The sequence below is a fragment of the Capnocytophaga sp. ARDL2 genome (assembly GCF_041530365.1).
Lineage (GTDB): Bacteria > Bacteroidota > Bacteroidia > Flavobacteriales > Flavobacteriaceae > Flavobacterium.
On record NZ_CP168034.1, the window covers coordinates 1,384,114 to 1,441,024 of the forward strand.

Sequence of the window (56,911 nt, forward strand, 5' to 3'; positions counted from 1 at the left end):
GATTACCTGTAAAAGAAGTTTATAAAGGTTGGCAAAAAGATTATAACAAAAAATAACAGAATGGATATAATTAGATTTTTAATTTTTACTCTATATTTCCCTTTTATTTTGAATTCTCAAAAAACAAATGTTGAAGATATGTATTCATATCAAACTCCTTATTATTATGAGAGTATTAGTCTATTGAAAAATGGACAATTTATTTATAAGAATAACACTAATTTTTTAAGTTTAAAAATAGAGGGAAAATGGGAAATAAAAAATGATAGCATTCTTATTTTAAATAGTGATATTAAAAATGATAAAATTAAAGTAGTAGAGTCTATAAAAAAAGATAAAAAGCATATTTTTAAAGTACGAAATACAAATGATTATTATTTTGTTTACGAAATTTATTTAATTAATAATAAAGGAGATACGATAGTTATGAAAAATCAATTTGATAAAACTAATATTATTGGAAATTTCTCATCGTTTTATATTGTTGATACTAGAGGACTGAAATCACCAACGTACAAAATAATTAATGAAAATGCTAATTTTTTTGAAATAACGATTGAACAAAAACGTTTTTTCGATAATGAAATTTGGAAATTTCATCACGATTATATAATACCTTTGGGGATAGATGAAAAATATACCAATTATAAATTATATAAAACAAATCATTAATTTGATAGTATATTTTGAAAAATATTAAAATGCAATTAATTGATATTTAAATCCTTTAACCCCAAACTCCGCTAGGTTTTAAACCTAGCGGAGTTTGTATTTATAAGATAGATTGAATTTTTCTTTTAGCGATAAAGGCGTCGATAACAGAGAAGATATGGTTTTGGTCGGTTTCTTCAAATTTAGACACTTCCAAGATTCTTTCGCTGGTGGTTTTATCAATTTGCACATCTTGTTTACTTGTCAGTTAATCCAAAGACACTTCTAAAATATCCGCTATTTTACGAGCGATATCAATCGAGGGAAGCATTTCATTACGCTCATATCTTCCTAATACATTTTTATGAATACCCAAACGATTGGCTAATTCTGTTTGAGATATTTCTTCTAATAAAAAAAGACTCAAAAAAGGGAGTTTTTTGCAAAGAGTTCTAGCCGTTTACCTTTCATTAAAAAAAACATTTTTTATTTTGCTAAAAATCATTACATTTACCTCGTTGTTTAGATAAAATAAATAGTTTGTGAAAGATAAGTTTGTAAGTCTCGAACCAGTGCAACCGTCGGTTGATAGAGTTTATTACTACCACGGCGACCACTTAGGAAGTAGCACTTATGTAACCGACGACAACGGACGACCAGTTGCGTATTATGACTACTTACCGTTTGGAGAGGTAGCTGTGGAGCATAATCAGACTACCAATTTCAACAATGGGTATAAATTCAACGCAAAAGAACTCGACGAAGCAACAGGGATGAGTTACTATGGTGCGAGGTATTACGACCCAAGAATAAGCGTGTTTGTGAGTGTAGATCCGCTGGCAGAAGTTCAACCAGACAAGACACCATACCATTATTGCTCAAATAACCCCGTTAGTAGAGTTGACCCGACAGGAATGCTTGACCACGAATATGATAAGGACGGAAATAAAATCAGTGATTTAGGAGGTGATAAGATAGATTTCCATCATCAGGGAGATGGAAGTACTAAGGTGGTAGATAGAGCAACTGGAGCGTCTAATGTTATTAAAGGAGGGGAAGCATTAATCAGAGGTTATACTCAACGTGATAATAGTACAGGTTGGGGAACACTATTTAATGAATGGGACCAAGGAACAGGACCAACAAAGAGTATGTTTGCTGATTTTGACAATACCAGCACAGGTGTTTTTGGTTCTTTTGATAAAACTTTTTCAGTTTATGCAGGAAAGGCAAGAACAGCGGTATTAAATGATGGAGGTAGTAAAGGACGGGTTAATTTTGATTACGGAGATATAAACCCACTAACAGCAGGATTTGACGGTTGGGAACAGTTTATTGGTCGTGCGAACCTTTCTTATTATAAACTAGGGGATAAGGTTCTTTATATGATGAATGATACGAAATCAATGCAATCGTTTATGTATAGAATGTCACCAAGTTGGGAGCGTTCCGATTTTAGGCTGAACGGTACTACTTATCAAACTTATATTTGGACAGAAACAATACAAGAAGTACAGAATAAAAGTCAGATACGAGTAGATTATATAAATCAGTTACAGAAAGCAAGGCAGGAGTACCGTAATACAGAACATCAGCGTTTGCCGGCAATTAAATGGTAGTAATATGAAAGTAGTGGGAATGTTTTTAATAGGCTTATTGTTTGTTTCGTGTGGCTATACAGAAAAAGAGTTAATCGGAGTTTATGCACCGACAGACTACAAAAATACATTTGATACCATACAATTAAAGGAACATAATAAGTATCACAGAAAGGTTTTCGACAAGAATAAGAAACTTGTATTGGAAATCAATGGGAAATGGGAACTTGATGGAAATTATATAAAGTTTAAATCATTTTATCTAAATTTAGATGATGATTTGGTTAACTTTCCTGAAAGTGTTCGAGATACTATAGGAGGATGGGGAGGAAATTTAGAGCGAAGAAAAGGAACTATTGAGTTTTGTGTGGGACATTTATCCGCTAGCTTGTCCGACCAGAATTGTTACCAGAAATTGAAATAAACAACAAAGCCACTCAATGAGTGGCTTTGTTTATTTAGCGTAAGCGTGTTTGTTTTTAAAATCTCTTATCAGAGCATCGAGGGTTACAAAAATGTAATCCTTGTCTTTTTCGGGAGCTTTGTAACTTCCTGCACTCTGTCGAGAGTAGCCTTGTCGAGTTCCACATCAGAATTACCCGTTAGAAAATCCAAACTTACTTCGAGAGCTTGTGCGATTTTAACCGCCATTTCTATGGTCGGCTTTACTTCGTTGCGTTCATATCTTCCGTAGGCATCGCCATTGATACCGATTTTCTTACCTACTTCCGCTTGGGAAAGGCTTTTTCTCTTTCTTACTTGTGTCAATCGTTCGCCAAAGGTCATATCTGTATGTTTTAATGCAGTAAAAGCAATTATAAGGCAAATGTACAAACAAAAAATGTAGGATAAAAATCAGTAATGTTTGGTTGTTTAATACAAAGTTTGTAGATTTGCGACAGATATGTAGGATTAAAATTTTTTTTCAATGGAAATATCAGAAATCAAACAAAAGCTCACAATGTCGAACGTATTGCACTATTACGGCTTAAAGACGGACAAGCAGAGCAGAATAAGCTGTCCGTTCCACGAGGACAAAATCCCGAGTATGCAGGTGTATTACAAAACGCAAACGGCATATTGTTTTAGTTCCAACTGCAAGACACATGGCAAGAGTATGGACGTGATAGATTTTGTAATGCACAAAGAGAACAGCACCAAAGCCGAAGCCATAAACAAATGCAAGGAAATATTAGGTTATCAGAAACCCGACAGCAAAGAACGCTACCAACCCGAATTAAGCAGGGAACAGTTTTTAGGGAATATGTACCAATACTTTAAAAATGCGGTCAGCAACTCAAAACCTGCAAAGGATTATTTACAGCAACGGAATTTAGATTTTAAGAAAACCGAAATCGGTTACAATGCGGGGCAGTTCCATCACGGAGCAAGGAAAGACGAGAATGTAATTGCTCAATGTTTAGAATACGGATTACTGATTGACAAGAACATTACAGGACGTACAGGGGAAAAAGCATACGGAGTTTTTGGGAAATGGTGTATCTGTTTTGCATTGAAGAACAGGAATAGCGAAGTAACAGGATTGTATTTTAGAAGTACGTTAAATGATAAGGACAGCAGACATTTTTACTTAAAGAACAGAAAAGGACTTTACCCGAATTATCCTGAACCGAACACCAAAAAACTAATCTTAACGGAAAGCATTATTGACGGAGCAAGTTTATTACAGATAGAAACCATAACAAAGGAATATGCAGTTTTAGCGTGTTACGGAACAAACGGACTAACCGAAGAACACCAGCAGGCAATAAAGGAACTTCCGCAGTTGGAAGAAATCATTTTCTTTTTTGACAACGATACAGCAGGAAAAGAAGCGGTTAAGAAATACGGGGCAATGCTCAAAGCTGAATACCCGAAATTAAAATTAACCACAGCAGAGCCGATAAACAAAGACATCAACGAAACTTTACAGGGACACGAAGAAAGCATATTTATTGAATTGCTGAACAACAGAACGGAGTTAAATTTTTCTTTTTCAATTGAAGATAAAACAACCAAGCAACTCAAAGAACCAAGCACAGGAACAGGCAACAGCATAGATTTTTTAAAGCGAAAACATTTACTGAAGAACCTGAATACAGAAATCGGAAAAGCGGGAATAGTAGGCGAAGAAAACAGCCGTATGTTATTGTTTTTAATCATCATCAGCTATTTAAATAAAAATCCCTTACACGCTTTAGTACAAGGAAGTTCGGGAAGCGGAAAAACACATATCATCAGCAGGATAGCCGATTTAATGCCACAGGAAGACGTATTGCGTTTTACAAGAATAACGGAAAGCAGTTTATATAATTGGGGCGAGTTCGACCTGTTCCAAAAGGTTGTCATCATTGAAGATTTAGACGGCTTAAAAGAAGACGCTTTGTATGCACTTCGGGAGTTTATATCTAACCAAGTTTTAAGAAGTTCGGTAACGATAAAGGATAAAAAAGGGAATAATAAAAGCAGTCATAAAATCGTAAAAGGTCAGTTCAGTAGTTTATCAGCCACAACAAAAGGCGAAACGTACGAGGATAATATGTCCCGTAGTTTTTTGATTGCAGTTGATGAAAGCAAGGAGCAGACACAAAGAATTATAGAGTATCAGAACTGCAGGAATGCAGGGGAAATCGACCCGAACGAAAGCCAGAGAACAATCCATTTTATACAACAGTTGGTAAGGAACTTAAAGCATTACGAAGTAATCAACCCTTATGCGACAAAATTGAATCTTCCCGAAAAGGTGCATAAAATAAGACGGTTAAACGAAATGTACCAAGCGGTTATTAAACAGGTAACGTTTTTAAATCAGTACCAAAGAAAGCTCACAAAAGATAATCAATTAGTAACCGAGATTGAAGATATAGAACAGGCTACGGAAATCCTTTTTGAAAGCATTGTCTTAAAGGTGGACGAACTGGACGGAAGTTTAAGGCAGTTCTTTGAACGATTAAAGAAGTATGTAAAAAACGAAAACCAAGACTTTGTTTTAAGGGATGTAAGGCAACATCTGAACGTAAGCAAAACACAGGTCTTTAGGTACGTACAAACGCTTACGGAACTCGAATACATCAAACAAAACGGAGGCTATGCCAACAAAGGAATAAAATACAAAATCAGCTATTGGGACAATTACCAGAAGTTGAGAGCCGAAATAAAGGACTTCCTGATGAACCAAATACAAAAGCTGAAAACAGAAAATAATATTGCACCCTCAAAGCCAAAGAACAAAACATTAAGTATGATAGTGAATGAAAGTGTTTGAAACGCTACGGAACACAAAAGGAACACAAGAATAAGTCGTAACTATCTCAATACTAATATCTAACTACTCAATGCTTATTTAGCGTTCCTAATTCCACGAGAATACAAAAGCAAAAACATCATAGCAATACAAAACGTCATAGTATGGCATTACCGAGCAGACATATTATTTACAATGAACTGTATCAGAAAGAAAGCAAAGAATACAAGGAATACCTTATGTTATTGGGTTATGCGGACGACACTTGCCAATCGAAATATTTATACCTGAAAGAGTTTTTTAATTGGTTGGAAGAAATCGGGATTTATCAGCTACATCACATTACAGCCGTAGAAATCGGGAATTTTTACGAATACATACAGAACAGGAAAAGCACCAGAACCAAAGAAACGTTGAAGCTGAAAACCGTTTACGACATAATGCGTTGCGTACAGCAGTATTTAGGTTATGCGTTGCATTTAGGAAAAATCAAAATCAATCCTGCATCACACCTGAAATTTAATTATCCTGATGAAGAAGTAAACCGTATCATTTTTACACAGCAGGAAATAAGAGAGCTTTATGAAGTAACAGAAAACAACCAGGAAAAAGCCATATTACATATTGCGTATGGTTGTGGGTTGAGAGCAAACGAAGTCAGTTAGCTGAACAAAGAAGATTTACGATTAACGGAAAACCTTGTTATCGTTCAGAAAGGCAAGAACAGCAAAAGAAGATTAGTCCCGATAAACGATACAATCAGCAACGAACTACAAATTTTTCTTTCATCTGAAGAAACAAAACAAAAAGCCGTGTTCCTGAACAGCAAAGGAACGAGAATGCAGACAGGCACACTAAACAAGCAACTGAAAAAAATCATCAAACGTACAGACTTCGGGAAAGCATTTACACAGGCAGAATTAACCAAAATCGGAATGCACACATTACGGCACAGCATAGCGACACATCTTTTAGAGAACGGAATGGCATTGGAACAAGTACAATTATTTTTAGGACACAGCCATATAGAAAGCACCGAAATTTATACGCATATCAATCAAAACCAACTAAACGAGCTTTTAAGCGAGTGAAATCACGAGTACCAAAAAACAAATAAAAACGAACGAGTAAATCAATGAACTTATGCAATGACAATCAGAGAGTATTTACAGAAAAAGTACAGCAAAAGCACTTTAAACAGCAATCTGTACAACATTAAAAGATTTACGGATTACTACGATAAAAGAGCCGAAAAAGCCACCTACAAAGACGTTTTACATTACATCGAATACCTACGCAAAAACTACGATTTACACCGCAAAACATTACGACATTGTTTATATGCAGTAAAAATCTACTTCAATTATTTATTAGAAATCGGAAAACGGAAAGACCATCCTTGCAGTGAACTGTACCTAAAAGACAAGATAAACAGACAAATCCCGGTTGATAATCTGTACAGTCCGGAAACATTAGAAAACTTCTTTGAAAGCTACCAAATCAAACGAAAAAAGCAACTTGAAACAAGGAATAAAATCATTATCAGTTTATTGATTTACCAAGCCTTAACAGTTAATGAAATTGCAGAATTAGAAGTGCATCATATCAATCTGGACAAGGCAGAAATATTTATCAAAGGAAGTAAAGAAGCCACATCTAAAAGCCCGAAAAGCAGAACCTTACCGTTACAAGCCAAACAGATCCTTTTGTTTTATAAATATCTGGAAAAGGACCGAAATAATTTACTGAAATACAATCTTAAAAATCCTGATGAAACAGCGTTTATTTTAGGGCAGTACGGAGAGAAGATAAAACCGCACGGAATAAGCAGGATAATCAACGAGAACCGCACAGAAAACGAACAAATCCAACCGATGAAGATAAGGCAAAGTGTTATTGCGAACCTTTTAAAGAAAGAAAATGATACAAGAATAGTACAGGTTTTTAGCGGACATAAAAGAGCCAGTACGACAGTCCAATACAAGCAATCGGAATTGGAACAATTACAAAATGCAGTCAATAATTACCACCCAATCCGATAAAAAACAATAGAAAAAAAGCGGTAAAAAAATAAATGCTTCCTTTTTGTGGGGGAATTTAATAACCCGCCCGCCAACGCACAGGGGAAAGGCTGTTGCAGACAGGTTTTGCAGTGCCCCCGTTTTTTTCTGTCATACTTTTTGCGTTGTTTTTTGCCAACGCTCCACAGCACATTTATTTTTCAGTTGAAAATAATATTGAATTTTAAGCGGACAACTGAAAAAATAAAAGAGCTGTCCCAATGCTGAAAAAACAAAGCAAAAAGCCGTTCGCTCCGTACTCCCCGCTCACTTATGCCAGCAAAAAAACGGGGTAAGCTATTTAACATAAAATCGCTTCCATTATGGTTCAAAAAACGAAGTTTTTAATTTGTTTTTTAAAGGTGTTTTTTGAAACCATAATTCATTTTATGTTTTCGCTTCGCAAATAGCCACTGCAAAAACCGCCTGCACAACTCTTTCCCCTTGCCAACGCTTCCCACCCGAAAAGCGGTATCCCACTTAAAAAGGAAGCATTTATTTTTTTGGTTTATAGTGCCACTTCCTTCGGTCAGACAATGGCAGAGCCTACCGGCAGTATGGAGCTTCGCAGATTATTGATTAAAAACTAACGCCCTTCGGTTGTTTGCTCATTTTTTCCATTGCCTTGTCCGCTACGCTACGAAGCCAACGAAAAAAATCGAGCCGATATTTTTTCTTTCATCTGTAACTCAATTGAAAAGAAAAAATTATCTTTGACGTTGATAATGGGCTGTCTTAAAATCACATATCAACCGATTTTGCAAGTGCTTCGCACACGCAAACCCGTGCAGTCGCACGAGGCAAAAGTTGTGCAGTTGTGGTTAAATGTGGATCCGTTGGTGGAAGTTCAACCAAACAAGACATCATACCATTTTGTAAGCAACAACCCGATAAACAGAGTTGATCCGACAGGTATGTTAGACAATCCTATTTATGATACGGACGGAAATTTTTTAGGGACAGATGATAAAGGATTACAAGGAAAAGCTATCGTAATGAATAAAAAAAATTTCACACAAGGTATGTCTCATCAAGAAGCTCTAAGTTATAATTTGGGTGCTGAAGAATTAAATAAAGATGGAATTGATAAATTACTTTCTCATTACAATGGACTAAAAGACAGACCAGATTATGATGGGGGAATAACTTTAGATGAAGCTAATGACTGGTACAGAAATGGAAAAGGGGAACCTTTATTTACCTCGTTGGAAAAGATAGATTTGTCAGGGATTTTATCTTTAGGAGAGAAATATGTAGGACAAGTAAAAACCTTTAATCTATTATTGAATAGTAGCTCTTTAAATGACGGTCTAGTTTATGGAAATATTACATTAAAAAGATATCCTAATCATTCTGTAAGAGCATATGCAGATGAATACAATTTCGAAATGCATAATACCAAAAATCCATTGAATTGGGCAAGAAATGTAGAAACAATTATAGGGAGAAAAGTTGCAGGAGAAGGAAAATCTTTTGAAATAAATATTTACGGTAATAAAAATCTTACACCGATTTTACCTTGGATTAGATAACTATGAAGATCAAAAAAATATTTTTATATTGGCTTGTTTTAATTATTCAAAGCTGCACTTCAGATTATAATAAATATTTAGGAAAAGGGTATTTTTATAGAGATGAAGGTGGTGAAATAAAGGATATTCTTTGCGAAAGACCTAATGGTAAAGAAATTCCTGCAACAATTTTAGATTATGTTTATAATGATGAATATATAATTGCTAAACAGAAGCCAAAATTGCCACAAGACCCTTTGTATAAAGAAGAGTATGAGTATCACTATGGTGAAGAATCTTTGTATTTTTGGATTATTATTAAAAAAAAGGACATTATTTTTGGTCCAATGAATAAAATCGAATTTGCCAATAAAATAAAAAAGTTAGGAATTAATTTAAAATTTGAAAAATAGTAAAAGCTACATTCAACTTACTATTTCGCTTTTTCTTACAAACAAGAAAATTGCGATTTGGATAAAAAAGTTTAGATTTACAATAAAAAAAGTACAATTTGTATTGAAGTATTAGAAAAATAACAGCTCCTTTGGATTATAATATGTTGAAGTTAAATTTAAACCTCTACGATTTCCACGCCCGAAACTACGACCCAGCCATTGGTAGGTGGCTAAATGTTGACCCGTTAGCGGAGAAAATGCCAAGCTGGTCGCCGTATCGTTATGGGTTTAATAACCCAATCCGATATACCGACCCAACGGGAATGTTTGAGGTAGATGGTGAGTATGAAATTACTCACGATAAAAATGGTAAAGAAGTCAGAACAAAAGTTTCAAATTTAGGAGATGATGTTGGCATAGATTTTAATCATCATTTAGATGGGGATAGAAAAGGTCAAACCGAAATTGTAAATACAAAGAATGGGTTTACCAATTGGATTGCTGATTCACGTTTTATGAGAGGTTATACTCAAAGAGACGAGAGTATTAATTGGAAATCTGTTTATGACGAGTGGCAGTCAGGTACTGGACCAGAAAACAGTTTGTTTTTTGGTAGAGATAATAATATGATTAAAGATATTAGAAAAAGTAATCTTTATCACGGAGCAAGAAATGATTATTTAAAAGCTAAAAGCTTGGGATTTTGATAATAAGATTTCAAAAAAATACATTCCAATAGATTTTGGACTTTCTGGATTGTTGCTTTCAGGAACTAATATGACTATGCAAATGATGGGTTCAGGAGGTGTGAGTTTTTATGATATTGGGAACCATCAAAGATTGGTAATGATAACAGACCAAAAATCCAAAGAATCTTTTTATTATCATTTACCGTGGATTAAAAATATTAGTAGAAATAATGGATGTATTTGTATACAACCAAAACAAAGTACAACAAATCAAACATATATTTGGATTGATAATAATGTTGAACCGTGATGAAAAAGGAAAATGTTTGTTTCTTAGTAGCTATCTTTTTTACAACAATATCTTGTAAAACGTCAGAAAGTAATCTTATAGGAATTTATATTAAAAATCCTAGTGAGAACACCATAGACACTTTGTTTTTGTATGAAAATCATAAATATAAACAAGTGATTTATTATAAAACAGGTGAATTATTTGGTGTAAATGAAAATAACTGGAGATTAAATGGGGATAAAATTGACTTTATGAATTTGTATTTAAATTATGACTTAGATTTAAGTAATTATACCAAGCCTGAAAATGGAATTATAGGAGAAACATTACTTATGCCGAGTTTGCTTCCTTTTTCAAATGGAAAGATTATAATTGATAAAGACCGGAAAGTATTTTATTTTAAAAAGTCTAAATTGTAACCAAAATCGCCAAATTTTATCTTACATAATACTTTGCAACTTAGTTTGCTTAATAAAAGCATCAAGGAGAGCGAAGACGTGTTGTTTTTCGCTCTCTTTTAGTTTTTGTATATCAAGAACACGATTTACAATACTCTTTTCAAGAAGCACATCGGTAGAGCCTACCAAATAATCCAAAGACACTTCTAGAGCTTCGGCCAACTGCGTGGCCATCTCAATAGATGGTTTTACTTCATCACGCTCATATCTACCAATTACAGCACCGTGAACGCCAACGAGTTTACCCACTTCGTCCTGCGACATCTTTTTATCTTTTCTCACTTCCGTGAGCCTTTTACCAAAGCTTATTGACTTCATAAATGTATTGAAAACTACACTAAGTTAAATAATAAGGCAAATGTACAAACAAAAAATGTAGGATAAAAATCAGTAATGTTTGGTTGTTTAATACAAAGTTTGTAGATTTGCGACAGATATGTAGGATTAAAATTTTTTTTCAATGGAAATATCAGAAATCAAACAAAAGCTCACAATGTCGAACGTATTGCACTATTACGGCTTAAAGACGGACAAGCAGAGCAGAATAAGCTGTCCGTTCCACGAGGACAAAATCCCGAGTATGCAGGTGTATTACAAAACGCAAACGGCATATTGTTTTAGTTCCAACTGCAAGACACATGGCAAGAGTATGGACGTGATAGATTTTGTAATGCACAAAGAGAACAGCACCAAAGCCGAAGCCATAAACAAATGCAAGGAAATATTAGGTTATCAGAAACCCGACAGCAAAGAACGCTACCAACCCGAATTAAGCAGGGAACAGTTTTTAGGGAATATGTACCAATACTTTAAAAATGCGGTCAGCAACTCAAAACCTGCAAAGGATTATTTACAGCAACGGAATTTAGATTTTAAGAAAACCGAAATCGGTTACAATGCGGGGCAGTTCCATCACGGAGCAAGGAAAGACGAGAATGTAATTGCTCAATGTTTAGAATACGGATTACTGATTGACAAGAACATTACAGGACGTACAGGGGAAAAAGCATACGGAGTTTTTGGGAAATGGTGTATCTGTTTTGCATTGAAGAACAGGAATAGCGAAGTAACAGGATTGTATTTTAGAAGTACGTTAAATGATAAGGACAGCAGACATTTTTACTTAAAGAACAGAAAAGGACTTTACCCGAATTATCCTGAACCGAACACCAAAAAACTAATCTTAACGGAAAGCATTATTGACGGAGCAAGTTTATTACAGATAGAAACCATAACAAAGGAATATGCAGTTTTAGCGTGTTACGGAACAAACGGACTAACCGAAGAACACCAGCAGGCAATAAAGGAACTTCCGCAGTTGGAAGAAATCATTTTCTTTTTTGACAACGATACAGCAGGAAAAGAAGCGGTTAAGAAATACGGGGCAATGCTCAAAGCTGAATACCCGAAATTAAAATTAACCACAGCAGAGCCGATAAACAAAGACATCAACGAAACTTTACAGGGACACGAAGAAAGCATATTTATTGAATTGCTGAACAACAGAACGGAGTTAAATTTTTCTTTTTCAATTGAAGATAAAACAACCAAGCAACTCAAAGAACCAAGCACAGGAACAGGCAACAGCATAGATTTTTTAAAGCGAAAACATTTACTGAAGAACCTGAATACAGAAATCGGAAAAGCGGGAATAGTAGGCGAAGAAAACAGCCGTATGTTATTGTTTTTAATCATCATCAGCTATTTAAATAAAAATCCCTTACACGCTTTAGTACAAGGAAGTTCGGGAAGCGGAAAAACACATATCATCAGCAGGATAGCCGATTTAATGCCACAGGAAGACGTATTGCGTTTTACAAGAATAACGGAAAGCAGTTTATATAATTGGGGCGAGTTCGACCTGTTCCAAAAGGTTGTCATCATTGAAGATTTAGACGGCTTAAAAGAAGACGCTTTGTATGCACTTCGGGAGTTTATATCTAACCAAGTTTTAAGAAGTTCGGTAACGATAAAGGATAAAAAAGGGAATAATAAAAGCAGTCATAAAATCGTAAAAGGTCAGTTCAGTAGTTTATCAGCCACAACAAAAGGCGAAACGTACGAGGATAATATGTCCCGTAGTTTTTTGATTGCAGTTGATGAAAGCAAGGAGCAGACACAAAGAATTATAGAGTATCAGAACTGCAGGAATGCAGGGGAAATCGACCCGAACGAAAGCCAGAGAACAATCCATTTTATACAACAGTTGGTAAGGAACTTAAAGCATTACGAAGTAATCAACCCTTATGCGACAAAATTGAATCTTCCCGAAAAGGTGCATAAAATAAGACGGTTAAACGAAATGTACCAAGCGGTTATTAAACAGGTAACGTTTTTAAATCAGTACCAAAGAAAGCTCACAAAAGATAATCAATTAGTAACCGAGATTGAAGATATAGAACAGGCTACGGAAATCCTTTTTGAAAGCATTGTCTTAAAGGTGGACGAACTGGACGGAAGTTTAAGGCAGTTCTTTGAACGATTAAAGAAGTATGTAAAAAACGAAAACCAAGACTTTGTTTTAAGGGATGTAAGGCAACATCTGAACGTAAGCAAAACACAGGTCTTTAGGTACGTACAAACGCTTACGGAACTCGAATACATCAAACAAAACGGAGGCTATGCCAACAAAGGAATAAAATACAAAATCAGCTATTGGGACAATTACCAGAAGTTGAGAGCCGAAATAAAGGACTTCCTGATGAACCAAATACAAAAGCTGAAAACAGAAAATAATATTGCACCCTCAAAGCCAAAGAACAAAACATTAAGTATGATAGTGAATGAAAGTGTTTGAAACGCTACGGAACACAAAAGGAACACAAGAATAAGTCGTAACTATCTCAATACTAATATCTAACTACTCAATGCTTATTTAGCGTTCCTAATTCCACGAGAATACAAAAGCAAAAACATCATAGCAATACAAAACGTCATAGTATGGCATTACCGAGCAGACATATTATTTACAATGAACTGTATCAGAAAGAAAGCAAAGAATACAAGGAATACCTTATGTTATTGGGTTATGCGGACGACACTTGCCAATCGAAATATTTATACCTGAAAGAGTTTTTTAATTGGTTGGAAGAAATCGGGATTTATCAGCTACATCACATTACAGCCGTAGAAATCGGGAATTTTTACGAATACATACAGAACAGGAAAAGCACCAGAACCAAAGAAACGTTGAAGCTGAAAACCGTTTACGACATAATGCGTTGCGTACAGCAGTATTTAGGTTATGCGTTGCATTTAGGAAAAATCAAAATCAATCCTGCATCACACCTGAAATTTAATTATCCTGATGAAGAAGTAAACCGTATCATTTTTACACAGCAGGAAATAAGAGAGCTTTATGAAGTAACAGAAAACAACCAGGAAAAAGCCATATTACATATTGCGTATGGTTGTGGGTTGAGAGCAAACGAAGTCAGTTAGCTGAACAAAGAAGATTTACGATTAACGGAAAACCTTGTTATCGTTCAGAAAGGCAAGAACAGCAAAAGAAGATTAGTCCCGATAAACGATACAATCAGCAACGAACTACAAATTTTTCTTTCATCTGAAGAAACAAAACAAAAAGCCGTGTTCCTGAACAGCAAAGGAACGAGAATGCAGACAGGCACACTAAACAAGCAACTGAAAAAAATCATCAAACGTACAGACTTCGGGAAAGCATTTACACAGGCAGAATTAACCAAAATCGGAATGCACACATTACGGCACAGCATAGCGACACATCTTTTAGAGAACGGAATGGCATTGGAACAAGTACAATTATTTTTAGGACACAGCCATATAGAAAGCACCGAAATTTATACGCATATCAATCAAAACCAACTAAACGAGCTTTTAAGCGAGTGAAATCACGAGTACCAAAAAACAAATAAAAACGAACGAGTAAATCAATGAACTTATGCAATGACAATCAGAGAGTATTTACAGAAAAAGTACAGCAAAAGCACTTTAAACAGCAATCTGTACAACATTAAAAGATTTACGGATTACTACGATAAAAGAGCCGAAAAAGCCACCTACAAAGACGTTTTACATTACATCGAATACCTACGCAAAAACTACGATTTACACCGCAAAACATTACGACATTGTTTATATGCAGTAAAAATCTACTTCAATTATTTATTAGAAATCGGAAAACGGAAAGACCATCCTTGCAGTGAACTGTACCTAAAAGACAAGATAAACAGACAAATCCCGGTTGATAATCTGTACAGTCCGGAAACATTAGAAAACTTCTTTGAAAGCTACCAAATCAAACGAAAAAAGCAACTTGAAACAAGGAATAAAATCATTATCAGTTTATTGATTTACCAAGCCTTAACAGTTAATGAAATTGCAGAATTAGAAGTGCATCATATCAATCTGGACAAGGCAGAAATATTTATCAAAGGAAGTAAAGAAGCCACATCTAAAAGCCCGAAAAGCAGAACCTTACCGTTACAAGCCAAACAGATCCTTTTGTTTTATAAATATCTGGAAAAGGACCGAAATAATTTACTGAAATACAATCTTAAAAATCCTGATGAAACAGCGTTTATTTTAGGGCAGTACGGAGAGAAGATAAAACCGCACGGAATAAGCAGGATAATCAACGAGAACCGCACAGAAAACGAACAAATCCAACCGATGAAGATAAGGCAAAGTGTTATTGCGAACCTTTTAAAGAAAGAAAATGATACAAGAATAGTACAGGTTTTTAGCGGACATAAAAGAGCCAGTACGACAGTCCAATACAAGCAATCGGAATTGGAACAATTACAAAATGCAGTCAATAATTACCACCCAATCCGATAAAAAACAATAGAAAAAAAGCGGTAAAAAAATAAATGCTTCCTTTTTGTGGGGGAATTTAATAACCCGCCCGCCAACGCACAGGGGAAAGGCTGTTGCAGACAGGTTTTGCAGTGCCCCCGTTTTTTTCTGTCATACTTTTTGCGTTGTTTTTTGCCAACGCTCCACAGCACATTTATTTTTCAGTTGAAAATAATATTGAATTTTAAGCGGACAACTGAAAAAATAAAAGAGCTGTCCCAATGCTGAAAAAACAAAGCAAAAAGCCGTTCGCTCCGTACTCCCCGCTCACTTATGCCAGCAAAAAAACGGGGTAAGCTATTTAACATAAAATCGCTTCCATTATGGTTCAAAAAACGAAGTTTTTAATTTGTTTTTTAAAGGTGTTTTTTGAAACCATAATTCATTTTATGTTTTCGCTTCGCAAATAGCCACTGCAAAAACCGCCTGCACAACTCTTTCCCCTTGCCAACGCTTCCCACCCGAAAAGCGGTATCCCACTTAAAAAGGAAGCATTTATTTTTTTGGTTTATAGTGCCACTTCCTTCGGTCAGACAATGGCAGAGCCTACCGGCAGTATGGAGCTTCGCAGATTATTGATTAAAAACTAACGCCCTTCGGTTGTTTGCTCATTTTTTCCATTGCCTTGTCCGCTACGCTACGAAGCCAACGAAAAAAATCGAGCCGATATTTTTTCTTTCATCTGTAACTCAATTGAAAAGAAAAAATTATCTTTGACGTTGATAATGGGCTGTCTTAAAATCACATATCAACCGATTTTGCAAGTGCTTCGCACACGCAAACCCGTGCAGTCGCACGAGGCAAAAGTTGTGCAGTTGTGGTTAAACTTAGACCCACTTGTAGAACAAACCTTTGAACCTTACAGCTATGTAGGGAATAATCCTGTGATGTTTACCGACCCTACTGGGATGTATAGAGAGGGACCTGGTGATTTATTTAATACACCTCAAGAAGCTGCAATTGATTTTGGAATAACCTATAATGGACGGTCTATAATTCAATATAGAGAATATGGTTCAACAATTTATAAAGTTATAAAAAATGGAAAAACATATTATACCTACACAATAGCAAATAAAGGAACTAACGATGGAGTTTCCCCTAGTAAAAACCCGACTGGTACAATAGCAGTGGCTTATGTTCATTCTCACGGTGGTTATGAAAAAAATTACAATAATAATAATTTTTCAGGGGATGGTACTATTGAAGGTAGAGGTGATAAAGGATACGCAATTAAATATAAAATTAACGGATTTGTAACGACACCTAATGGCTCAGTTAAAGAATACGATTATAAAAATAATATAGAGACAATTGTAAATATAGATAGTGTTCCAAGCGATCCAAATGATCCCGATAGGAAAAATAATATTCATCCAACTAGTGACCCAATGATTAAAGATTCTATTAAAAAGATAAATGAAGCAGGAGAAGTATTAAGAATAAATTAATATATGTTATGAAAATTCTTTTAAAAACATTATTATTACTTTTACTAATTATAATTCAACCAAATCAAAAAAATAATTTAGATTATGTACCAAATGCTGAAACAGCAATTAAAATAGCAGAAGCAATATGGCTTCCTATTTATGGAGATAAAGTTTTAAATAAAAAACCTTTTATTGCTACATTAAATCAAGATGGAAAAGTTTGGATTGTTAAAGGAAGTATATCAGAAGATGTATTAGGTGGTTATCCTATTATAGAAATACAAAAATCTGACTGTAAAATTCTTAAAGTTTCACATTCAAAATAATTTTCTATTAAATATGTATCCATCAGGCTTTGTCACGGTAAATCCGGAGCGAAATGAATATACCAAGCATTATTACAACAACGGCAAGCGATTGGCAAGTCGCTTGATGACTCTACAAGGACAATTTGTCTCTCAAAATCAGTTGCAACCACAGGCGGTGAGTATGCAGGCGATGTCGGCTACTCAAAGCCCACAAAACTGTCAGCAACAGTTGGATGCGATTATGCAATACCTTGCCAACGACCCTGCGATGGCAGATTGTTTGACAGCGGTACAAAACATCAATGCAGACACATCGTATCCCGATGCTTGTGCAAAGTTGTATGAGGTAAATTCATTAAACTGCTCACCAGCAGATGTGATTGATGTGGTGATTACAGACCCTGTGTACACCCCAGAGGAAATCAGTGAGTTGGATTGTATTAATGCGATATATCAATTGTTTTATTTGTCTGTATATAAAAGCAATAGTACCTATTGGTTGAATGCAGATGTAAAACGCTGTTATAGCCAAATAAAAGGTATAATCATGAAATATTTTATAACACCAGAACCACAACGAATGGATCCTTGTGAGTTTTGGGAGTATTTACAACAATTTTTACCGTGTGAACCTACGCCAACAATCCAAGAGCCAGTTCCTACACCAACTGACCCAATCACGTATGAACCACCTGTAATGACACAACCTACGCCTGTACACGGTTTTGAACCAGTACAACCGTCGGTTGATAGAGTTTATTACTACCACGGCGACCACTTAAATTCAAGTACTTATGTTACAGACGACAACGGACGACCAGTAGCATATTATGACTACTTACCGTTTGGGGAGGTAGCTGTGGAGCACAACCAAACTACCAATTTCAACAACGGCTATAAATTCAACGCTAAGGAATTAGACGAAGCTACGGGTATGAGTTACTATGGAGCGAGGTACTACGACCCAAGAATAAGCGTGTTTGTGAGTGTAGATCCGTTGGCGGAGGAAACCTTTGAACCATACAGCTATGTAGGGAATAACCCTATTATGTTTACTGACCCGACGGGGATGAATAAAGTAGGTAATAAATGGTGGGAAAACTTCAAGAAAAAAATGACTAAAGCAAAGATTAAAGCAGATATTGAACGTAATAAAGAATTGTCTGGTTATAACCATTTTGTCAATTGGTTTAAAGAAAATTTAAAATTAAAAGAAACTCCTAAGCGAAAAAAGATTCGTTCAAATAAAGATATAGGTTCTTCCGTAAAGTCAAAATACGGTGGAGGAGAACAACCAACAACCACAGGAAATTATAAAAAAGGTAAACACGGTGGAGTTTACAATGTTGATTATTTTTTAGATATAGTAAACACATATGGGAATATTTATAAAGGTAAAAAATATAATAATCCTAAGGAAAAAGTTGAAGTTGTAAAGGATGTTGTAAATGGTTTAAATATTGGACAAGAAGCTGCCGAAAAAACTCAGGAAACTATTAAGGAATTTAAGGTTGTTTCTGAAAAAAAATACGATTTAAAAACTAATCAAACAATATTTGAATTCAAAGTCTTCGAAGTAGAAAAAAAGCAAGATAATAAACCTAATAATTCAAATGTTAAACAATAAAATGATACATGTATGAAAAATATTTTTAATTTATTAATTTTTACAATCATATTTGTTCAATTTGGTTGTAATAAAATACAAAGAGAAGTTACTTACAATCAAGATGGAGTTTTGCTGAAAATAGTAGAATTACAAGATAATAAAATTTCCAAAGAAATAATTTTTGATGAAAATTATTTGAAGATTGGTTTTCATAATGATGATGTAATAATTGGGGATACTATTTATGAAAGAAACAATAAGAATTTAATTGCGTGTAAATTTTATTTTTATGATACCAACTATTTTTATTTTGAAAAATATACGATTAATGGTAAAAAAGCAGAATCTGGATACTTGAAAAATAATGATTTTGTACATTGGTGGAATGAATACCAAGAAGGAAAAATAATAGAAAAGAAACATTTTTTAGTGTTAAAAGACACAAATGTTGTTGTAGAGACTATTAAATATGATCGATTTGGAATTGTAGATTACAATGAAAGTGATTTCTATGAATGGAAAACAAATGATACATTGAGAATTGGTGAAAATTTTATTGATGTTTTTGTACGATGTAGTGATAAAAGAAAAAAAGGGGGGTACTTTTGTATAGGTAAAAATGTTCAAGAAGACTTTTCTAATATATTAGATGTTAAGTTAGATTCATTTTATTCTGAAACAAATGATTTTAAAATTAATGTTGAGTTTAATAAAAAAGGGAAAAATTATATTAGAGGATTACTACATATTTATTTTGATGAAGAAATCAAAAATTCAAACTCTAAAATGATAAGTTATTTGATTGAGAAAGAAATTTATGTAAAGTAAAATGCTAATATCTAAAATTTTTAGATAAGAAGAAAGGAAAAGGCAACTTATGAGCCAATATCCGAACGAGTAGATGTTGTGTTTACTACCACAGCGATCACTTAGGAAGTAGCACTTATGTAACCGACGACAACGGACGACCAGTAACATATTATGACTACTTACCGTTTGGAGAGGTAGCTGTGGAGCACAACCAAACTACCAATTTCAACAACGGATATAAATTCAACGGCAAAGAACTCGACGATGCTACGGGTATGAGTTATTACCATGCGAGGTATTACGACCCAAGAATAAGCCTGTTTGTGAGTGTAGATCCGCTGACGGAGGAGACCTTTGAACCATACAGCTATGTAGGGAATAACCCTATAATGTTTATTGACCCTACGGGGATGAGTAAGGAAAATGGAGAAGGTGGTCCTGGTAATTATTCTGCGAGTGTTAATTCAAGATATGTTGGTTTTGGATTGAGACACCCTAAAGCGGCTGTAAGAATTGGTTTTGGAGTTACTAAAGGGAATACAGACATATCAACTAATGCAACTAGATTCGCTACAAGAGGAAACGTTCTTTATGGTTCTCGTAAAGGTCAGGAAGATAGAGGAAGTGAAAATGGAGCTCTTAGACATGGTTTGTGGCAAGCTACTATTACCTCTGAATTCGGGAGTAAAATAGCTAAAGAAGCAGGTAATGTACATGAAAAAAATCCTTTTGTTAACTTGTCAATTAGGGTGTTTGATAACATTGATGATGCTGATCAAACAGTAGATTTACCCGTTGTGCATTTTAAATTATACTTGCTTTAATTTTATTTATTTCCTTTTTTAATACAAATTTGTTAATGTATTGAATTAAGGTTAAAGCAGTTATTTTACTGATAATTCGTGTTTTAAAACCGTTGAATGATTTAGCATAATTCCTTTTAATCATAAATTGATCACAAAGTTGAGAAAATAGAGTTTCGATTCTTTTTCTCTTCTTTTTGAATAAATAAAATTGAGGTTTGTAATCTTTTTGATTTATTCTTTTAGGTGTATCTAACTGAATAGTAGCAGTGTTAAACAAATCTAATTGATATTGTGACGATATATAACCTCTATCACCAATCAAAACGCAATTTTGAATTTGAGAACTAACATCTTTTAAATAATGAACATCGTGAACAGATGCTGGAGTCATATCTAAACTTTGTACAATACCTTCTATTGAACAGATTATGTGTAATTTATATCCAAAATAATGTAACTTCTGACTAGCACAAAAACCATAATCAGGATATGAAAAACTTTCGTCTCTACAAATTTTACTTCTCATTGCTCTAGCATTTTCACATATTTTCAAAGGCATACTATCAATTACAAAATAACTCTCCTCTCTATTAAAACACATTGCAAGTTTTTCCCTAATCTGATTTATATAATAAAAAAGATTTCGTTTTCTTTTGTTATAAACACTTCTTTCTATTTTGTTTTTCAAAGAATTAGGTATTTTTCTAAAGAGTTGTAATTCACTATCAATACTTAAATATTCTGCTGTTAAATTTAAACTCACCAATTCTAAATCACTCATTTTTGGCTTTCTCCTTTGATAAGGTAAAAGTTGATGAGGAAAAAAATCTTCTAAAACTTCTAAAATTCTTTCGTATATTTGCTCTAAGTTGTTCATTTTTTATTTGTTTTAGCGAACTAAATATACTGAATTTCAGTTAAATGAACAACTTTTTTTATTTTATTTCATAATGCACAACAGGTTAGATTTATTAAATAACATTATTGGACGTGATATAGGAGAGAAAAACAAAGGAAAAAGCATGAATGATTTAGCTAATATTGTACTTGATGAATTTAAAAATAATGGACTATATACTGCAACAAAAGGAGATGATGGTAATTTTACTATTTCAAAAACAAAATTATCTGATGAAAAATATGATGAATTAAAAAATATATTTAAAGGTTTAAATCATAATGGTAAAACTAAAGCAGAACAAAAATCAAGTGAGCAAAAAGCGAGAGACTATATTCAAAGCTTTGATACTCGAACAAAGTTGTAAAATTAAAATTATACTTTTTTTGACATTATTTATAATGATTAGTTGTTCCCATAATAAAAATATTGATAAATTAGTAATGGATGTGGAAGCAAATTGTGTTAAAAATGAGGATTGTATTGTCGATTTCTCTAAAGAGATTGATGGAGATTGGGATACAATGTATTTTTTTTCAGGAGCAAATTCATTAGAAGACATCAATATGGTTTTAGGTTTTGAGTTAAAAGATTTTACTGATATTGGAGATAGAATTTTATTTTTAAAGGGAAACAAAATTATATATCAAAAAGAGTGGTCTTTTAACAATGAGAACAATTTAAAAGGAATAATATTTGTTCCGGAAACGAATTTTTTTAAATATGATAAAGAAAATTGTAAGTTTAAAATATTAAAGAATAACGAAGTATATTACTTAACTAAAATTACCCCCAGCTGCGCAAAGTCTCCCACTTTGCGCAAAAAATAAAAGTAAAGCCCTGCAATTTCGGGGTTTTTATATAGTTCTCAAAAATTAAGGGTTATGAAATATATCACAATTTTAATGCTTTTTATAACAACAAATATTTATTCCCAAGAAGTTAAGAACAGTAATTTTATTATTGTAATTGATGAGGAAATAGTAACTAATTCTTTAGGTATAAAATTATTAGTTACATCTAAAGACGGGAATAGTAGAGAAATAGAAACCATTACAGGATATTATCCAGGCAACATATCTCTGAAAAAATCGGACTATGATGATTTGATTTCTGATGAAACCCAAAGTGTTATATTAAAGTTTAATTACCAAACTTATATTAATGATAAATCTTACTATTACACATACGAAATTGAAGCAGGAAAGAATTGGTTTGAAATGACGTTTGTTATTCTTAAAATTTACAATTTGGACAAAAGGAAATATAGGAAAAAATTAGACCCTTTATCAAAAGACAAAAATTACACTTTTGATTTAGAAACTTCCAACGGACAAATGATAAGAATTAGAAAAAGGTAATATCAAAGCTCTGCAAAATTGCAGGGCTTTATTTCTGTCCTGTTCTGCTCCGCAGAACTAGAAAAGGGAACTATCTCCAAAATCGTATAAAAAGCATCATTATATTATGGTCGTTTCTCTAAAATCTGTATATTTACGCTTATGTTGGTGTTTAGGAAAAATCACTAAGTCTATAAAAACCAAAAATAACGACGCCAATGGAAACATAAAACAGATTAAATCTACCAGTGAGCTAATTGGCGTTGGAGAAAGAGCGTTTACTTGGGACGAACAAAATCGATTGTTGGCTGTAAAAGATAATCATGGAGCATCTATTAGCCATTATGTATACGATCATACAGGCGAGAGAACATTCAAATCAGAAGGAGGAATATCTCAAGCTAATATAGGCGGACAACAGATATATGAAGTAGAAGATATTTATAATTATACCATTTACCCATCAGGAAATATGGTTGTTTCACCTAATAAAGATGAATACACCAAACACTATTATTCTAATGGAAAAAAAATAACCAGTCGAATAGAAAAGTTAGACAATAATTTTGAATTTACCACTACAATGTCTAACTTGGCAAGTGGAGAGTCGATTACGCCGCAAACGAATAGTTACACAGTATTTAGTGCAGGAAACAATCAGGCTAATTGTTCACAGCAATTAACCACTGCACTAAACTATTATACAGGGCCGCAATGGTCTGAATGTAGAGCTTTTATAAATAGCATCATAGCAGCCTACCCCAACGACCCTTGTGAGGCAGTGGAGATTTTGAATCAATACACCTGTGAAGAAAACCCACCAGCCCCTGTAGCAGACCCACCAGCCCCAGAATATACACCAGGGCAGATATCGGAGTTTGATTGTTTGGTGGAGTTAAACATACTATTAAACGAGTTGAGTGCAGATACAGGACATAGAAAAGACAATTGTTATACCCAAGTGGAACAATATGTACAAACACATTTGGTATTAGCACCTCTATCCAACGCATGTGAAATATTTGCATATATTAGCACCCATTTTGATTGTATAGAAAAAGAGCATAACGGACATTTAGACCAGCCATCACCCATAGAAGTGGTAGATGATGGGTATATGCACCCAACCCCTGCGAGTGGTATGCAAGAAGAAGAAGAATTTGATGAGAGCAAGCGCAAACCAATATGGTGGTATCATAGCGACCATTTAGGAAGTTCTTCGTATCTTACAGACAATTTCGGACGCCCTACCCATTACTACGACCAATTGCCATTTGGAGAGAGCATGGTAGAGCATAACCAAAGTCAGTATTACGGTAATCAATACAAATTCAACGGCAAAGAGCTAGACCAAGCCACAGGTATGTATTACTACGGCGCACGCTACTACGACCCGAGATTGAGTATTTTTATCAGTGTAGATCCGCTGGCGGAGCAGACCTTTGAGCCGTATTCGTATGTTGGGAATAACCCTATTATGTTTATTGATCCTACTGGGATGAGTAGAGAAGATTGGGAACCTGATAAAAATGGAAATTTGATTTCTGAAAAGGGTGATAATTCAAAAACTTTAGCTGATAAGTTAGAAATTTCTGAAACTGAAGCTTCTAAAATGATAAACAGTCAGGGACTTAAAAGAGAAAATTATGTACAAACTGATGCTAATGTTAAAGAAGGACAAAACCTTAAAATTAATGACACTAGACAGAGAATAGCTAATATAGCTGAATATAATATAGGCTCAGAAAGCTGGAATTTTGATGTGTCAAGAGGTAACTATCCAGAAAATTCCAACAAATGTAATGTATTTGTAGGTGAAGTAACAACATCAGCAGGAGCAGGTCCTGGTAAACCAAATGTTATTAATCCAGGAATGTCAAAACTACCATTTGTAGATAAGAAGTATGGATTTCCTTTGGCAGGACAGTGGGCTAATTCTGATTACTCAATTAATAATTGGCGAATTTTAGGAGCAAATGAAAAACCAATGAGGGGAGATATTGCATCGTATTCATTCAACTACAGCGATGCATCTGGACATGTTGCAATTGTTACAAGTTCAAGAGGTTTTACTGTAGGTACATCTGGAACATACAATAGAATATCAAAAACTGATTTTGGTTTTAATCCACAAAGGAGTAATGGTAATCAAATAATTTACCGTAGATATATAGGTAGGTAATTAATTTATTATGAATAAAAATTTTTATATTGTAATTTTTGTGTTTTTAGTGTTAACCATAGGTTATATAGTTTTTAACAAAAAAAATACGGGACTATTTATTAGTAAATTAGATAATATTACTAAAGTAAAGATAACTTCTGTGAAGGGAGAAAATTTACTTGAGATTGATGATAAAAAAGATATAAAATATTTTTTATCTACTTTTAAACCTTCGCAATCTAATCCAGCTAAAGAAGTTGGAAATTTTAAAATAAATGGTTATATATTATTTATGGAAGAAGATATAATAAAATTTAAAATAGCCGTTGATTATAATTATGGATACTCATGTAAAATAAATGATAAAGATTATTTTCAACAATTCACTTATGCTACTCATCGATATCTAATGGATATTAGATAATGTTTCAAAGTTAGTGATGCCCTAAAAAAGCCCTGCAAATTGCGGGGGGTAATGCATCAAAAGTGGTGTTATCACTACAACCACTGATTATTACTACCTTTCGTAAGGTTTATAAAACCAACAACCCATAACAATAAAACTGTTCATTAGGCTTTATCTTTGTATTTAAAAAAATAGCTATATTTGGAAAAAGATTAAGCATTTTTATCAGTATTGACCCACTGGCGGAGCAGACCTTTGAGCCGTATGCGTATGTTGGCAACAATCCTATAATGTTTATTGATCTTACGGGGATGAGTAAGGAGGGAGTTGAAACACGTTATGTAGGAGAAGATGGGAAGACTTTATTAAACACCAAAGATGGTAGTGATGATGTTATTGTTGTTCCTAATAGCATGAAGTCCGATTTTAGAGAGTTTAATACTTCATACCAAAATGGTAATAAGAGATTGTACGATAGTCAAAGCTGGAATGATAATATGAAAGCTGATATCTTAGGATTTGAAACTCTTGGGGAGATGGATAGTTATTTAAGAGGTTATACAACGCAGTGGTCACGCCAAAAAGCAATAAATTATAGACAAAATCCTACTTTATCAAATTTTGCAGCAATGGCATTTAGTGAATCTGCCAGCCAATGAACAGATCTTGAAAAACTTGTAACGGGTGCAAGTATATTTGTAGGAGGAAAGAGTTTTACTCGAAGTAATATTAAAGCAGAGGTAAATACTTCGAAAAGTGTTTTTGTACCAGTTGATGAAGCAGGACAAAGTTTAAAAGTTACTAAAACTAAAGCTGGAAATATAAAAATAGATAGAGAAGCAAGAGGGTACGTTCATACTCAGTTAAGAATGGATGCAACAGGAAATTATCCACAGAGAAACACTTTTGATGCGAGAGGTAGAAGAAGATTAGATACACATTTTACAACTCATGGAGAGGCTAATAAGTCAAATCCACATAAACACACATATTATAGAAATGGAAGAAGAAGTACAGGTAGGTAAATTATACGTATTAAATAATAAAAATGAAAACTTACATTTTATAAAAGAGATTAATTTTAGTTGTGATTTATATTTAATTGAAGAGTTAGATATAGAGCCATTCGATACATTTTCAGTAGATTTTAGTAGTGAATATTGGTATTTAAAATATCATTTATTGAGAGACAAAAAAGTTTTACTAAATATAGAAGATTCTATTTTATTTGATGAAGAAAATATTAACGTGATATTTTTTAAGGCAACTGACTTAAAGAGTTTTGTTATAGAATGCAATGATGGTAATTGGTATTTTAGAATAAATAAATTAGACATTAATGCTTTAAAAATATTTGATATTTTAAAAATAAACATCATCAGATAATGCATCAAAATTACTGTTATCACTACAACCACTGATTACTACTACCTTTCACAGATTTATAAGACCAACAAACCCTAACATAAGAGCTGGGTATTAGGCTATAATTTGTATTAAAAAAAGCTATATTTGGAAAAAGATTGAGTATTTCTATATCTGTAGACCCATTGGCGGAGCAGACATTTGAGCCGTATTCGTATGTTGGGAATAACCCTATATGTTTATTGATCCTACGGGGATGAGTAAGGAGGATATCGAAATAGGAAGAAATGAAGTTGCAAATAGGAAATTAAATTCAAATGAAATTAAAACTGTTTTGTCTGCACTTCAAAATATTACAGATGATAAATTAACTTTTAATAAAAAAAATAATCGAATAGAAATTAAAGAATTTGGAAAAGGAGATAAAAAAGAAGGAACTGAATTAATAAGAAAATTAATTAATAATCAAAATACTGTAACAATAAATATTAATATTGATGGTAAGTATGGAATGGTTGGAGCAACTAGTGGAGCAACAAATGGAGATGTAGAAAATACAACCAACGGTAGAGGAACGGATATATCTATTTCTTTAGGATTTGGTCATGAAATTTATACAATGGATTCCAAAGGTAAGGTTTCTGTTGAAAAATTATCTACGACAGATATGTTGACTCATGAATTAGTACATACTATAGCTCAAGTTAATGGAGAAACATCACCAGGTTTTAATAATAATACTCCTGTTTATTATACAGATGTAAATGGAAATGCACAAATAGAAATGATTCCTAAAGAAGAATATTTAACAATATTTGGAGAAAGAATTTCAAAAAAAGACAAAGGTTATCAATATCCTACAGAAAATAGACTAAGAAGGGAACAGAAGAAAAATAAAAGGATTAATTATTTAAAAACTAAGCAGATAAAAAGATGAAAAAAATAATTTTATTTTTGATTTTTAATGTATTCATATCTTGTAAATCCTCTATTCAAGAAACTAAAACAACAAAAATAGTTACTATTATTGGTTCAGAATTTTATGAAATAAAATTTAACAATTTAGGAAAAGCGGTTGCTATAAAGGGAGAAATTTATTTTTTTAACGACCTTAGTTTTCATAAAGAAGTAAGAGATAGTATAAATTTTAATATAATAAAAACTTCTAAGTATTTTAAGTTATTGAAAGAATATGAAAAAAAACCTTATTATAGTGAGCAATTGAACAATGAATTTAATGTTAAAATATATTGCGAAGATATAAAAGTTTTTGATTCGTATAGATTTGATTCTTTTTTTTGGAAGTTAATTAAAAGTATTGGAGATCAAATACCTAAAGAATACAATTCTTTTATTCATTCAGATTAAAAAGATTTTCAAAATCCGCCAAGCTGTAAGCTTGGCGGAGTGAATTTCCTTGAATATCGGTAGGATGTTAGACGTTTACCTTTCATTAAAAAAAACATTTTTTATTTTGCTAAAAATCATTACATTTACCTCGTTGTTTAGATAAAATAAAAAGTTTGTGAAAGATAAGTTTATAAGTCTCGAATCCGTACAGCCCTCGCTCGATAGAGTGTATTACTACAACGGCGACCATTTAAAATCAAGTACTTATGTAACCGACGACAACGGACGACCAGTAGCATATTATGACTACTTACCGTTTGGAGAGGTAGCTGTGGAGCATAACCAAACAACGAATTTCAACAATGGGTATAAATTCAACGGCAAAGAGCTAGACCAAGCCACCGGCATGTACTACTACGGAGCAAGATACTACGACCCGAGGTTGAGTGTGTTTATAAGTGTAGATCCGTTAGCTGAACAAGCTCCTGATTGGACACCATACAGATTTGGCTTTAATAATCCAATCCGATACACCGACCTAGACGGACGTTGGGAGTGGGACGCAGTAGGAAATCTCAAAGCACAGAAAGGTGACAATTCATACACATTAGCAAAGTTTTTAGGAACAAACCAAAAGAATGCAATGACTGTACTTAACAGAGGTGGAGTTACTGCAAATGATAAAGGTATTTTAAATCTTAAAGAAGGACAGGTATTTTCTAAAAATGATTTGTGGGTAGGTTTTAAATCAGGAAGCGGAGCTGTTGTGAATAATAGTAAAGAAGCCGTATCACATTATTTTAACGGAAAAGGAGCATCCGCAGACGTAGGCGACCAATCTACAAGAGAACTATTATCGTCAAGCAAGTTCCAAGAAAAACACACTAAAATAACAAGTGAAGTTGTTGACCCAGAGGGTTATTTTTCAGTTGATTTAACAAAATCAACTTTCCATATAGGAAGAACAAATGTAGATTATAGTGTAAGCGGTAATGGCAAGTCAAGTTCTGTAACCTATACATTATTTTCGCGGGATGGTTTTTGGGACCCTGATTTTATTGACGAAAATACATTGGGTAAAATTCCAATTATTAGAGATTGGACAAATACGAAGCCTGACGAACCGGTCCAAATTTAGAAAGATTTGGAGGTACACCATACCACTATAAAACAAGAGAAAGAACGTACTTTTTCAAGCCTGTTGAAGACAATAAATAATTTGATAGATTATGAAAAACGTAATAGGATTTATAGTGTTTGGAGTATTGTTTTTTGTATTTGTTCTACTGTATTTTAGATACAATAACACAGGGTATCGCTATGGGTTAGAGTGTAGTTTTTGTAATAAAAATATGCCGTATGGATTAACACCAAAAATCAATTCTGATTATCCACAGAATTTTGTTTTACTTGATGAAGACGGCTTTGAATTAACAGGAAGTGGTTTTAGGCACAGGCAAAGTAGTTTTAAGATAAAGAATTTTTTGGGTTATGGCTACAATGATACATCTGTATTGCTGAAATGTACGGACAGCTTGAATAACATAAAGTATTTGGTATCGTATGAAACAGGCTATAAAAGTGAAAAAGGAAACCCAGCCATATCATTTAAGGACATAGATAACAGCGAGTACAGCCAAATCAAAGATGATAGTTACCAATGGGTTGAAATTGACGAGGAAAAAGCAAATACTGTAAGAATTATGAAATTTATATTTATAGTCGGAGCTTTTACTTTCATTGTTTTTTATAGTCCGAAAATTATTTAAGTCAAGAAACAAAAACAACAAAGCCACTCAATGAGTGGCTTGGGTTTTACATAATTGATTGAAATTTAGTCTATCCCGCTGGCACGAGCGATGCTCGTGCTAATATTACATTTTTAAAATCAAAAAAATGTAATATTATCGTTGTATGAGTGGGAGATACAAGTACAACAGCAAAGAAATAGACCAAGCTACCGGCATGTACTACTACGGAGCAAGATACTACGACCCGAGACTATCAATTTTCGTGTCGGTAGATCCGTTGGCTGAAGTTCAACCAGACAAGACACCGTACCATTTTGTAAGTAATAATCCCATTACTAGAGTTGATCCTACTGGAATGGCTGACCATGACTATAGACTTAATAGTGATGGAACAATATCTGAAAAACCGATACGAGAGACAAACTCTCCTTTAGATAGGTTAATTTTATTTGATGATAATGGAAAAGAAACCGATTGTAGTATAGATATAGAAAAAGGTATATTGAATAATGTTAAAAGAAATGTATTAAACGATTTAGAAAAAAAATATTCATATTTTAAGGTAAATAATAATAAAGATGCAAAGGATATTTTTGAGTTTTTATCAGAAAACACGAAAGTAGAATGGGGGCATATTAGTTTTGGAAAAACATCGAATTATATTGCAACAAGTAATCATGAAACTCAAGAAAACGGAGGGATACATTTGATTAAAAATTTAATTGAAAAGAAATATTCGGTTAATTTTTATATTCATAGCCATCCAGATGACGGTAAACAATATCGATATTATGGTTCCTTCTGGTGGATATAGCCGATATGACAAGTTACAAAAGGGACAAGGAGATCAGGCAGTAGCCGAATATATACAAAAACTTAGAACATATTATAAATATTCAAAGCAAATCAAATTGGGTGTGTATGAAGCTACTATTAGACAATACATATATTTTGATCAAAATAAAATATTAAAATGATGATAATTATATTAAATTTTATATTTGTTACTTTATTTACAGAAACTCAATATTTATCTACAGTAAATATTGATGATGTTTGTGAATTTGTATATACAAATAAAGATTTTGAAACATATTTGAGTAGAAAAAACAATATTATTGTAAATTATGTAACTCAAGAAAATGAGCTACGAATTGCTTTTGTTGGAGATTCTGAAATGGAAACATATAGATATGTAACTAAAAATTTTTACGCAGGAAGTATAAAATTGGATATGCATACATTTCATTTTTTTTCAACAAAAACAAGACAATTTGATAATAGATTAGAAAAAATTAATATAAAAAAACATAGAAAAAAGAAACTTGATTTTTGGGGATATATAGAACCAATAGTTTATATTTATTCAATTGAAGGAAAATGTTTTAAATATAAAATGTCAGGCAGGTATTTTATATAATGTAACCATTTTTTATATAAGATTACAATATTTATCCTTGAAAATTATCTCTATCCGCCCCAAATTTTAGGGCGGATTTTGTATTTATAAGATAGATTGAATTTTTCTTTTAGCAATAAAGGCGTCGATTACGGAGAAATGCAATTCTACACCAGGACCCAAACCGACTCGTGGGGGCGTGTGTTGGAGATGACTTACCCTGACGGAGAAAAATTATTTTACGAATACAATACAATAGGACAATTAAAAAAGATAAAGAATTCAAATAATTATGTATATTTGAGGCACGTACTCTATACGTTTTTCGGCGAAGCCAAAGAGATAGAATACGGTAACAAAGTAAAAACCCAAAACGATTTTGATACCATGCGACGTTTGCGTACGATGCGATTGCGAAGACCGAGTAACCACATTTTTTCAAATGTGCAGTACGATTATGACCATAATCAAAATATTGTGCGACAACGCAATACAGCCTCACAGCACAACAATTTGCATTTGGGAGGCGTGAGCGATAAGCAATACCAATACGACAAATACAATCGTTTGTCGAGAGCCATAGGTACATTTACAGGATTTAAGGAAGAGCAAAACTATGATTTGACAATGAGCTACAACGCGACTCATAGTATTGTAAACAAAAACCAGACACACAATGTAACGCTGAATCAAGTACCACAAAATTCGGTGCATAATTATCAAGCGGAGTATTTTTACGATGATGATACACACCCTCACGCACCGTCATTGTTGCAATACCAAGACGGAAAAAGTATTAAATTGAGTTATGATGCCAACGGTAATTTAGAGCATATACAATCAGACAAGGATTTGGTTGTTGTAGGCAATAGAGATTTTGAATGGGACGAGCAAAACCGTTTGTTGTCTGTGGTGGACAATGGCGGACAGCAGATCAGTCATTATGTATATGACCACACAGGCGAGCGAACGTTTAAGTCAGAGCAAGGACTTAGTTTGGCAAATGTATCAGGACAGCAAGCGTATCAAGTATCTGGTTACATAGATTACAAAATACTAACTTTACGAACTCAAGTTTAAATTTATCTACAATAAACCATCATTTCTCCTACAAACCTTTTATTTTTGCAAAAAATCTAACAAATTCAAACATGAGCATACTTATCAAGTCCTTTATAGCATCCGAACTAAAAAGAGAAATCAAAAACAGACTCGAAGAAGAAAAACAAGTGATTGTACATTTTTCGCTTTGGTCTGATGCAGAGGGAGATATGGCTCGAATTTGGAAATCTACTTTTTTGATTGATTGTGCTACAGGGATAAAATATCCTTTACTTATAGCTTATGGAATTAGTTATGCTCCCGATTGGACGGTAATTCCTCCTACGCGTCCCTTAGATTTTACTTTGATTTTTCAAGGATTGCCTAAATCATGCATACTTTTTGATTTGGTGGAAGAAATCCCCGAAGATGGCGGTTTTGAAGTTAGAAATATTCACCGAAATCAAGAGGATATATATTTCGTGAGTTAATTTTTTAATTCAAACTTGTAACATTTTTCTCATTTCATCTACTAATAGGAAAAACATAAATATTAGTTCAGATGAATTTACAAATCAATAATCTTACGAAAACCTATTCAAATGGTGTAAAAGCCTTGGATCATGTTTCTTTAGAAATCAAACCGGGTATGTTTGGTTTACTTGGACCAAACGGTGCTGGAAAATCTTCTTTTATGCGTACCATCGCTACTTTGCAAACGCCCTCGTCTGGCGAAATCAAATTTGGCGATATTGATGTACTCAACCAACCGATGAAATTGCGTGAAATTTTGGGGTATTTGCCTCAAGAGTTTGGGGTATATCCCAAAATGTCTGCTATTGATTTACTCGATTACTTCGCTCAATTGAAAGGTATTACTTTAAAAACCGAAAGACAAAACATCATCAAAGAAGTACTGACTTTGACCAACTTATACGAAGTTCGCAACAAAAGTGTAAGCGGCTATTCGGGTGGTATGAAACAGCGTTTTGGTATCGCTCAGTTGTTGCTCAACAATCCAAAATTGATTATTGTAGATGAGCCAACCGCCGGACTCGACCCTGCTGAAAGACACCGCTTTTTGAATGTACTTCGTGCCATTAGTACCAATCACACCGTGATTTTTTCTACGCATATCGTAGATGATATTCGTGAATTGTGCAACGAAATTGCCATACTCAACGGTGGAAAAATTCTTTACAAAGGCACCATGAACGAAGGTACTGCTTCGCTGGAAGGAAAAATTTGGGTTCGCATTATCCAAAGAGAAGACATTCAGAAGTTTCAGGCAAAATACAATGTGCTTTCGTCACATTTCAACCAAGACAATACGATGAATATCCGAGTGTATGCCAATACACAACCCGACGAAACCTTTATCGAGGCTAGTCCGATTTTGGAAGATTTATATTTTTACTCACTAAAAAACGATAAATAATGCTAAAAACCATTTTTACATTTGAAATCAAACGCTGGTTCAAGTCGTGGAATTTTTATCTGTTTTTGGTGATATTCTTCGCACTTGGATTTTTGACTATGGCGGCAATGGTTGGGTATTTTGATGATTTTTCAGTTACCACTGCATCAAATACTTACGAAAATTCACCCATAGCGATAAATAACTTAATCAACAGCATTTCTTCGCTGATTAGTTTTTTGATTCCGACGATTATTGGAGCAACGGTTTATAGAGATTTTCAATCCAATATTTATACGATTTTATATTCGTATCCGTTTACTAAACGCGATTATTTGTTGGGTAAATTCCTCAGTGGATTGTTTATTACTTCATTGATTGTCTTGGCAGTAGCCTTGGGAATGATATTGGCTACACTCTTGCCATTTGCCAATCAAGATTTGTTAGCACCATTTAGTTTGTGGTCTTATTTACAAGCATTTATCTATTTTGCATTGCCCAATATTTTCTTGATTGGAGCATTTGCCTTTATGCTTACCACATTTACTCGCAATGAATATGTGGGATATATCTTTGTGCTAATTACCATGATTATTTCTGGTATTTTGGGAGCCTTATCAGCCAATGTAGATGACAAATTTTACTTTGGTTTGTTTGATTATTCAGGAGGATTTGCCTTGAATTACCTTACAGAATATTGGACAATTCACGAGCAAAATGTAAACAATATTCCATTTCATGGGGTTTTGTTATACAACCGTTTGATTTGGATTAGCGTTGGATTTTTTGTTTTCGGACTCACTTATGTATTTTTTAAATTTGATTTCAACCCAATTTCACTATTTGGAAAGAAAAAAGGCGAACGAGTAATCAAAAACAATTTTGACACCGATTTGGAAGTAAATTTACCAAAAATAAGTTTTGATTATTCGTTTACAAACTATTTAAAAGTAGCTTGGAATTTATCTGCAATCGAATTCAAATCCATCAGAAAAAATTGGTTATTTTGGATATTTATTGCCGTGATGATGATTTCGTTAGTCATTTCTGGATTGCAAGTAGGAAGTGGATTTATGGGAGCGGAAACTTATCCAACTTCTGGTTTTATGCTCAATATTGTGGAAAGCAATTTAGGAACTATCAATCTGTTAATCATTCTTTTTGCGGGAATATTGCTCAATCAAGCGAGAACTACTCGAATGAATTTGTTGGTAGATGCAACAGCCATTCCCAATTGGGCATTGTTTCTTTCAAAGGGAATTGCCTTGATGAAAATGGCGTTGAGTTTATTGTTTATCAATATCATTGGAGCAATTATCCTTCAATTTACACAAGGGTTTTACGATATTAATTATTGGGTTTATTTGGAATTTATAGTAAAATTCATCCTAATTATTTTTATCCTGAATATCATGTATGCAATGTTTGTGCAGTCGTTGTTCAACAAATTTTACATAGGATTTATCGTAATTTTATTATTGAATTTCCTACCTGTGGCACTGTCGAAAATTGGGGTAGAATTGAATATTTTCCACTATAAATCAGGCCCGGTATTCCTCGATATTCAGAATTTATCGGATTTGGAAGTGCTAAATTGTTTTGGATTTATAAAATCTATTGGACATTGTTTACCACAGTTTTGATTTGCTTGGCATTGTTGCTTTACAAAAGAGGAATTTTAACAACAAAAGAGCGAATTTCTCAAATGAAAACCAAAGCTAAAAAACCAGTAGTAATTACGATGATTGTTTCGGCAATTGCTTTTGTATCGTTGGGATATACAATGTATAGAGAAATGGCAATCAAAGAACCGTATTATACAGAAAATGAATACGAAAAAATGCGTGTGGACTATGAGAAAAAATACAAAAAATACCAAGATTACGCACAACCTCGTATCGTAGCAGCCAATGTACATTTGGATCTGTTTCCAGAAAGTAGAGACTACAAAGCGGTGGGATATTTTACTATGGTAAACAAATCTCAGCAAGTAATCGACTCGCTGTTTTTGCCTTATGGCGACAATCTGAAAGAGGTAATCATAGATAAAGGCTATCAAACGGTTTACAACGATTCGGTGATGGATTTCAAAATTTTGAAATTGAATCAGTCGTTGCAACCTGGAGATTCGCTACAAGTGCAATTTACTACGCAAAATGAGCCAAATACTTGGTTTAAAAACAATTCGTTTGTGTTGAGCAATGGTACATTTGTAAACAATCGTCAGTTGTTCCCATCGTTTGGATATACCGAATCTATGGAAATTCGCGACAACGACATTCGTAAAAAATACAATTTACCACCACGCGAACGCATGCCAGTACCAAACGACGAAAAGGCAAGACAAAATACCTATATTGCACACGATGCCGATTGGATAGATTTTGAAACTACGGTGAGTACTTCGGAAAATCAGATTGCAATAGCACCAGGATATTTGCAAAATGAATGGCAAAAAGACGCAAGACGCTATTTCCATTACAAAATGGATAGCAAAATTCTGAATTTTTATGCCTACAATTCAGGAACTTACGAAGTTCTAAGAGAAAAGAAAAACGGCATCAACTACGAGGTGTATTATTTAAAAGGACACGAGTACAACATCGACCGAATGATGGAATCTATGCAAAACTCGATTGAATATTATTCGGCAAATTTCTCACCTTATACACACAAACAAGCCAGAATTATTGAGTTTCCGTCAGTAATGGGAACATTTGCACAAGCGTTTGCTAACACTATGCCTTATTCGGAAGGAATAGGATTTTTGGCAAAAATAGACACAGACAACCCAGACAATGTCGATTATCCCTACAGTGTAGTTTCGCACGAAATGGCACATCAATGGTGGGCTCATCAGGTTATCGGTGCCGAAGTGCAAGGAGCTACAATGCTTTCGGAATCATTATCTGAGTACAGTTCGCTGAAAGTTTTAGAACAAAAATACGGTCGCAGTCAGATGCACAAATTCTTAAAAGACGCTTTGGATAGCTATTTGCGTGGGCGTACTTATGAATGGAAAGAAGAAAATCCTTTGATGTACAACGAAAATCAGCAATACATTCATTACAACAAAGGAGCATTGGTGTTTTATGCATTGGGTGAATACATCGGAACGGAAAATCTCCACAAAATATTGAGAAGTTTTGTAGCGGAAAAAGCCTTTCAAGAAGCTCCATACACCAATAGCCTTGAATTTGTGGTGCATTTGAAAAAGCATATACCTGCCAACTATCAATATTTGATAGAAGATATGATTGAAACCATTACGCTTTATAACAATAAAGTATTGGATACCAAAGTTACCCCATTGAAAAATGGAGAGTACCAAGTAGATATTTCGTTCCAAGTGGCAAAATATCGCACAAAGAGTAAAGGAGAAGAAATTTATAAAGACAAAGACGGTAACACTTTGGAGGCAACGATTGGAAAAGATTTGGTGAAATCATTACCATTGAACGATGTAGTCGTAATCGGAATATTTGGAGAAAAGACCAAAAAAGGAAAATACGAATACGAAAATCCGTTGTATTACAGTAAAGTTCGCGTAAACAAAATCAAAAACAAAGTGAGTTTTATTGTAAAAGAAAAGCCAGTACAAGTAGGTGTAGATCCTTACAACATTTTGATTGATAGAGATTCGAATGACAATAGGAAGAAGGTGTAGGTTTTTTATTGTATATTGTAAAATGTAGATTGTATATTGCTTATTTTATCAATTGAAATTGTGTAATATTAAGCATAATACAATATACAATGATACATTAGACAGTGATACAATCAAAAAAATCCTTTCTAAATTGAATGTTTATTCTCTTTAGGAAGGATTTTTTGTTTTGTCTGATTTTTAGATTTTCAACTTTGACAAAGTTTATTTTTATTTCAGAAAAAAGATAGACTATGAAAGCACCGAGTTAATAAGCTTTTTTACTATATGTTTTGAATGATACAAAATACAACATTACAATATACAGATTTGCAAGTGTTGCATACATAAAAAATCACTATATTTGTAGATTATTTCTGATAAAGACTACAACAAGATATGGAAAAGGTTATCGAAGAAAATAAGCAAGGTACGAGTTTGGTACTTGAACAAAACGATCAAAATACAAAAAAACTCTTTATAGAAAGCTACGGATGTCAGATGAATTTTTCTGACAGTGAGATTGTTGCGTCTATATTGTCAGAACAAGGATACAATACGACACAAAATCTGGAAGAAGCTGATTTGGTGTTGGTAAACACTTGTTCGATTCGCGATAAAGCCGAGCAAACGGTAAGAAAACGCTTGGAGCAGTACAATGCTATCAAAAAAATCAATCCGTCGATGAAAGTTGGGGTGTTGGGATGTATGGCAGAGCGATTGAAAAGCAAATTTTTGGAAGAAGAAAAAATTGTCGATATGGTGGTAGGTCCAGACGCCTACAAAGACATTCCTAATTTGTTGAAAGAAGTAGAGGAGGGAAGAGATGCGATCAATGTTATACTTTCAAAAGAGGAAACTTACGGAGATATTTCACCGGTACGTTTGAATAGCAATGGAGTAACAGCCTTTGTATCTATTACTCGTGGGTGCGACAATATGTGTACATTTTGCGTGGTGCCATTTACTCGTGGACGAGAGCGAAGCCGTGATCCTCAGAGTATTATGAGCGAAATAAAAGATTTGTACGAAAAAGGATTTAAAGAAGTAACGCTTTTGGGGCAAAATGTAGATTCGTATTTGTGGTATGGTGGCGGTTTGAAAAAAGACTTTGAAAAAGCCACTAAAATGCAAAAAGCTACTGCAGTAGATTTTGCACAATTGCTTGATATGTGTGCAGGTGCATATCCAAAAATGCGTTTCCGTTTTTCGACTTCCAACCCACAAGATATGCATGATGAGGTATTGTATGTAATGGCAAAACATCACAATATTTGCAAATACATTCACTTACCGGTACAGTCGGGTTCTACGAGAATTTTACATGAGATGAACCGTCAACATACGAGAGAAGAGTATATGGCATTGGTGGATAGAATTTACAAAATCTTACCAGAAATATCGCTTTCTCAAGATATGATTACTGGATTCCCAACCGAAACAGAAGAAGATCATAAAGATACTTTGTCTTTAATGGAATATGTGAAATATGATTTCGGTTATATGTTTGCCTATTCGGAAAGACCAGGAACATTGGCTGCGAGAAAAATGAAAGACGATGTACCAGAGACTATCAAAAAACGCCGTTTGCAAGAAATTGTAGATTTGCAACAAAAATTGGGATTGGAGCGTACGCAACGATTCTTAGGACAAACGGTAGAAGTATTGATAGAAAAGCAGTCAAAGCGTTCAGATGCTCATTGGTCAGGTAGAAATTCGCAAAACACGATGGTAGTATTCCCAAAAGAAAATTACAAAGTAGGTGATTTTGTTTTGGTAAAAGTTACCGATTGTACATCAGCTACCTTGATTGGAGAAGCTGTAGGTTATAGCGAAATGAATTAAATGAAATTCGTTGCGAAAATAAAAAATGGAAAACATTCAAACTATAAAACAACGATTTGAAATCATAGGAAACGATCCTAAACTCAACAGAGCTCTTGAAAAAGCCATTCAAGTAGCTCCGACCGATATTTCTGTGTTGGTAACAGGAGAAAGCGGTGTGGGTAAGGAAAGTATTCCTCGTATTATTCACAATCTTTCGCATAGAAAACACGGAAAGTACATAGCCGTAAACTGTGGTGCAATCCCAGAAGGCACCATTGATTCCGAATTGTTTGGTCATGAAAAAGGTGCGTTTACTGGTGCGGTAAATACCCGTGAAGGTTATTTTGAAGTGGCAGACGGCGGTACCATTTTCCTCGATGAAGTGGGAGAATTGCCACTTACCACTCAAGTTCGTTTGTTACGTGTGTTGGAAAACGGCGAATTTATCAAAGTGGGTTCGTCAAAAGTACAGAAAACCGATGTGCGTATTGTGGCAGCAACCAATGTAAAAATGTTTGAAGCCATCGAAAAAGGTAAATTTCGTGAAGATTTATACTATCGTTTGAGTACGGTGGAAATCAACCTACCTCCGCTGAGAGAACGAGGGAAAGATATACATTTGTTGTTTAGAAAATTTTCGTCAGATTTTGCTACGAAATACAAAATGCCTCCGATAAAATTAGACGAAAACGCTGTCAATTACATCAAAAATTATCGTTGGGATGGAAATATTCGTCAGTTGCGAAACATAGCCGAGCAAATATCAGTCATCGAAACCAAACGAGAAATTGATTTATTGACTATCCAACAGTATTTGCCTATTCGTGAGCGAAATTTACCCTCATTGGCAGAAAAAAAATCCGATAGTGATTTTAGTAATGAACGAGAATTGTTGTACAAAATCCTATTTGATATGAAAGCCGACCTCAACGACTTGAAAAAATTGACCTTGGAGTTGATGAAAAACGGCAACAGTGCACAAGTACAGGAAAATAATAAAAATCTGATTCAGAAGATTTATGGCAACAAAGAGGAGCAAGATTTTATTGAAAATTCACAATTGACCTTGCCTCAAAGTGCAACAAATCCGCAATTGATTTCTCCCTCAATGGCTCAACCTATCGAAGACGAAAACAACGATTATTACATAGAAGCCGTTGAGACAGAAGAAGATGAAGTGTTGAATTTGGAGGATAAAGAAATTCAAATGATAAAAAAAGCATTGAATAAATACAATGGTAGAAGAAAAAATGCCGCTGAAGAATTGGGAATTTCCGAACGAACACTTTACAGAAAAATAAAACAATACAATTTGGAATAAAACTATGAAAATAAACAAATTAGTATTCTTTGGATTGGCAATGTGGCTTTTCAATGCTTGTCATATTTACAATTTTACAGGTACAGGAAAAATCGATGCAAAAACTTTTCAGGTAAACAATTTTCAAAACAACGCTGCCTTGATAGAGCCAGGTGTGGACAGACAGTTTACCATTGCTTTGCAAGAATTGATTCAAAACCAAACGCCGTTGAGCATTACCACAACCAATGGAGATTTGCTTTACGAAGGAGAAATTGTGGAATACCGCATTTCGCCAATGACAGCAACAGCCAATCAAACCGCTGCACAAAACCGTTTGTATGTTTCTGTAAATGTGCGTTTTTCTAATAAAAATGACGAAGAGTCAGATTTTGAGAAGAGATTTTCACATTTTTACGATTATCCAGCCTCAGAACAATTAATTGGTGCAAGATTGACAGAAGCACTCAATGTGATTTTTGAGCAAATTACCCAAGATATTTTCAACGAATCATTAGCGAAGTGGTAAGATGAACACACAATTTTATAATCATTTAGTACAAAATCCAACTATAATCGATGGTGAAATCACCTCACAATTGCAAGAAATTGTCGAGAAGTATCCCTATTTTCAATCGGCAAGAGCGTTGTATTTAAAGGGATTGAACCAACAACGAAGTTTTTTGTACAACAACGCACTCAAAAAAACGGCAGCATATACCACCGACAGAGATATTTTGTTTGATTTTATCGTTTCAGAAGATTTCATAACCTACAAACCGCTCAACATCGAATCTATCGAAATCGACGAAGAAGGTTTGGAAGAAGTGAAAAAAGTAGAGTTTACACTCAACGAAAACATCGAACGTACGGTTTTAGATACTTTGGTTTACATAGAAAAATCGTCTAAAGAAACCGAATTGATTCAAAAAATAGACGAATTAGCCGATAAAAAAGCGGAGTCTAAACAAGAACAATCGATTCAACAAATCAAAGAAGATTTAGAAATAGGTCAACCATTGCAATTTGACAAAGAGGAACGACATTCGTTTGATCAATGGTTGCAACTGACCCAAAAGAAAAAAGAAACTTCTACGAAAGTAGAAACACCAAAAGAATTTTCGACCGAAGATAAAAAAGTAGAAATTGACAAAAAAACGGAAAATACAGAAGAAAGCAGCAATTCTTTTTTCAATAAATTAGAAATTATTAACAAATTTATTAAAAATAATCCGAAAATTGTTCCCGCTCCAAAGAATACGCCTGTAACCCCTGTATTTATTGACAATTCGGAAGAAAACGAACCCAGTTTCATGACCGAAACTTTGGCTAAAATCTACTTAGAACAAGGAAAATATACCAAAGCAATACAAGCTTATGAAATATTAATTTTGAAATATCCAGAAAAAAGTAGTTTATTTGCAAAAAAAATTGAGAAAATAAAAGAATTACAACAATACAATAATCAATAGACAAACAAAAACATGAGTACATTTAGCATTTTTTTAATTCTTATTACAATAGTAGCTTTACTATTAATCGTAGTAATTATGATTCAAAATCCTAAAGGAGGAGGTTTAGATTCTTCATTAGGTGGATCGTCAAATGTAGGTGGGGTACAAAATACCAACAAATTTTTGGACAACAGTACATGGACATTAGCCATTTTATTATTGGGATTGATTTTGTTGTCTGGAATCAGTTTTTCAGGTGGAAATAATGGTGCGTCAAAATTATTAGACGAAAATGCTGTAGCTCCAGCTGTAGAACAACCAACTACACCAGCTCCAGCAGTAGAAACTCCAGTAACTCCTGAGACTACACAATCTACTGAAGAGCCGGTACAGTTGCCAGTAAACTAAAAAATTGAAAAAGTATTTCTTTACAGATTTTTAAAACAGCCTTTATAGGGCTGTTTTTTTATGACAATTTAACTGGTATGAATGTATATTTTTTATCAAAAAAAATATTTTCTGACAAAATGACATTGCTTTTTGTCAAAATAACCTTCTTTTTCCCTTGGCATACTTTTCGACTAATGGAAGATAAACAATTTAATTAATTTAATAATATAAAAAGAATATGTCAGTAAACATCAAACCATTGGCAGATCGAGTAATTATCGAGCCAGCTCCAGCTGAAACACAAACAGCATCAGGAATCATCATCCCTGACACAGCAAAAGAAAAACCACAAAAGGGGACTGTAGTAGCGGTTGGAAACGGTAAAAAAGAAGAGTCGTTGACAGTCAAAGTCGGAGATGTAGTATTGTATGGAAAATACGCGGGTACAGACTTGAAATACGAAGGTAAAGATTACTTGATAATGAGAGAAGAAGAATTATTAGCTATTATTGGATAATAATTTCATTAAGAAATTTCAAACTTAATGTAACTTAAAACAACAGTTTTAAAATTAAAATAAATTTGACAAATGGCAAAAGAAATAAAATTTGATATTGAAGCACGCGAAGGATTAAAACGCGGTGTAGATGCATTGGCAAATGCAGTAAAAGTAACCTTAGGACCAAAAGGTCGTAATGTAATCATTTCAAAATCATTCGGTGCTCCGCATGTTACAAAAGACGGAGTATCAGTAGCAAAAGAAGTAGAATTGGCAGATACATTGGAAAATATGGGAGCTCAAATGGTAAAAGAAGTAGCTTCTAAAACCAATGATTTGGCAGGTGACGGAACCACTACAGCAACAGTTTTGGCTCAAGCTATCGTAAAAGAAGGTTTGAAAAATGTGGCAGCTGGTGCCAATCCAATGGATTTGAAAAGAGGAATCGACAAAGCAGTAGATGTTATCGTAAAAGATTTGGCATCTCAAGCTCAAGAAGTGGGTTCAACTACTGAAAAAATCAAACAAGTAGCGTCTATTTCTGCAAACAACGATGAGGTAATTGGTGAATTGATTGCTGAGGCGTTTGGAAAAGTAGGAAAAGAAGGAGTAATTACTGTAGAAGAAGCAAAAGGTACAGATACTTATGTAGATGTAGTAGAAGGAATGCAATTTGACAGAGGATATTTGTCTCCCTATTTTGTAACAAACCCAGAAAAAATGGAAACTGAGTTTGACAATCCTTATATTTTATTATACGACAAAAAAATCTCTTCATTAAAAGAGTTATTACCCGTTTTAGAACCAGTAGCTCAATCAGGAAAACCTTTGTTGATTATCGCAGAAGATGTGGACGGTGAAGCTCTTTCTACTTTGGTAGTAAACAAATTGAGAGGGGCTTTGAAAATCGCTGCGGTAAAAGCTCCAGGATTTGGAGATAGAAGAAAGGCTATGTTAGAAGACATCGCAGTCTTGACAGGTGGAGTAGTGGTAGCCGAGGAAAGTGGATACACTTTAGAAAACGCTACTTTGGATATGTTGGGTACAGCAGAGAGAGTTTCTATCGACAAAGACAATACGACGATTGTAAACGGAGCTGGTAACTCTGAATTGATCAAAAACAGAGTGAACCAAATCAAAGCTCAGATGGAAACTACAACTTCTGACTACGATAGAGAAAAATTACAAGAGCGTTTGGCTAAATTGGCTGGTGGTGTTGCTGTGTTGTATGTAGGAGCTGCTTCTGAGGTAGAAATGAAAGAGAAAAAAGACCGTGTGGACGATGCATTACACGCAACTCGAGCAGCAGTTGAAGAAGGAATTGTTGCAGGTGGTGGTGTAGCTTTGTTGAGAGCTAAAAATGTATTGACTTCGGTTGAGGCTGCCAATGCAGATGAGAAGACAGGTATTCAAATCGTTTCAAGAGCGATCGAAGCTCCATTGCGTACGATTGTAGAAAACGCAGGATTGGAAGGTTCGGTAATCGTTTCAAAAGTAGGAGAGGGAACAGGTAACTTTGGTTACAATGCCAAAACTGATGAGTATGTAGATATGTTGTCTGCGGGAATCATCGACCCTAAGAAAGTTACTCGTGTAGCATTGGAAAATGCAGCATCAGTTTCAGGAATGATTTTGACTACAGAATGTGCATTGGTTGAAATCAAAGAGGATACTCCAGCTATGCCAATGGGTGGAGGTATGCCAGGAATGATGTAAAATTAATTAATAATTTGAAAATTTGAAAAGACTAATAGTTTATTTACTATTGGTCTTTTTTACTTAAAATAAAAATAATATGCAAAACCAAAATGAAAAATCTATTTTTGAAGGTTCAAAAAAGTATCTTGAAAAAAGTTTTCTTGAAGAATTAAATTATAAAATTTGGTCAACCAAAGGAGCTAGATTTGAAGCTGATAAAAGATTAAGAATTAAAGCAAAATGGTCTAATATTAGTTTGTCTTTTCTTTCTGCATATTTAATTATTGCAGGATTAATTTCAGTATATAATATTCATTCTAATATTAAAATCCAAATAATAAACTATATTGTCACCGCTTTGAGTATTATTTTGCTTGTGCTTTCTCAGTACGAAAACTATCAAAATTACAGTTTACGTGCAAAAGAATTTCATAAATGTGGATTAGAACTTAGTACACTATATAATAAGTTAAGAATTTTTAAAACATTAAATTCTAATTGTACAGAAGAGGAACGAAATAGGTTTGCTGTTAAATTATCGAAAAAGTATCAAAATATTCTTAAATCCTATGACAATCATTCAGCAATTGATTATGAAAACTTTAAAAATAATCACAAAGAATATTTTAAAGAGGATGTTTTAAGCATATTTTATTTGCTTTTAAAAAATCTTGTTGAACGTTATTTATTTTATTTAGTAATAATAATTTCGCCAGTTATATTCTATTTTTTTTATTTAATGTTTTAATTAATAGGAGATAGATGTTTATTTATTTTACTCTATAATATAAAAATGACATTTGAAACAAAAAAAACTGCTCGAAAATCGAGCAGTTTTTTTTTGTTTTAAATTTTAATACAAATTAATAGGATAAATATATTATTTATCAGCTACAACTTCACCTTTAATTCTCAAAGAAACCATACCGTTGTTTACGTTTTTAGCATTCGTTTCTACAGTAACGGTTTTAGAGATTTTTCCTAAAGCCATGTTGTATTTTACATCAATTTTTCCAGTTTTTCCTGGCATAATTGGTTCAGTTGGCTTTGAAGGAACTGTACAACCACAAGTAGATCTAACGTTTGTGATGACCAATGGTTCGTTACCTGTATTTGTAAATTCAAAAGTTCTCAGTCCGTTGTCTGTTCCTTTTGTTACTGTACCGTAATCGATAGTTTCAGTTTTAAATTTTATTTCAGCCTGAGCAAATACTGCAGTACCAATCATTGAAAAGATAGCTGCTCCAATAAATTTTTTCATATAAAAATGTTTTTTTGTTGTTTTTAATTAATTACCTAATTATAATTTTCAAAATTCGTGCCAATTCGTATTAACTTTCATTAATTACTGGACCGCATTTTGTTAAATAATTGCCATACCAAGGTTCGGTGAGATCGGATATAATCACTCCTTTTTTGGTAGAAGCATGTACAAATTTATTGTCTTTGAGGTACACACCTACGTGATTGATTTTATCAGAATTGTTGAATGAAAAGAAAACTAAATCTCCTTCTTTCAAATCTTTAACATACACACGTTTTATCAATTTTGACATATCACTGGATGTTCGTGGTAGCTTTTTGTTATAAATTTCTTCATATACTACTTGTGTAAACCCCGAACAATCGACCCCATTTTTGGTAGTTCCACCAAGTTTGTAGGGGGTGTAATACCATTCCAAAACCAAATCTTTCAATTGTTTGTTTTGGATAAAAGTATCCATGTTGTCCAAATCTACTTTTGTTGCCGATGCTTTGGCAGAAGATTTGGTTATGTTTTTGGAATTTTTCGTTTTATTGTTTGCTTTATTTTTTTCGACATTGTATTTTATTCTCCAGTCTTCTCGAGATTTACACTGTACTAAAAAAATCGAAAGTACAATAAAAGCGATTATCTTTTTCATAAATGACTTTTTAGAATTTCCAATTTTTCTTTCCAGATACTCAATTCCTCGTTGTTTTTAGTAATTTTTTTCTGACATTCTTTCAACAATGCGTTTTCTTTGTCAGAATTTTGAATGTACATACTATTGTTTTCAATAGTGATATTGTCTTTTTCAATTTCTTCAATTTTTCTATAGATGTATTTAGACTCTTTGTTTAACTGATTGACATCTTTTTGTTCGATTAATTGAGCAATTCTATTGTTGAATTTGTGCAATTCGTTTTCTCTTCTCGAAAGATTTAGATTGTTGAAAAAACCATCTAATATTCTATTGAATTTTGCTTCGATATGTCTTCTTTGGGCAGGGACACTACCTAATGTTTTCCAATGTGCAATGATCTTTTTGATACTATCCAAATCTTCTACGTGATTTCCAGTAAAAGTAGTCGATTTAATCTCTTTCAAATATTCTTTTTTCTTGTTGAAATTTTCCATTTCTGCAGAAATCTGATTTTTTCTATATTCGTTTAATCTGTTAAAATAGTAATCACATACTGAACGGAATTCTTTCCACAATTTTTCTCCTTGTTTTCTTGGAATGTAACTCAATTCTTTCCAATCGTTTTGCAATTGTATGAATAGAGGTGTAGTATCTTCGAAATTTTCGTTGTCTTTGTTTTTGATAGCCTCTGCAATCAAGGCTTCTCTTTTTTGTATAGCCTCTTGGTATTGCTGTTTGAGATTTTTGTAGAAATTTTTCTTATCTACATTGATTCTTCTTATGGCTTCTCTCAAGGCATTCCACGTAGGAGTGATTTCATTGCGAGGTACATTTCCTACTGCGATAAATTTGTTTTTCAACTCTTCGGCTTTGTCAGTAATTTCTTGCCATTGATCGTGAGTTGTAGCTTTTAAAGTATCAATGTTGTTGATTTCTACGATGATTTCCAGTTTTTTAATCAAATTTTCTCTTTCTGTAATTGCAATTTGATTTCTAAATTGATTAAATTTTTCGTGTACTTCGTTTGAAATTTCACAGAAATCATTCCATAGACTTTCTCTGTGAATTTGAGCTACTGGACCTGTTTCTTCCTTCCAAATTTTATGTAAAATTTGTAATTCTCGAATTGATTTTTGTACATCTTCATACGACAGCAAATCTTTAGCTCTTTGAATTATAGCTTGTTTTTTATTGTAATTGTTTTCAAATTCTTTGTCTCTCATTTCACGATCGAGGTGTAGGTGATCAAAGAATCTTTCTACGTGAAAATGATAATCATTCCATACGAGATTGTATTTGTCTTTTGGAATGTTTCCACACGCATTCCATTTATTTTTTAATTCGCCAAACTGCTTGAATGCTTTACCAAAATCAACTGTTTCGTCAACAAGTTTTTTTAATTCAGCAATGATATTTTTTCTTTCTTCAAGATTTTTTGCCAATTCTTTTTCTTGTTGAAGAGCAAATTCTGTTCTCAAGTTTTTATACTGGTTGTACAATTTGTCAAAAGTTTTTTTCAATGGAAAATCAAAATGAAAAGTTTTGTTTTCTTCCTCATCATTGTTTTCCTCTTGAAAAAGAGTTTTTTTCTCTTCCAATAAATTGTAATAACTGTCTAAAAATGATTTTTTTAGATTGTCTATTTCTTCTTTTATTTCGTTTATTGGTTTTTTCAATGCTTCTTCCATTGCATTGATAATGTCCTGAAAAGAAGCAAGGAGAGAAGGTTCGTACTCTTCCTTTCTTGTTACATTTTCAACAGTTTTTTCAACCTCATTTACTAAAGAGTTTTCTTTGTTGATTTCTACTTCGTTTACTTGATTGTTTTCTTTCATAATATTTTTTTCTTCAGACATAGCTATTTTTTAATTATTAGCGGTAAACCCAATTTTATTAACTTTTTCTTTATCTTTATTTGTAAAGTGATAAAGTTCGTGTTCCATTTCCATAATTCTTTGAGCAAAGTCCAAAGAATTATTCTGTTTCACTTCTACCAAGAATGTGTGACATGCCTTTACATATTCTTCAGAGAATTTTGTTTTTGCTTCATTAAAAGCTGCAACTATCAATTGAGGTGTAATTACAATTTCTTTATTTTCGTCTTTACGATAGATTGCGTAAATTCTCTTTTTAATGGCTTGAACAAAATCGATTATCATTGTATTTGAAAACAGCCTCATTTCTCTCGAAATCGATACCCAAAACTCTCTGCTGAGCATTTGATTGTCGTTGAGAATTTTTAACAATGGCGAATCTTCTATAAGACCATTGGTTAAATGGTAGATTATCAAATCAATACGTTCTTCAACATTAGGAGGGAATATAGGCAAATGCCAGTCAAAACGTCCTGCTGCTGTGATGTTTTCGTTCAATGATTTTAGTGTTTCAACAGACCCAGCAAGTAACAATTCTTGCGTGTTGTCCTTTTGTATCAAACGTAATATATTGGAAATCAATTCAGATGATTCTGCTGAATTTTGATGCCAATGTTGCTTGTTCATCAATTGATCAAAATCGTCTATGAAAATCAAGGATTTTGGCTTGTTGATTTTCTTTGATAAAAAATCAGAAAAATTTTGTTCTTCCAGCGAATGTTTATTCAATAAATAATCTTTGTATATATTAATGTATTGATAACCAATTATTTCTGATATTTTCTGAGCCCAAAATGTTTTTCCACTACCTGGAGGTCCAAATAAAAGTACACCCATTGGACGTGAAATACCCCACATTTTTCTGTGATTTGGATTGGTAAATGGATCTATGAAATCGTATATATGAAAATACAAATCGGTATATCCTACCAATTCGCTTTGTTTGTCTACTTTAGGAATATCGTTGAATATAAAATTATAATTTCCTCCTAAATATTGATGGATTACAAAACTCGAAATATAGGTTTTTATTTCACTGAGCTGCTCTTCGCTGACTCCATTTTGTATAAAAAAAGCAGCTACTTTTTCTTCTTCGATTCCCAAGTTTTTTGCAATGTCGGCGATAGATTTTAATTGATTTCTATCAGCGGCATATTTTTGTATAAATTCTTTGTGTTTATTTAGGAAATCTACAAACTCTGTGTGTGCACTATTTTTGTTTGTAGTACAAAATGACAGAGGAATGTTGAATTCAAAAATAAATCTCTGTAAATTTTCCAATGAAATGGAAAGCTCTTTAGCAATTTCTCTTAGTTGCATTTTTTTTTCATTATCAAATACAAATATAGTTAATAAAAATATTTTTTTGTTAAAAAATCTAACCTTTCTTTATTATCTTTTAAATTATTTCAACAATACTATTTGTTTTTCTATGTATATCAGAGGATTATACAAACTAATCATTGATAATAAAATCACTTCTTTAAAGAAAGAAAAGATTCTTTTATAAAATAAAAGTTGATTATAAGGTATTGTATTATAAATAATTAAATAAAAAATATGTTTATGAGATTAAAAATACCATTAAAAATAGTTTGTAAATAAAAAAAAGTTTTTACCTTTGCACTCGCTATAAATAAATGTTCAAGGACTCGATAGCTCAGTTGGTAGAGCACAACACTTTTAATGTTGGGGTCCTGGGTTTCGAGCCCCAGTCGGGTCACTAGTAGTTTTCATATTTATTTTATAGTTTTAAATTATCTACAGCAATGTAGGGCAGACTCGATAGCTCAGTTGGTAGAGCACAACACTTTTAATGTTGGGGTCCTGGGTTCGAGCCCCAGTCGGGTCACAAAAGTTCGTTCATTTATTATCATTTTTAATTGTTTAGACTCGATAGCTCAGTTGGTAGAGCACAACACTTTTAATGTTGGGGTCCTGGGTTCGAGCCCCAGTCGGGTCACAAAGTCGGCCATGTGGAGAAATTGGTAGACTCGCCATCTTGAGGGGGTGGTGTCGCAAGACGTGTCAGTTCGAATCTGATCATGGTCACTAAACTACAAAATAAGGATATAGAACATCTTTTAGACTCGATAGCTCAGTTGGTAGAGCACAACACTTTTAATGTTGGGGTCCTGGGTTCGAGCCCCAGTCGGGTCACAAATGTAGTGATTGTCATACGGCAATCGCTATTTTTTTTGCCTCAAAAGTAGGTTGCCAATTGTACATTTCATGCATTGTTTCTTAGTGCAATATTGATTATAAAGATGTAAAATCGCTTGAGAATGCAATGCGTTTTGTTTTGTAAAAACAGTGGATGGAAATTTTTCAATAATATGATTTTTTTCTACTTCCAATTGTTCGTAAATTTCGATGATTTCATCTACATTTTTCTCGTTTTTATTCTTGAAATATGTATATTTAAAGGGTAAAACAACATTGATGAGCAATAGGTTGATAAATGTTTTACTCATTTTTTTTGGTGAAATTTTTGTAGATGTTTTTCCAAAAACATATTTGTCTTTCCAGTAAGGATGAGCTTTTGTATCAAAAAATGAATAATAATCTTTTAGTGTTTTTATTTCTATTAATTCAAAAAACAAACTTGGGTGTTTGTGGACAAATTCAACAAATTGAGAAATGCGAATAGTAGGAAAATTGTCTGGTCGCAATTTGAAATAGGAAATAGGGTATGCTACCATTGATAATTGGTACAAATGTTTGATATATTGGTATTCTTTTTTCAATTGTTCTACAAAATCATCGCTATTTTCGGGTAAAATATTCATAAAACCATAGAATAGAGCATGAAGTTGTTCTGTGGATTGTCTGGTCTTTTGAAATACATGAAAAGGAATGTTTTTAATGTAATGTTCAAAGGAATTTCCGTTGATATTTGACCCAAAATAATGAAATAATTTTTTCAAAAATAGGGCTTCCCAATGTCTGTTTGATTCTTCTAATTCGTGTTCTATTTCAATAGATTTTAATTCCAACTTTTTTAAAATCAATTGATTTAGAAAAAGTGTGATTCGGTCTTTTTCTACTTCATGTACCTGATTGCTACACGGAATAGACGATTGAAAATCAAAATGTTTTTTGTAGTTTTTGATTAAATTTTTATCGACTTTTTCATGCAATTCAATAGTGGGAATTGGCACACCATTTAGATTGATTACTGGGACATCATCTGTCCATACCACGTGTAAAATTACGTTTTGATAGTTGGTATCTTCCTGATGGTTATGTAAATACCAATCTGAAGATTTTATATGGATTTCTACGTTGCCAGCCCATATTTGTCCGTCGATTTCCAATTTTGCATTGAAGAAATCGGGACCTTGTTGTTGTAAATATTCACCTTGTGACCATATTTTTACTGACTGGTTGTCAGTTGTTTTAAGGTTTTTGTAATCAAACTTTAAATATCGCCATATATAATGTAAAAAATCCTCTTTCATAGTAAAATGAGTTTAGATTCTTTCAAATATACTAAAAAATCCAATTAAAAATATACATACTCAGTTCGATAGTCCATTTTATCAATAAAACAATAGCAGTAAGTAAAAGGAAAATACTCAATAAAGCAAATGTAAATCGTTTATTGATTTTACGCATGATTGCTTTGTCTCTTTGGGCATAACCTATGATTAATTCATAATTTTCTTTGTACGATTTATTTAGAAAATCTAAGACTATACCTAAATAAGGTATCAACCCAACACAGATATCGAAAAGTGCATTGTAGATAATGAGTACTGAAAGTCGGATAGATTTTAATTTGAATATTGATATGTAAAGATAAAATAAAGTGAATATCTGTGCGATAACATCACCAACTACAGGGAAAAAACTGAGTATTCCGTCGATATAATAATCATCCATATACTTTTTAATAGTATAAAGAATTTTTATTTCATTTTTATCTAATTGATTATTATTTGTATAGATATTGTGATTTGTCATATTTTTTTTTTTATGATATAGCAATAAATGTACCTAAAATTGTATTGACTGATATTAGATATAAAACGATTATACGTTTTTTTTACTTCTATTAAATTAATAGATGTTTGAAAGAAAAAAAAACAAAATTATAAAAAGAAGATTCAAAGGTATAATAGGATTTGAAATTATTGTAAATATGGAGAATAAACAATCGACTGGTAAAGCCAAGCTGAGAAGTTTTGGAGAGTTTAGCAATATGATGGTGCATCTTTCTGAGTATACCAATGGCGACAAAGAAATAGACGGTATGCTAAAGGGTATTTGGGACAGAAGTTCGTACAAAAGAGCCACTCTCGACAGTCATATGAGTACCGATAGCACACCTATATTGTGCAGTGCCATTGTTACTGGCAACCAAACGCCCACAAATGAGGCAGTGCTTACGCGTTTGATTTATGGCGAAATGACCAAAAACCAATTTACACTCGAAGAATCGCAAGCCTTTGAAGAATTTGAAAATATGACTACCGACCACTGTCTGAAAAGCACTTTGCCAACAAGTTTTTTATGTATAAAAAGATTTTGAAAGAACGCAAGGCTTTTAAGGGTAGTATAGATCGTATCATTACCAATTATGCTATATTGGGGGCAACGCACGAAATTTTGAAAGAAACCAACGAAATTGTTTTCCCTTTTACCACAGCCGAAATGCTCGATGTGTTTGATGCGTTTGTAAACAATCTAAAACGCAAACTGGATACTGCCAATGTCATCAGCCGTTTTTGGGATGTGTTTGTAGCCTGCTTGAGTGGAAGCGAAATCAACAAGCTGCATTTAGGTTTGCAACTGGATATTCAAGGCCAATTGCTCTACATACGATTTACAGAGGTATATAATAGAATACAGACAGAGTGGTTTCCACGATTTTCGGAATCGTGCCCAAGCAAAACTACACTACTCGAAAAACTGAAAGAGGATAAATACTTTGTAGAAGAAAAAAAATCGCACCGCTTTGCCAATACCAATACCTCTGCTTATGTATTGGATCTAAACAAAATCGACAATAAAGAGAGTATTCTCTTTGCCCTAAACCTGCAATTGGAACAAAGAGAGGCACAACAAGGTCTGCAATCTTTGTTTTCACCCCCTGCAACCCCCAATAGTCATAATATAAAGGAGGAAAAGGATGCGGAGGACGGGTTGGCGTTTTAGATGTCTCTCCTTTCACATACTCTCCTCCAAGTCTTCGGAGACTTCCTCCCAAAGAGGTAAACTTTTATTTTTATTTTTTAAATAAAAATCGAAATTATAAGCGTGTTTTTAACTTCCAACAACTTCCAACAAAATGAACCTGTTTTTATTGTATAACTTGCTGATTTATAGTTTTTTTTGGATTGTTGGAAGATGAAGGGCAAAAAAGGGCTTACTAAAATTGAAAAAAAATTTTTTTTATGAAAAACGACGAATTTCAGTCATTTCGCGAAGAATTGTACCAAAAAGGTATGGTGCAGTTTGATACTTCGCTTGTAGGAATATCGGTTTATGGCTTTTTGCTGTATCGTACCCGAGAGATTTTTGTGATACTGTATCGCGGGGGCGAAAAAATAGGCTTTATCTACGAATATGGTCAAATGAGCTACGAACGACAAGTGGCTATCTACAATACGCTACCTCATTATGAAAAAGATGTGGAAGCCTTTGGTAAAAAATACCAACGCAAAATGGAAGTCCTTTATCCCAATGATGAAAATTTTGTTTTTTTGAACAAAAATGAAATATCACCATCAAGTAAAAAACGAAGTGTGTACTAACTGTATCTTGTAGACATGTAGAATGCTTGTTTTTCTATAATATAAAGTTTTATAAAATTGAAAGAATGCTAAATTGTGTACCAATAAGCTTATTACAACTATACAAGATACATAATATTTAATGCTAACAAAAGAAATGATCATCACCATCAACCTACCTGTGAGTAAGCATCTGAAAGAGTTTCTCACTACCAAATTTGGAAAAGAATATCATCCTGGTACAGACAACTGGTTTGGTATATTGATCAGTACGCTATTGGAACGCAAGTCGTGCTGGGATTTCAAGCCTAAGAAAGAAGAGCAAAATACCGAGTTTTATAGCATACATATACGCCTGTCGTATGCCAACAAGCACGGTATATTTCTTACCAAAGGGCATGAAAATCTGTTGCGAAAAGCTATCGAGAGTCTATTTCGTGAAAATATCTACGAGCAGGCATTGCTCAATAAAGAGTGCTACGGTATAGACTACAAAACGACGATTCTCAATTGTTTGGAATACTACGGTATTACCGACGATAATAGCAACTACCTTCAAGCTCTAATGAGAGATTTTTCTAGAAAGAAAGATAAAATAGAAATCCGTAGGGGTGTATGATATCCTTTTTTTAAAAAAGAGGGGTGTCTAAAGGGTGGTGTGTGTATTTTTTTTTATTGAACAGACAAAAAAATAATTTCGCAATATGACCACAATTTTAAACCAAATGGATTGTATTTCGAGAGAAATACGCAGTATAAAAATTTATCCGCATTTTGCTGTGATGCTTTTGAATCACAAAAACGAATTGTCAGAAGGCTACCAACCGATTTTTTTGTTTGAAGATATCATTACAGAGGATTATCAGCCAAATATAAAAACTCTACAACAGAGGAGCAACTATTATTATAGTATAACCTGTTGTGCATTATGAAATAAAATAAAAAAAGTTGTTCATTTAACTGAAATTCAGTATATTTAGTTCGCTAAAACAAATAAAAAATGAACAACTTAGAGCAAATATACGAAAGAATTTTAGAAGTTTTAGAAGATTTTTTTCCTCATCAACTTTTACCTTATCAAAGGAGAAAGCCAAAAATGAGTGATTTAGAATTGGTGAGTTTAAATTTAACAGCAGAATATTTAAGTATTGATAGTGAATTACAACTCTTTAGAAAAATACCTAATTCTTTGAAAAACAAAATAGAAAGAAGTGTTTATAACAAAAGAAAACGAAATCTTTTTTATTATATAAATCAGATTAGGGAAAAACTTGCAATGTGTTTTAATAGAGAGGAGAGTTATTTTGTAATTGATAGTATGCCTTTGAAAATATGTGAAAATGCTAGAGCAATGAGAAGTAAAATTTGTAGAGACGAAAGTTTTTCATATCCTGATTATGGTTTTTGTGCTAGTCAGAAGTTACATTATTTTGGATATAAATTACACATAATCTGTTCAATAGAAGGTATTGTACAAAGTTTAGATATGACTCCAGCATCTGTTCACGATGTTCATTATTTAAAAGATGTTAGTTCTCAAATTCAAAATTGCGTTTTGATTGGTGATAGAGGTTATATATCGTCACAATATCAATTAGATTTGTTTAACACTGCTACTATTCAGTTAGATACACCTAAAAGAATAAATCAAAAAGATTACAAACCTCAATTTTATTTATTCAAAAAGAAGAGAAAAAGAATCGAAACTCTATTTTCTCAACTTTGTGATCAATTTATGATTAAAAGGAATTATGCTAAATCATTCAACGGTTTTAAAACACGAATTATCAGTAAAATAACTGCTTTAACCTTAATTCAATACATTAACAAATTTGTATTAAAAAAGGAAATAAATAAAATTAAAGCAAGTATAATTTAAAATGCACAACGGGTTATAGTATAGATATTTCGTTTGGTGTGTATCTTACCGAGGAGCAAAGCGAGACTTTGCAATATTTGCTACAATCGCTCAACTGCAAACGCTTTGCCGTGCAACTCGTTACCAATACAGCTACTACCTTGATAGGAAATATCTACGAACCTCTACGCATCGAAGTGCACAACCACACCACAAATGACGAACAGGGTAGGGATAAATACAAAATAGTGATAAAAGGAGAGATAACCGTTGTATAATTGTTAATGGTATGTCGTTTTTTACATAGCCCAATCGCTGTAATATTGCATATAAAATCAATTGCGAATGATAGGAAATACCTTTATAAACACACCTTTGGCTATAGAGCAATCGTATTTTATGGCATTGATACCTACATTGCTATCTGAATATGCGTTGGTACAAAGGGCTGTTTCTATTTCTGCTGAAGAAAAAGAGCAAAAATATCTTTCTACGATACAGGGGATGAATACTCGTGCCGAGGGTGCGATGTATCCGGTGGTAATAAGTATTGTAGGGCCTATAATAAAGTATAGCTCTTGGGCGTGTTTGGGTACTTCTTTTTATGCCGATTTGTTGAAATCGTTGGACAGCAATCCGCAGGTGTTGGGTATTGTCCTAAATATAGACAGTGGTGGAGGTATGGTATCGGGTATTGCCGAGCTTACAGACACTATCAAAAATCTTGCAAAACCTACTATAGCCTATACCAGTGGCTATATGTGTTCGTACAAGCTATGGAAACCGCTGGTTTGGAAGCACAAGAAGGTATCGAAGAAAACCTTTTGTTGTTGGCTGCCAAATGCAAAGAATATGGCGATGCACAAAACCGCCATACTTTTTCAGAAAACAACGGCAAAGACGAGCCTAC

General features: G+C 33.4%; 67 protein-coding genes and 5 tRNA genes (2 of these 72 running past the window's edge). 61 read left to right on the plus strand and 11 right to left on the minus strand.

The window, feature by feature from the left end; genetic code table 11:
• Together AB4865_RS06805 and AB4865_RS06810 are read left to right on the plus strand one after the other, a co-directional pair.
• On the plus strand, positions 1 to 56 hold the final stretch of the coding sequence (locus AB4865_RS06805; protein WP_372474891.1) for an RHS repeat-associated core domain-containing protein. The gene continues 760 nt to the left of window position 1, outside the view; only the last 56 of its 816 coding nucleotides appear in the window; its start codon lies beyond the left edge, outside the window; the stop codon is at positions 54 to 56.
• Between the two features lie 4 nt (positions 57 to 60).
• Positions 61 to 672 (plus strand): hypothetical protein, encoded by a 612-nt coding sequence (locus AB4865_RS06810; RefSeq protein WP_372472526.1) that lies wholly within the window; start codon positions 61 to 63, stop codon positions 670 to 672.
• 100 nt (positions 673 to 772) lie between these two features.
• On the opposite strand, the gene AB4865_RS06815 is transcribed toward AB4865_RS06810, so the two are convergent.
• Both AB4865_RS06815 and AB4865_RS06820 read right to left on the minus strand, forming a co-directional pair.
• Complete coding sequence (locus AB4865_RS06815) at positions 773 to 901, minus strand: hypothetical protein (RefSeq protein ID WP_372472527.1); 129 nt, start codon at positions 899 to 901, stop codon at positions 773 to 775.
• Between the two features lie 18 nt (positions 902 to 919).
• Entirely contained in the window at positions 920 to 1,078 is a 159-nt protein-coding gene (locus tag AB4865_RS06820; protein ID WP_372472528.1) for a helix-turn-helix domain-containing protein, read from the minus strand.
• Between the two features lie 115 nt (positions 1,079 to 1,193).
• On the opposite strand from AB4865_RS06820, the gene AB4865_RS06825 reads away from it, so the two are divergent.
• Entirely contained in the window at positions 1,194 to 2,270 is a 1,077-nt protein-coding gene (locus tag AB4865_RS06825) for an RHS repeat domain-containing protein (protein ID WP_372472529.1), read from the plus strand.
• Positions 2,271 to 2,274: 4 nt separating this feature from the next.
• A complete protein-coding gene (locus AB4865_RS06830) occupies positions 2,275 to 2,673 on the plus strand; it encodes a hypothetical protein (protein ID WP_372472530.1) in 399 nt (132 codons plus the stop codon).
• An 83-nt stretch (positions 2,674 to 2,756) separates the two neighbouring features.
• On the opposite strand, the gene AB4865_RS06835 is transcribed toward AB4865_RS06830, so the two are convergent.
• A complete protein-coding gene (locus AB4865_RS06835) occupies positions 2,757 to 3,035 on the minus strand; it encodes a helix-turn-helix domain-containing protein (RefSeq protein ID WP_372472531.1) in 279 nt (92 codons plus the stop codon).
• A gap of 142 nt (positions 3,036 to 3,177) precedes the next feature.
• On the opposite strand from AB4865_RS06835, the gene AB4865_RS06840 reads away from it, so the two are divergent.
• The 8 genes from AB4865_RS06840 to AB4865_RS06875 all read left to right on the plus strand — a co-directional run bounded on the left by AB4865_RS06840 (position 3,178) and on the right by AB4865_RS06875 (position 10,859).
• The gene (locus AB4865_RS06840) at positions 3,178 to 5,514 is read left to right on the plus strand and encodes a CHC2 zinc finger domain-containing protein (RefSeq protein ID WP_372472532.1); all 2,337 of its coding nucleotides are present in this window, start codon (positions 3,178 to 3,180) and stop codon (positions 5,512 to 5,514) included.
• Between the two features lie 143 nt (positions 5,515 to 5,657).
• Positions 5,658 to 6,158 carry a hypothetical protein gene (locus AB4865_RS06845; RefSeq protein WP_372472533.1) on the plus strand — a complete coding sequence of 167 codons (501 nt, stop codon included), beginning with the start codon at positions 5,658 to 5,660 and terminating at the stop codon, positions 6,156 to 6,158.
• Complete coding sequence (locus AB4865_RS06850) at positions 6,159 to 6,584, plus strand: tyrosine-type recombinase/integrase (RefSeq protein WP_372474892.1); 426 nt, start codon at positions 6,159 to 6,161, stop codon at positions 6,582 to 6,584.
• A 57-nt stretch (positions 6,585 to 6,641) separates the two neighbouring features.
• On the plus strand, positions 6,642 to 7,535 hold the full coding sequence (locus tag AB4865_RS06855; RefSeq protein WP_372472534.1) for a tyrosine-type recombinase/integrase: 894 nt from the start codon (positions 6,642 to 6,644) through the stop codon (positions 7,533 to 7,535).
• Positions 7,536 to 8,173: 638 nt separating this feature from the next.
• Positions 8,174 to 9,085 (plus strand): hypothetical protein, encoded by a 912-nt coding sequence (locus AB4865_RS06860; RefSeq protein ID WP_372472535.1) that lies wholly within the window; start codon positions 8,174 to 8,176, stop codon positions 9,083 to 9,085.
• 2 nt (positions 9,086 to 9,087) lie between these two features.
• The gene (locus AB4865_RS06865; protein WP_372472536.1) at positions 9,088 to 9,477 is read left to right on the plus strand and encodes a DUF3997 domain-containing protein; all 390 of its coding nucleotides are present in this window, start codon (positions 9,088 to 9,090) and stop codon (positions 9,475 to 9,477) included.
• Positions 9,478 to 9,620: 143 nt separating this feature from the next.
• A complete protein-coding gene (locus AB4865_RS06870; protein ID WP_372472537.1) occupies positions 9,621 to 10,166 on the plus strand; it encodes an RHS repeat domain-containing protein in 546 nt (181 codons plus the stop codon).
• Between the two features lie 291 nt (positions 10,167 to 10,457).
• A complete protein-coding gene (locus AB4865_RS06875) occupies positions 10,458 to 10,859 on the plus strand; it encodes a hypothetical protein (protein ID WP_372472538.1) in 402 nt (133 codons plus the stop codon).
• A gap of 21 nt (positions 10,860 to 10,880) precedes the next feature.
• On the opposite strand, the gene AB4865_RS06880 is transcribed toward AB4865_RS06875, so the two are convergent.
• On the minus strand, positions 10,881 to 11,216 hold the full coding sequence (locus AB4865_RS06880) for a helix-turn-helix domain-containing protein (protein ID WP_372472539.1): 336 nt from the start codon (positions 11,214 to 11,216) through the stop codon (positions 10,881 to 10,883).
• A 142-nt stretch (positions 11,217 to 11,358) separates the two neighbouring features.
• On the opposite strand from AB4865_RS06880, the gene AB4865_RS06885 reads away from it, so the two are divergent.
• The 9 genes from AB4865_RS06885 (at position 11,359) to AB4865_RS06925 (ending at position 20,718) form a co-directional block, all read left to right on the plus strand.
• Positions 11,359 to 13,695 carry a CHC2 zinc finger domain-containing protein gene (locus tag AB4865_RS06885; RefSeq protein ID WP_372472532.1) on the plus strand — a complete coding sequence of 779 codons (2,337 nt, stop codon included), beginning with the start codon at positions 11,359 to 11,361 and terminating at the stop codon, positions 13,693 to 13,695.
• A 143-nt stretch (positions 13,696 to 13,838) separates the two neighbouring features.
• A complete protein-coding gene (locus tag AB4865_RS06890; RefSeq protein WP_372472533.1) occupies positions 13,839 to 14,339 on the plus strand; it encodes a hypothetical protein in 501 nt (166 codons plus the stop codon).
• On the plus strand, positions 14,340 to 14,765 hold the full coding sequence (locus AB4865_RS06895) for a tyrosine-type recombinase/integrase (protein WP_372474892.1): 426 nt from the start codon (positions 14,340 to 14,342) through the stop codon (positions 14,763 to 14,765).
• A gap of 57 nt (positions 14,766 to 14,822) precedes the next feature.
• The gene (locus tag AB4865_RS06900) at positions 14,823 to 15,716 is read left to right on the plus strand and encodes a tyrosine-type recombinase/integrase (protein WP_372472534.1); all 894 of its coding nucleotides are present in this window, start codon (positions 14,823 to 14,825) and stop codon (positions 15,714 to 15,716) included.
• 638 nt (positions 15,717 to 16,354) lie between these two features.
• A complete protein-coding gene (locus AB4865_RS06905) occupies positions 16,355 to 17,185 on the plus strand; it encodes a DUF4329 domain-containing protein (protein WP_372472540.1) in 831 nt (276 codons plus the stop codon).
• A gap of 8 nt (positions 17,186 to 17,193) precedes the next feature.
• The gene (locus tag AB4865_RS06910; RefSeq protein ID WP_372472541.1) at positions 17,194 to 17,493 is read left to right on the plus strand and encodes a YbbC/YhhH family protein; all 300 of its coding nucleotides are present in this window, start codon (positions 17,194 to 17,196) and stop codon (positions 17,491 to 17,493) included.
• Between the two features lie 13 nt (positions 17,494 to 17,506).
• A complete protein-coding gene (locus AB4865_RS06915) occupies positions 17,507 to 19,102 on the plus strand; it encodes an RHS repeat domain-containing protein (protein WP_372472542.1) in 1,596 nt (531 codons plus the stop codon).
• A gap of 12 nt (positions 19,103 to 19,114) precedes the next feature.
• Positions 19,115 to 19,912, plus strand: a complete 798-nt coding sequence (locus tag AB4865_RS06920) for a hypothetical protein (protein ID WP_372472543.1) — start codon at positions 19,115 to 19,117, stop codon at positions 19,910 to 19,912.
• Positions 19,913 to 20,094: 182 nt separating this feature from the next.
• Positions 20,095 to 20,718 carry an RHS repeat-associated core domain-containing protein gene (locus AB4865_RS06925; protein ID WP_372472544.1) on the plus strand — a complete coding sequence of 208 codons (624 nt, stop codon included), beginning with the start codon at positions 20,095 to 20,097 and terminating at the stop codon, positions 20,716 to 20,718.
• Here AB4865_RS06925 and AB4865_RS06930 read toward each other — a convergent pair.
• Positions 20,699 to 21,577, minus strand: coding sequence for an IS982 family transposase (locus tag AB4865_RS06930; RefSeq protein WP_372472445.1), 879 nt, complete (start codon positions 21,575 to 21,577; stop codon positions 20,699 to 20,701). The genes AB4865_RS06925 and AB4865_RS06930 overlap by 20 nt on opposite strands.
• A 73-nt stretch (positions 21,578 to 21,650) precedes the next feature.
• On the opposite strand from AB4865_RS06930, the gene AB4865_RS06935 reads away from it, so the two are divergent.
• From AB4865_RS06935 to AB4865_RS07065, 27 genes are all read left to right on the plus strand, one after another.
• Positions 21,651 to 21,965, plus strand: a complete 315-nt coding sequence (locus tag AB4865_RS06935) for a hypothetical protein (protein WP_372472545.1) — start codon at positions 21,651 to 21,653, stop codon at positions 21,963 to 21,965.
• A gap of 19 nt (positions 21,966 to 21,984) precedes the next feature.
• Complete coding sequence (locus AB4865_RS06940) at positions 21,985 to 22,428, plus strand: hypothetical protein (RefSeq protein ID WP_372472546.1); 444 nt, start codon at positions 21,985 to 21,987, stop codon at positions 22,426 to 22,428.
• 54 nt (positions 22,429 to 22,482) lie between these two features.
• Positions 22,483 to 22,959 (plus strand): hypothetical protein, encoded by a 477-nt coding sequence (locus tag AB4865_RS06945; protein ID WP_372472547.1) that lies wholly within the window; start codon positions 22,483 to 22,485, stop codon positions 22,957 to 22,959.
• Positions 22,960 to 23,065: 106 nt separating this feature from the next.
• Positions 23,066 to 25,120, plus strand: a complete 2,055-nt coding sequence (locus tag AB4865_RS06950) for an RHS repeat-associated core domain-containing protein (protein WP_372472548.1) — start codon at positions 23,066 to 23,068, stop codon at positions 25,118 to 25,120.
• Positions 25,121 to 25,130: 10 nt separating this feature from the next.
• Positions 25,131 to 25,526, plus strand: a complete 396-nt coding sequence (locus tag AB4865_RS06955) for a hypothetical protein (RefSeq protein ID WP_372472549.1) — start codon at positions 25,131 to 25,133, stop codon at positions 25,524 to 25,526.
• A gap of 272 nt (positions 25,527 to 25,798) precedes the next feature.
• The gene (locus AB4865_RS06960) at positions 25,799 to 26,167 is read left to right on the plus strand and encodes a hypothetical protein (protein WP_372472550.1); all 369 of its coding nucleotides are present in this window, start codon (positions 25,799 to 25,801) and stop codon (positions 26,165 to 26,167) included.
• A 210-nt stretch (positions 26,168 to 26,377) separates the two neighbouring features.
• Entirely contained in the window at positions 26,378 to 26,533 is a 156-nt protein-coding gene (locus AB4865_RS06965; RefSeq protein WP_372472551.1) for a hypothetical protein, read from the plus strand.
• Positions 26,508 to 26,894 carry a hypothetical protein gene (locus AB4865_RS06970; RefSeq protein ID WP_372472552.1) on the plus strand — a complete coding sequence of 129 codons (387 nt, stop codon included), beginning with the start codon at positions 26,508 to 26,510 and terminating at the stop codon, positions 26,892 to 26,894. Before AB4865_RS06965 ends, AB4865_RS06970 begins: the two co-directional genes overlap by 26 nt.
• 214 nt (positions 26,895 to 27,108) lie before the next feature.
• Positions 27,109 to 27,810 (plus strand): M91 family zinc metallopeptidase, encoded by a 702-nt coding sequence (locus tag AB4865_RS06975; RefSeq protein WP_372472553.1) that lies wholly within the window; start codon positions 27,109 to 27,111, stop codon positions 27,808 to 27,810.
• Positions 27,807 to 28,241 (plus strand): hypothetical protein, encoded by a 435-nt coding sequence (locus AB4865_RS06980; protein ID WP_372472554.1) that lies wholly within the window; start codon positions 27,807 to 27,809, stop codon positions 28,239 to 28,241. Before AB4865_RS06975 ends, AB4865_RS06980 begins: the two co-directional genes overlap by 4 nt.
• Positions 28,242 to 28,398: 157 nt before the next feature.
• Positions 28,399 to 29,361 (plus strand): RHS repeat domain-containing protein, encoded by a 963-nt coding sequence (locus AB4865_RS06985; protein WP_372472556.1) that lies wholly within the window; start codon positions 28,399 to 28,401, stop codon positions 29,359 to 29,361.
• 91 nt (positions 29,362 to 29,452) lie between these two features.
• The gene (locus AB4865_RS06990) at positions 29,453 to 29,992 is read left to right on the plus strand and encodes a hypothetical protein (protein ID WP_372472557.1); all 540 of its coding nucleotides are present in this window, start codon (positions 29,453 to 29,455) and stop codon (positions 29,990 to 29,992) included.
• Between the two features lie 145 nt (positions 29,993 to 30,137).
• Positions 30,138 to 30,788, plus strand: a complete 651-nt coding sequence (locus AB4865_RS06995) for an RHS repeat-associated core domain-containing protein (protein WP_372472558.1) — start codon at positions 30,138 to 30,140, stop codon at positions 30,786 to 30,788.
• Positions 30,789 to 30,947: 159 nt separating this feature from the next.
• Positions 30,948 to 31,394: a hypothetical protein gene (locus AB4865_RS07000; RefSeq protein WP_372472560.1), complete on the plus strand. Its 447-nt coding sequence runs from the start codon at positions 30,948 to 30,950 to the stop codon at positions 31,392 to 31,394.
• A 96-nt stretch (positions 31,395 to 31,490) separates the two neighbouring features.
• Positions 31,491 to 32,453: a hypothetical protein gene (locus tag AB4865_RS07005; protein WP_372472561.1), complete on the plus strand. Its 963-nt coding sequence runs from the start codon at positions 31,491 to 31,493 to the stop codon at positions 32,451 to 32,453.
• Positions 32,454 to 32,524: 71 nt separating this feature from the next.
• Positions 32,525 to 32,905 (plus strand): hypothetical protein, encoded by a 381-nt coding sequence (locus AB4865_RS07010; protein WP_372472562.1) that lies wholly within the window; start codon positions 32,525 to 32,527, stop codon positions 32,903 to 32,905.
• A gap of 71 nt (positions 32,906 to 32,976) precedes the next feature.
• Positions 32,977 to 33,852, plus strand: a complete 876-nt coding sequence (locus AB4865_RS07015; protein WP_372472563.1) for an ABC transporter ATP-binding protein — start codon at positions 32,977 to 32,979, stop codon at positions 33,850 to 33,852.
• The gene (locus tag AB4865_RS07020; protein ID WP_372472564.1) at positions 33,852 to 35,474 is read left to right on the plus strand and encodes an ABC transporter permease; all 1,623 of its coding nucleotides are present in this window, start codon (positions 33,852 to 33,854) and stop codon (positions 35,472 to 35,474) included. Before AB4865_RS07015 ends, AB4865_RS07020 begins: the two co-directional genes overlap by 1 nt.
• Positions 35,456 to 37,498, plus strand: a complete 2,043-nt coding sequence (locus tag AB4865_RS07025; RefSeq protein WP_372472565.1) for a M1 family aminopeptidase — start codon at positions 35,456 to 35,458, stop codon at positions 37,496 to 37,498. The genes AB4865_RS07020 and AB4865_RS07025 overlap by 19 nt, the downstream gene beginning before the upstream one ends.
• 378 nt (positions 37,499 to 37,876) lie before the next feature.
• Entirely contained in the window at positions 37,877 to 39,322 is a 1,446-nt protein-coding gene (gene miaB, locus AB4865_RS07030; RefSeq protein ID WP_372472566.1) for a tRNA (N6-isopentenyl adenosine(37)-C2)-methylthiotransferase MiaB, read from the plus strand.
• Positions 39,323 to 39,347: 25 nt separating this feature from the next.
• Positions 39,348 to 40,625: a sigma-54 interaction domain-containing protein gene (locus AB4865_RS07035; RefSeq protein WP_372472567.1), complete on the plus strand. Its 1,278-nt coding sequence runs from the start codon at positions 39,348 to 39,350 to the stop codon at positions 40,623 to 40,625.
• Between the two features lie 4 nt (positions 40,626 to 40,629).
• Positions 40,630 to 41,133, plus strand: a complete 504-nt coding sequence (locus tag AB4865_RS07040) for an LptE family protein (protein ID WP_372472568.1) — start codon at positions 40,630 to 40,632, stop codon at positions 41,131 to 41,133.
• Position 41,134: 1 nt separating this feature from the next.
• Positions 41,135 to 42,076, plus strand: a complete 942-nt coding sequence (locus AB4865_RS07045) for a tetratricopeptide repeat protein (protein ID WP_372472569.1) — start codon at positions 41,135 to 41,137, stop codon at positions 42,074 to 42,076.
• Positions 42,077 to 42,088: 12 nt separating this feature from the next.
• Positions 42,089 to 42,466 (plus strand): preprotein translocase subunit SecG, encoded by a 378-nt coding sequence (secG, locus tag AB4865_RS07050; RefSeq protein WP_372472570.1) that lies wholly within the window; start codon positions 42,089 to 42,091, stop codon positions 42,464 to 42,466.
• Positions 42,467 to 42,686: 220 nt separating this feature from the next.
• A complete protein-coding gene (gene groES, locus AB4865_RS07055; protein ID WP_372472571.1) occupies positions 42,687 to 42,965 on the plus strand; it encodes a co-chaperone GroES in 279 nt (92 codons plus the stop codon).
• 72 nt (positions 42,966 to 43,037) lie between these two features.
• Positions 43,038 to 44,663, plus strand: coding sequence for a chaperonin GroEL (gene groL / locus AB4865_RS07060; RefSeq protein WP_372472572.1), 1,626 nt, complete (start codon positions 43,038 to 43,040; stop codon positions 44,661 to 44,663).
• A gap of 79 nt (positions 44,664 to 44,742) precedes the next feature.
• Entirely contained in the window at positions 44,743 to 45,393 is a 651-nt protein-coding gene (locus AB4865_RS07065; RefSeq protein ID WP_372472573.1) for an SLATT domain-containing protein, read from the plus strand.
• A gap of 132 nt (positions 45,394 to 45,525) precedes the next feature.
• Here AB4865_RS07065 and AB4865_RS07070 read toward each other — a convergent pair whose 3' ends face one another.
• The 4 genes from AB4865_RS07070 to AB4865_RS07085 all read right to left on the minus strand — a co-directional run bounded on the left by AB4865_RS07070 (position 45,526) and on the right by AB4865_RS07085 (position 49,725).
• Positions 45,526 to 45,906 carry a DUF1573 domain-containing protein gene (locus tag AB4865_RS07070; RefSeq protein ID WP_372472575.1) on the minus strand — a complete coding sequence of 127 codons (381 nt, stop codon included), beginning with the start codon at positions 45,904 to 45,906 and terminating at the stop codon, positions 45,526 to 45,528.
• Positions 45,907 to 45,976: 70 nt separating this feature from the next.
• Complete coding sequence (locus tag AB4865_RS07075; protein ID WP_372472576.1) at positions 45,977 to 46,549, minus strand: C40 family peptidase; 573 nt, start codon at positions 46,547 to 46,549, stop codon at positions 45,977 to 45,979.
• Positions 46,546 to 48,387: a DUF349 domain-containing protein gene (locus AB4865_RS07080; protein WP_372472577.1), complete on the minus strand. Its 1,842-nt coding sequence runs from the start codon at positions 48,385 to 48,387 to the stop codon at positions 46,546 to 46,548. Before AB4865_RS07080 ends, AB4865_RS07075 begins: the two co-directional genes overlap by 4 nt.
• Before the next feature lie 9 nt (positions 48,388 to 48,396).
• A complete protein-coding gene (locus AB4865_RS07085) occupies positions 48,397 to 49,725 on the minus strand; it encodes an AAA family ATPase (RefSeq protein WP_372472578.1) in 1,329 nt (442 codons plus the stop codon).
• 329 nt (positions 49,726 to 50,054) lie between these two features.
• Here AB4865_RS07085 and AB4865_RS07090 point away from each other — a divergent pair.
• From AB4865_RS07090 to AB4865_RS07110, 5 genes are all read left to right on the plus strand, one after another.
• Positions 50,055 to 50,128: transfer RNA gene (locus AB4865_RS07090), tRNA-Lys, on the plus strand.
• Between the two features lie 56 nt (positions 50,129 to 50,184).
• Positions 50,185 to 50,257: transfer RNA gene (locus tag AB4865_RS07095), tRNA-Lys, on the plus strand.
• Positions 50,258 to 50,295: 38 nt separating this feature from the next.
• Positions 50,296 to 50,368 (plus strand) — tRNA-Lys (locus AB4865_RS07100).
• A gap of 7 nt (positions 50,369 to 50,375) precedes the next feature.
• A tRNA-Leu gene (locus AB4865_RS07105) sits at positions 50,376 to 50,457 on the plus strand.
• A gap of 35 nt (positions 50,458 to 50,492) precedes the next feature.
• Positions 50,493 to 50,565, plus strand: a tRNA-Lys gene (locus AB4865_RS07110).
• 29 nt (positions 50,566 to 50,594) lie between these two features.
• On the opposite strand, the gene AB4865_RS07115 is transcribed toward AB4865_RS07110, so the two are convergent.
• Together AB4865_RS07115 and AB4865_RS07120 are read right to left on the minus strand one after the other, a co-directional pair.
• Positions 50,595 to 51,866, minus strand: coding sequence for a DUF2851 family protein (locus AB4865_RS07115; RefSeq protein ID WP_372472579.1), 1,272 nt, complete (start codon positions 51,864 to 51,866; stop codon positions 50,595 to 50,597).
• Positions 51,867 to 51,897: 31 nt separating this feature from the next.
• Positions 51,898 to 52,371: a DUF4112 domain-containing protein gene (locus AB4865_RS07120; RefSeq protein WP_372472580.1), complete on the minus strand. Its 474-nt coding sequence runs from the start codon at positions 52,369 to 52,371 to the stop codon at positions 51,898 to 51,900.
• A gap of 178 nt (positions 52,372 to 52,549) precedes the next feature.
• Between AB4865_RS07120 and AB4865_RS07125 the strand changes: the two genes are divergently transcribed.
• From AB4865_RS07125 to AB4865_RS07160, 8 genes are all read left to right on the plus strand, one after another.
• Entirely contained in the window at positions 52,550 to 52,939 is a 390-nt protein-coding gene (locus tag AB4865_RS07125) for a hypothetical protein (protein ID WP_372472581.1), read from the plus strand.
• On the plus strand, positions 52,921 to 53,565 hold the full coding sequence (locus AB4865_RS07130; RefSeq protein WP_372472582.1) for a hypothetical protein: 645 nt from the start codon (positions 52,921 to 52,923) through the stop codon (positions 53,563 to 53,565). The genes AB4865_RS07125 and AB4865_RS07130 overlap by 19 nt, the downstream gene beginning before the upstream one ends.
• A gap of 239 nt (positions 53,566 to 53,804) precedes the next feature.
• Positions 53,805 to 54,164: a hypothetical protein gene (locus tag AB4865_RS07135; protein WP_372472583.1), complete on the plus strand. Its 360-nt coding sequence runs from the start codon at positions 53,805 to 53,807 to the stop codon at positions 54,162 to 54,164.
• 136 nt (positions 54,165 to 54,300) lie between these two features.
• On the plus strand, positions 54,301 to 54,762 hold the full coding sequence (locus tag AB4865_RS07140) for a hypothetical protein (RefSeq protein ID WP_372472584.1): 462 nt from the start codon (positions 54,301 to 54,303) through the stop codon (positions 54,760 to 54,762).
• An 85-nt stretch (positions 54,763 to 54,847) separates the two neighbouring features.
• The gene (locus AB4865_RS07145; RefSeq protein WP_372472585.1) at positions 54,848 to 55,075 is read left to right on the plus strand and encodes a hypothetical protein; all 228 of its coding nucleotides are present in this window, start codon (positions 54,848 to 54,850) and stop codon (positions 55,073 to 55,075) included.
• A gap of 68 nt (positions 55,076 to 55,143) precedes the next feature.
• Positions 55,144 to 56,022 carry an IS982 family transposase gene (locus AB4865_RS07150; protein ID WP_372472445.1) on the plus strand — a complete coding sequence of 293 codons (879 nt, stop codon included), beginning with the start codon at positions 55,144 to 55,146 and terminating at the stop codon, positions 56,020 to 56,022.
• A 68-nt stretch (positions 56,023 to 56,090) separates the two neighbouring features.
• Entirely contained in the window at positions 56,091 to 56,279 is a 189-nt protein-coding gene (locus AB4865_RS07155) for a hypothetical protein (RefSeq protein WP_372472586.1), read from the plus strand.
• Positions 56,280 to 56,346: 67 nt separating this feature from the next.
• Positions 56,347 to 56,911, plus strand: the 5' portion of a protein-coding gene (locus tag AB4865_RS07160; RefSeq protein WP_372472587.1) for a hypothetical protein. 26 nt of this gene lie beyond the right edge of the window; the window shows 565 of its 591 coding nt (coding positions 1–565); it begins with the start codon at positions 56,347 to 56,349; its stop codon lies off the right edge, out of view.

What these genes read in the sequence shown, in the direction of transcription:
- AB4865_RS07130 (WP_372472582.1), top strand. Translation starts at nt 52,921, where the DNA reads ATGTATAAAAAGATTTTGAAAGAACGCAAGGCTTTTAAGGGTAGTATA.
- AB4865_RS07120 (WP_372472580.1), bottom strand. Translation starts at nt 52,371, where the DNA reads ATGACAAATCACAATATCTATACAAATAATAATCAATTAGATAAAAAT.
- AB4865_RS07085 (WP_372472578.1), bottom strand. Translation starts at nt 49,725, where the DNA reads ATGCAACTAAGAGAAATTGCTAAAGAGCTTTCCATTTCATTGGAAAAT.
- AB4865_RS06960 (WP_372472550.1), top strand. Translation starts at nt 25,799, where the DNA reads ATGTTTATTGATCTTACGGGGATGAGTAAGGAGGGAGTTGAAACACGT.
- AB4865_RS06975 (WP_372472553.1), top strand. Translation starts at nt 27,109, where the DNA reads ATGTTTATTGATCCTACGGGGATGAGTAAGGAGGATATCGAAATAGGA.
- secG (WP_372472570.1), top strand. Translation starts at nt 42,089, where the DNA reads ATGAGTACATTTAGCATTTTTTTAATTCTTATTACAATAGTAGCTTTA.
- AB4865_RS07015 (WP_372472563.1), top strand. Translation starts at nt 32,977, where the DNA reads ATGAATTTACAAATCAATAATCTTACGAAAACCTATTCAAATGGTGTA.
- AB4865_RS06845 (WP_372472533.1), top strand. Translation starts at nt 5,658, where the DNA reads ATGGCATTACCGAGCAGACATATTATTTACAATGAACTGTATCAGAAA.
- AB4865_RS06965 (WP_372472551.1), top strand. Translation starts at nt 26,378, where the DNA reads ATGGATGCAACAGGAAATTATCCACAGAGAAACACTTTTGATGCGAGA.
- AB4865_RS06840 (WP_372472532.1), top strand. Translation starts at nt 3,178, where the DNA reads ATGGAAATATCAGAAATCAAACAAAAGCTCACAATGTCGAACGTATTG.
- AB4865_RS07135 (WP_372472583.1), top strand. Translation starts at nt 53,805, where the DNA reads ATGAAAAACGACGAATTTCAGTCATTTCGCGAAGAATTGTACCAAAAA.
- AB4865_RS07040 (WP_372472568.1), top strand. Translation starts at nt 40,630, where the DNA reads ATGAAAATAAACAAATTAGTATTCTTTGGATTGGCAATGTGGCTTTTC.
- miaB (WP_372472566.1), top strand. Translation starts at nt 37,877, where the DNA reads ATGGAAAAGGTTATCGAAGAAAATAAGCAAGGTACGAGTTTGGTACTT.
- AB4865_RS06945 (WP_372472547.1), top strand. Translation starts at nt 22,483, where the DNA reads ATGAAATATATCACAATTTTAATGCTTTTTATAACAACAAATATTTAT.
- AB4865_RS07080 (WP_372472577.1), bottom strand. Translation starts at nt 48,387, where the DNA reads ATGTCTGAAGAAAAAAATATTATGAAAGAAAACAATCAAGTAAACGAA.
- AB4865_RS06865 (WP_372472536.1), top strand. Translation starts at nt 9,088, where the DNA reads ATGAAGATCAAAAAAATATTTTTATATTGGCTTGTTTTAATTATTCAA.
- AB4865_RS06990 (WP_372472557.1), top strand. Translation starts at nt 29,453, where the DNA reads ATGAAAAACGTAATAGGATTTATAGTGTTTGGAGTATTGTTTTTTGTA.
- AB4865_RS07000 (WP_372472560.1), top strand. Translation starts at nt 30,948, where the DNA reads ATGATGATAATTATATTAAATTTTATATTTGTTACTTTATTTACAGAA.
- AB4865_RS06995 (WP_372472558.1), top strand. Translation starts at nt 30,138, where the DNA reads ATGAGTGGGAGATACAAGTACAACAGCAAAGAAATAGACCAAGCTACC.
- AB4865_RS06870 (WP_372472537.1), top strand. Translation starts at nt 9,621, where the DNA reads ATGTTGAAGTTAAATTTAAACCTCTACGATTTCCACGCCCGAAACTAC.
- AB4865_RS06875 (WP_372472538.1), top strand. Translation starts at nt 10,458, where the DNA reads ATGAAAAAGGAAAATGTTTGTTTCTTAGTAGCTATCTTTTTTACAACA.
- AB4865_RS06910 (WP_372472541.1), top strand. Translation starts at nt 17,194, where the DNA reads ATGAAAATTCTTTTAAAAACATTATTATTACTTTTACTAATTATAATT.
- AB4865_RS07020 (WP_372472564.1), top strand. Translation starts at nt 33,852, where the DNA reads ATGCTAAAAACCATTTTTACATTTGAAATCAAACGCTGGTTCAAGTCG.
- AB4865_RS07125 (WP_372472581.1), top strand. Translation starts at nt 52,550, where the DNA reads ATGGAGAATAAACAATCGACTGGTAAAGCCAAGCTGAGAAGTTTTGGA.
- AB4865_RS07035 (WP_372472567.1), top strand. Translation starts at nt 39,348, where the DNA reads ATGGAAAACATTCAAACTATAAAACAACGATTTGAAATCATAGGAAAC.
- groL (WP_372472572.1), top strand. Translation starts at nt 43,038, where the DNA reads ATGGCAAAAGAAATAAAATTTGATATTGAAGCACGCGAAGGATTAAAA.
- AB4865_RS07070 (WP_372472575.1), bottom strand. Translation starts at nt 45,906, where the DNA reads ATGAAAAAATTTATTGGAGCAGCTATCTTTTCAATGATTGGTACTGCA.
- AB4865_RS06885 (WP_372472532.1), top strand. Translation starts at nt 11,359, where the DNA reads ATGGAAATATCAGAAATCAAACAAAAGCTCACAATGTCGAACGTATTG.
- AB4865_RS07150 (WP_372472445.1), top strand. Translation starts at nt 55,144, where the DNA reads ATGAACAACTTAGAGCAAATATACGAAAGAATTTTAGAAGTTTTAGAA.
- AB4865_RS06900 (WP_372472534.1), top strand. Translation starts at nt 14,823, where the DNA reads ATGACAATCAGAGAGTATTTACAGAAAAAGTACAGCAAAAGCACTTTA.
- AB4865_RS07065 (WP_372472573.1), top strand. Translation starts at nt 44,743, where the DNA reads ATGCAAAACCAAAATGAAAAATCTATTTTTGAAGGTTCAAAAAAGTAT.
- AB4865_RS06920 (WP_372472543.1), top strand. Translation starts at nt 19,115, where the DNA reads ATGAAAAATATTTTTAATTTATTAATTTTTACAATCATATTTGTTCAA.
- AB4865_RS07140 (WP_372472584.1), top strand. Translation starts at nt 54,301, where the DNA reads ATGATCATCACCATCAACCTACCTGTGAGTAAGCATCTGAAAGAGTTT.
- AB4865_RS07075 (WP_372472576.1), bottom strand. Translation starts at nt 46,549, where the DNA reads ATGAAAAAGATAATCGCTTTTATTGTACTTTCGATTTTTTTAGTACAG.
- AB4865_RS06930 (WP_372472445.1), bottom strand. Translation starts at nt 21,577, where the DNA reads ATGAACAACTTAGAGCAAATATACGAAAGAATTTTAGAAGTTTTAGAA.
- AB4865_RS06830 (WP_372472530.1), top strand. Translation starts at nt 2,275, where the DNA reads ATGAAAGTAGTGGGAATGTTTTTAATAGGCTTATTGTTTGTTTCGTGT.
- AB4865_RS06970 (WP_372472552.1), top strand. Translation starts at nt 26,508, where the DNA reads ATGGAAGAAGAAGTACAGGTAGGTAAATTATACGTATTAAATAATAAA.
- AB4865_RS06810 (WP_372472526.1), top strand. Translation starts at nt 61, where the DNA reads ATGGATATAATTAGATTTTTAATTTTTACTCTATATTTCCCTTTTATT.
- AB4865_RS07010 (WP_372472562.1), top strand. Translation starts at nt 32,525, where the DNA reads ATGAGCATACTTATCAAGTCCTTTATAGCATCCGAACTAAAAAGAGAA.
- AB4865_RS06955 (WP_372472549.1), top strand. Translation starts at nt 25,131, where the DNA reads ATGAATAAAAATTTTTATATTGTAATTTTTGTGTTTTTAGTGTTAACC.
- AB4865_RS06890 (WP_372472533.1), top strand. Translation starts at nt 13,839, where the DNA reads ATGGCATTACCGAGCAGACATATTATTTACAATGAACTGTATCAGAAA.
- AB4865_RS06950 (WP_372472548.1), top strand. Translation starts at nt 23,066, where the DNA reads ATGGTCGTTTCTCTAAAATCTGTATATTTACGCTTATGTTGGTGTTTA.
- AB4865_RS07045 (WP_372472569.1), top strand. Translation starts at nt 41,135, where the DNA reads ATGAACACACAATTTTATAATCATTTAGTACAAAATCCAACTATAATC.
- AB4865_RS06855 (WP_372472534.1), top strand. Translation starts at nt 6,642, where the DNA reads ATGACAATCAGAGAGTATTTACAGAAAAAGTACAGCAAAAGCACTTTA.
- AB4865_RS06880 (WP_372472539.1), bottom strand. Translation starts at nt 11,216, where the DNA reads ATGAAGTCAATAAGCTTTGGTAAAAGGCTCACGGAAGTGAGAAAAGAT.
- AB4865_RS06935 (WP_372472545.1), top strand. Translation starts at nt 21,651, where the DNA reads ATGCACAACAGGTTAGATTTATTAAATAACATTATTGGACGTGATATA.
- AB4865_RS07115 (WP_372472579.1), bottom strand. Translation starts at nt 51,866, where the DNA reads ATGAAAGAGGATTTTTTACATTATATATGGCGATATTTAAAGTTTGAT.
- groES (WP_372472571.1), top strand. Translation starts at nt 42,687, where the DNA reads ATGTCAGTAAACATCAAACCATTGGCAGATCGAGTAATTATCGAGCCA.
- AB4865_RS06980 (WP_372472554.1), top strand. Translation starts at nt 27,807, where the DNA reads ATGAAAAAAATAATTTTATTTTTGATTTTTAATGTATTCATATCTTGT.
- AB4865_RS06915 (WP_372472542.1), top strand. Translation starts at nt 17,507, where the DNA reads ATGTATCCATCAGGCTTTGTCACGGTAAATCCGGAGCGAAATGAATAT.
- AB4865_RS07145 (WP_372472585.1), top strand. Translation starts at nt 54,848, where the DNA reads ATGACCACAATTTTAAACCAAATGGATTGTATTTCGAGAGAAATACGC.
- AB4865_RS06835 (WP_372472531.1), bottom strand. Translation starts at nt 3,035, where the DNA reads ATGACCTTTGGCGAACGATTGACACAAGTAAGAAAGAGAAAAAGCCTT.